Below are 57,671 nucleotides of genomic sequence, written 5' to 3' on the forward strand. Positions count from 1 at the left end.
TAAGCGTAAACTGGCTTACCTGACTTCTTGAACTCATTGATTGCTTCACCAACATCCGAAAGTTGATCTAAACTACCTGATATTAATCCGCTAAGCTCTAACACTAGACCAGTAATTTTTTCATCTCGTTGTGCATGTTGAATTGTATTAATTAGTGTTTGTGTTTCGAATTCTTGTACCTGCTCTTGTTCAGTACCGGTTAGTTGATCGGTTATTTTTTGAGAAAGATCTGCAGGTTGTTTTTGCTCCACGATATAACCATTCAAGTTTATTTGCAGATAAGAGTTATCGGCAACATAGATTTTTTCTTCTGTATCGTTGAATGAAACAACAATTAACAAAACGATAAAAATAAAGATGGTATTAAGTATGATTAAACGGAGGTAATTAATCAGTTTAAATAATTTTCTAAAAAGCTGGTTAATAAAGCGAAATATAAAAGCCATAGCTGATCCTTCAAATGCAGTGATGATTAATGTGAATTGAGAGAAAAAGGTGAGTGATAGTAAATTAGGTCACACTGATATTGCTCTTATAAGGTAGTTATAATAAACGTTTTTTAAGTTAAAAGTGCAATAAAGGTAAGATGTTAGATAACTTTTGGTAAATGGTTTGGTGCTTATGCGGCCCTGTAAATAATTCTGCCTAATAGCTGATCATTGTTGTTGCTTAAAATTCACCGTTTGTGCGTTATAAGTTTTACAAAGGGGACAAGCTGTTTGACGTAATTTCTATATTAAATTAATGGATTTTTCTTTGTTAATAATTGTCCATACACTTAATGAAATTGATATAAACACAGATAGGAACTAATAGTAACTATAAAAAAGCACCAATTATTTGAATAATTAGTGCTTTTTTAGCTAAAGTTTCTTCGCTAATTAATGCTTGGCCAATTTAAGTGTACTTAAATTAGTTAGTATTAGAAACTTGAAGTATCAACAAATAAACCTACTTTTAGGTCTTCTGCTGTATAGATAACTTTTCCATCTACTTCTACAACACCGTCAGCAATACCCATTACAAGTTTACGCATAATTAAACGTTTCATTGTGATGCGGTAGGTTACTTTCTTCGCGGTAGGTAATACTTGGCCTGTGAATTTTACGTTGCCTACACCTAATGCACGTCCTTTACCCGGACCTCCGCTCCAACCTAAGAAGAAGCCAACTAGTTGCCACATTGCATCAAGTCCTAAACAGCCAGGCATAACAGGGTCATTAGGGAAGTGACATTGAAAAAACCATAAAGCTTTATCAATATCTAATTCAGCAATTAATTCACCTTTACCATGCTCTCCGCCATCGGAAGTAATAGAAATAATGCGATCCAGCATGAGCATGTTATCAACAGGTAGTTGACAGTTGCCTTCACCAAATAGCTCACCTTGACCACATTTAATAAGTTCTTCTTTGTTGTAAGAGTTTTTACCCAACTCTTTTTGGGATACGATTTTAGTCATAATCACTTTTCTTAAGATAATTGATAAGGTGAGGTATTAAAGAGGAAATTAACTTAATACCACGAAATAATGAGCGCCATACTGTATATGAGCTAGTAAAAACAATCAAGAATAATCAAAGTCCTTGATTGTATTTTGTTTTTTTATTCTACTAATGAAAGATAGAGTCTTTTAGCCTAGAAAACAAGCCAGCTGATGTTTCTTCCATCTCTTCTTTAGCAGTGATCTCAATTCTTGTATTAATTGCTTTAATTACTTGCTCAAAGGATTTTCCTAATAATAAAGGAAAAGCCTGATGGCAATGTGAAACTGAATGAATATTTATTTTACCTGATTCCACTAATGCTAAAGTATTTAAATTAAGTGTTAAATTTATTTGGTTAGCCTTTGGCATTACGATTGAAATAGGATCATCTAACAAACCCAATTCAAATAAACGCGCAACAGCTTCTATTTTTTGATTGATACCACCAATGGCGAGTACGTTACCATGTTGGTCTAATGACCCTGTTACAAAGATATTTTGCTTCACTGGAAATTGTGCATAGCAGGAGCTAACAGCTAGCAATATAGCTAATGAAGCGCTATCTCCATCACTTTCTTGATAAGATTGTTCAAAAACTAAATTACAAGAATATGGGAATGCGCTGATATGGCTAAAGAAATGATTTAAATAACCCTGTACGATTAAGGTACTTTTTGCATGGATATTACCCGCAAGTTCAACTTTACGTTCAACATCTATAATTTCTCCATCGCCAATCATATCACTGGCAGATATTCTAAATACTTCACCAAATTCACAGGGATAACCTAATAGCTCAACAACTGCTAAGCCATTAATTTGTCCAATATTTTCACCCGATAACTGCAAGTTTACTTGTCCTTCAAGTAAGGATTGTTCACTGTACTTCCTAGCTAAAGACTGGGCTTGATCTATCTCTTCGAAATAAGCAATCAAATCAAGTTTAGTAATTTGTTTATTGTCAGTGAATAAGTTTGCATATTGCAATACTTGTTTGAATAATTCAGGTGAAAATAGCAATTGTTTTTGATGTTCACATTGAATCGACAAAAAATTTAATAACGTCGCTAACGCTTCATCCTGTAGTGATTTTAAACCTAATTGCTGAGTTAAATTATGACAATAACTCACAATCGCATTGACAGATTTTTGAGACACTGGTACTTGGTTTGCTAATTCACAAAATAATGAAGACACTTGTGTATATTCAGGATCGATTTGAATTAACTCTTCAAGCTGTAAGCGACTGGCGACTAAAATGATTTTGGTCGTAATAAGTTGAGTTGATAAATCAGGTAATACTTGTTTTATTCTTTCAGCATTAACGGCATCACTCGCGAGTAAATGTTGACGTTGTAATACCGACTTAAGTTTAAACCATAGGCCAGGGTCAACTAATAAAGGACTAATGTTAAGAACTAGTAACCCTCCATTAGATTTTTTCAACTGTCCATCTGCAAAATTTAACTCGCCATCATTCATTAATGATATGCGTCCAAATAATGTCTCTTGATTAAAACTTAAAAGATACTGAGTAGGGTATGTATAAGGGATCACCTGTTTAAGCAGTTGCTCTGCACTTAACCAGTGACGACTATTAATTAATAACAGTGGTGTAGGCAACTTTAAATAGTGCGAAACAATAGAAACAGCGTCGGGAAAGAGCTCTGCTAATTCATCCTTTTCAATTTCTTTATACTGTTTAAGGTAGGCTTCAAAATGTGTTGTACATTGCTGTGCCGTCAGGGGAGATATTTGCTCACTAATCTGATCATTCTTGCTAGAGGCATTGCTTGAAGTTAAAGGCGAAATAGTTTTGGTCAAAATGTATGCTCTAGTTAACGTTAAAGGAGGGCAATTTATCACATCCCTCCTAATAAAGTTAACAATAAAATGTGCTTATAGTTTAAAACCCTTTACCTTTTGTTGTTGGTATTTAGTTTCGCAACTATCACAACGCTGTTTGGTTGGACATTCAAGGAGGGCATCAATGTCTAATTCTGTTTCGCAATCAGAACATAAACCATATAACCCTAATTCCATACCTTGCAGGGCTGCATCTATGCTTTTTATTTGTTTTTTGTAGAGGTTAAGTGAATGACTTTCGCTGTGTACTAAGCTATCTATCAAAGTATCTGCATTCATATTATCTACCTGTGGAACTAAGTCATTAAGGTATGACTTTGATGAAGTAGCTAATCTTGCTTTCACTTTCTCTTTTAACACCGCAAACTCAGACAATAGGTGCTGCTGTAAAATATGTTGCTGCTCAGTTGTAATTTCTTGCATAGCAATTGCCTTACTCATTATTATGTACCCTTATAATAAGTAAGATTATTTAAAAGTTATTGATTTATATCAAATTGAACATCTTTTTTAGTACTATTTTTTGACATATTAACTAATCAATATGAAGTGCAATGTATCTGTTTAAGAGGCATACAATTTTAGATCATGTCTATTTTGATTTTTAGGCTCATTTTAAATAACAGCTAAAGTGCTGTGACTACCATTTTTTCCTTTCAGCAAATAAAGCATCTAAATCATTTTTATTTTCGGATTCTTTCTTCTGTATTGCTTGTAACTCTTCATTGCTCGTTTTAACTAAATGGGATCGTATTTCTTCTGCATATTGTTTCAATTGTTGTTCTTTATTTTGCAGATAATTATCTTTGGTGGGCACAGAATCAATGGCTTTTAATACTCTGTTTATCATTTGATTCGCACTGCCAAATTGCTGTGCAGCTTTAGATTCGTTAATACGTTTAATGCTATTTTCTAAGTTTATTTTTAGCTGCATCATCTCAATTTGTTGTGCTTCTGCAACAAATATATCAGTACTGATTTTACCTTTTGCATGCTCTGAGCGTAGCACAGCACGTATCTTTTTAGTGACTTGTAATAACGCCAGCGCTTCTTTGTTATCTTCTGGTGTTCTAAAACTATTACTATCGGGTGTAGTATAGTTTTCTCTAATTTGTTTAATTTGCGAATCAGTATTAGTGAGGTGCTCTCTAATAGCAGGGGTGCTAGGAAACAGATTTACCATGGTTAATAGCGCATTTCTAATTCTATTTTGCATTATTAATAGCAATGATTTAGTGAATGGAATTTTGGTTGCGTTTAATAGGAGTTCGTCGACCTCAGTAATGATCGCCCGTTGCTTACTCATAGTAATACGTTTTTCAGCTTCAGCTTTTTGTTTATATTGTTCAATTATGTTGTAACCAATTAAAACAAAAAGCAATAAAGCAATCAGACCAAAAATTATTGTATATAACATAGAAACTCTTAAATAAAAAATGCGTTGAAAGGCAGAGTATAGAACATTACCACCCCATCATGGGGATTATCTTATTAAGGTATATGTAAGGTAAATATACTGCCGCGATTGTTAGGTTTATTTTCAAGTGAAATATAACCTTTATGTTGATTTGTTATATGCTGTTCTGCTATTTTTTTTGCAAATAAAAGCCCTAAACCACTGCGACCCTTATTGGCATTAAATGAATTTGATGTCCCATGATTGACATCCAACATATGCTGCGGATAGCCATCACCATCATCCTCGACCTTAAAAACGAGATATGGTGGCGTTTGAACAACGGTTATAGCAACTAAACTTTTAGTATGACGTAACGCATTAATGAAAATGTCTGAGAGCAGATATTTTATTAAATCTAAATCAAAATAAGCGAATAAATCTTTATCTATATTAAGCGATACATCGATATGACGACTTTGAAAGTAGAGTCGATGACGCTCAACAATATCATTCATTAGATCATTAACTGAATTCTCTTCAATAAAAATAGGTAATTGTTTTTTTTCATCCCTGTATAAGGCTAATAACTGCATTAAAGTACCGTTAACACGAGAGGTTTGATAATGTAAATCAGCAACAGTTTGATGTTGATGTGCAGTCAAATTATCTGCTAGATCTAAATCTTCTATTGACTGCATTAACATAAATAGTGAATTTTTCATGTCATGGATGCTAGTCGCTAATATTGTGCTGAAATCTAACTGATCATTATTATCCATAGACATACCTCACGTTACATTATTAATTAGAACTATTTTTACAGAACTAGGGCCGTAAAAGCTGACTAATATTTGGATCTTTATAGTAACGGTTATAAATAACAAAACGAAACAGCGAATTCAATATTTAGTGTAAATATATGGTGGTATGCAAAATAGGAAAGTATAACTTTGTAAATATTAGAACTCTGATAGAATTAAATGGAATAAGCCCTAATTTTAATTCATTGAATGATAAGCTGATAACATTATGAAATTACAACAATTACGTTACATTGTCGAAGTATTGAATCACAACTTAAATGTATCAGCGACTGCTGAGAACCTTTTTACCTCTCAACCAGGTATCAGTAAGCAAGTACGTATGTTGGAAGATGAACTTGGCATTCAGATATTTGAGCGAAGTGGTAAGCATCTCACTAAAGTCACTCCTGCAGGAAAAGAAATAATTCGCTATTCAACTGAAATATTAGGCAAAGTTGAGAGTATTAAAGCGGTGGCTAATCAATATACTATGCCAGATCAGGGAACCTTGAATATTGCTACTACGCATACTCAAGCTCGTTATGCGTTACCAGATGTTATTAAAGGTTTTATCAAGCGTTATCCAAAAGTTTCATTGCACATGCATCAAGGCACGCCGACACAGATCAGTGAGTCTGTAGTTAAGGGTAAAACAGATTTTGCAATCGCAACGGAAGCACTACATTTGTATCAAGATTTGATTATGTTGCCTTGTTATCATTGGAATCGTTCTGTAATTGTCCCCAAAGACCATCCTTTAGCTAATATCAAACATTTAACTATTGACGACATTGCAAAACATCCTATCGTTACTTATATATTCGGTTTCACAGGGCGTTCAGAATTAGATGAAGCCTTTAATGCAGCAGGTTATAAACCAGATGTAGTCTTTACCGCAACAGATGCAGATGTGATTAAAACCTATGTCCGTTTAGGTCTCGGCGTTGGCGTGATCGCGACTATGGCGATTAATGAGGATGATGATTTTTGTGTGTTGGACGCAAGCCACATCTTTAAATCTAGCCTGACTAGTATCGGATTTAGGAAAGGGTCGTTCCTGCGTGATTATATGTATGATTTTATGGTTCGATTCGCACCACACCTAACTAGACCTTTAGTTGAAAAAGCTATCCAACTTAAATATACCGCAGAAGTAAATAAGTTATTTGAAGATATCGAGTTACCCACTCGTTAGTTTCGCAATATTATTTAGCAGTACAGTATTAACTAATAAAAGCCCATGATGGGCTTTTATTATATATTGTAGCAATTATATTCAGTAAGTTATTTTAACAAGCAAAAAAATAGGTTAATTAGTGTGATTGCTATTAAACCCTCTGTAACTAGATAAATTAGTGATTGAGTTTGGCTAGCACGGGAAGAATTTTACTGACCTTATCGAAACACTCTTTATATTCACTTTCAACATTTGAATCTGCAACAATACCTCCGCCTGCCCAGCAATATATCTGTTGGTTCTTACACACTAAAGTTCGAATAGTAATACTGCTGTCCATATCGCCATTACCATTAATATACGCAATGCTGCCACAGTAAATTTCACGTTGAAATTTTTCTAGTTCACAAATGATTTCCATCGATCTTATTTTAGGCGCTCCAGTAATAGAACCGCCTGGAAAACATGCTCGTAGTAAATCTTCGCAACGATATTGAGCATCTAATTGACCTGTGACGGTGCTCACCAAATGATGCACGGCGGGAAAACTCTCAATATCAAATAATTTAGGCACAGAAACACTACCTGACTTACAAACTCGACCTATATCATTACGTAATAGATCCACAATCATTAGGTTTTCCGCCTGGTCTTTTTCAGAATTCAACAATCGTTGCTTGTTAATTGAATCCTGCTCAGGGTCTAAATGCCGTGGGGTTGTACCCTTAATGGGTTTGGTTTGAATCTGTTTACCTGATAGTAATAAAAAACGTTCAGGTGATAAGGATATAATCACTTGTTCAGGTAAACGAATGAAGGCTGCAAAAGGGGCCTGATTTTCCAGTAACAAAGCCTGATAGGCCTGATATTCATTACCTTGATAAGGTGCTTGAAATCGTTGAGCTAAATTAACTTGGTAGCAATCTCCACTTAAAATATAATCTTGTATTTTATTAAATGAAGCTCTGTATTCAGGCTCTGTATAGTTAGACTGCCAAGATTCTTTTAAATTGAAAGTGCTTGCCGAGCTCAAAACACCTGATTTTTCTCCTGCAAGCAGTTCAAGCCAATGATATCGAGATTGCCAAAGATTTTCGACCGTTTTATTTTGATTGGTTGTCCGTTGCTGAACTAAAAAATATTGTTGCTGTTTAAGGTTATATAAAATTGCCCAGTCATAAAAACCACAATGAAATGGGCCTAAGTTCAACCCAGAATTTTGTTGTTGTTTATGCAGTGACTCAAACACTTCACCCATCTCGTAATGATAAGCGGCGATTACGCCCCCTGTGAATGGATAATCGGATTGGACATCATGGTGAAATAATTGTTCACGCATCTTTTTTTGTGCAGTTAAAGGATCTTTTCCCATATTGCTTGTTGTATCAGTAAGTCGGTCATGAAAAATCGCATCACTCTCTAAAGAGGTGAGTGTGGCAATTGGATCTGCTGTGAAAATAGACCAATTACTATCAACATGTTCAGGGCTAGCAGATTCCAAAAACATAGACCAGTTTAAGCAAGAAAGTTGTTGCTTAATGAGAGTGATTATCTTTTCAGAAAAAAATAGAGGTTTTATGAGTGTATTAGTTGATATATAAGTCATTTTTTCGTATTTAGGCAACATTCTTATAACAAAAAGTTAGGCGGATAAGGCCAATAATATTACCATTGTTTTATTGAAAACGGTTTACTATTTATTGGGAGCGACTGATGACAGTCATTAAAGAGCAAGATTTTATTAACAGCGTTAAAAATTCACTGCAATTTATTTCATATTACCACCCATTGGATTTTATCCAAGCCATGGATAAAGCTTATCAAGCAGAACAAAATCCGGCGGCTAAAGATGCAATAGCACAAATACTTATCAACTCTCGCATGTCAGCTGAAGGAAAACGTCCGATTTGTCAGGATACGGGGATTGTAACCGTGTTTGTTAAAATTGGCATGAAAGTATCCTTTGACACTGAGTTAACTGTACAAGAGTTAGTAGATGAAGGCGTAAGACAAGCCTACAACGACCAAAGCAACCCTTTACGTGCTTCGATTGTCGCAGACCCTGCTGGTGCAAGAAAAAATACTAAAGACAACACACCTTCTGTTGTGCATGTTGAAATGGTCAAAGGAAATAAGGTAGAAGTCATGGTTGCAGCTAAAGGCGGCGGCTCTGAAAATAAATCTAAGATGGCAATGCTGAATCCATCTGATTCTATTGAAGACTGGATCGAAAAAACAGTTCCTAGCATGGGGGCAGGTTGGTGCCCACCGGGTATGTTAGGCATAGGTATTGGTGGTACTGCAGAAAAAGCAGCTGTTATGGCAAAAGAGTCATTAATGGAACCAGTAGATATTTTTGAGTTACAGGCTAAGGCAAAAGCTGACCCTGAATCTTTAGATACCGATGAAAAGTTACGTTTAGAAATTTTCAAAAGAGTAAATAATCTTGGTATTGGTGCACAAGGGTTAGGCGGTTTAACTACAGTACTTGATATTAAAATTAAAAGTTGTCCAACTCATGCGGCTTCAAAACCTGTGGTTATGATCCCTAATTGTGCAGCCACAAGACACGCACATTTCACTTTGGATGGTTCAGGAGAAGCAACATTAACACCACCATCGTTGGATCAATGGCCAGAAATTACGCGAGAAGTTGGCGAAAATGTTAAACGCGTTAACGTTAATGGTCTATCTAAAGAAGATATGAGCCAGTGGAAGAGTGGAGATACATTATTGCTGTCAGGTAAAATCTTAACTGGTCGTGATGCTGCACATAAACGTATTCAAGAATTGATCACCAGTGGTAAAGGCTTACCAGAGGGGGTTGATTTTAAAGGTCGCTTTATTTATTACGTAGGGCCTGTTGATGCAGTACGTGATGAAGTGGTCGGTCCTGCTGGTCCAACTACCGCTACTCGAATGGATAAGTTTACTGACTTTATGTTGGAAGAAACGGGCTTACTAGGCATGATTGGAAAATCTGAACGTGGTCAACAAACGGTGGACTCAATTGCTAAGCATAAATCTGTTTATTTGATGGCCGTGGGCGGTGCAGCTTACCTAGTGGCTAAAGCAATTAAAAAATCTCGTGTTGTTGCTTTTGATGACTTAGGTATGGAGGCTATCTATGAATTTGATGTTGAAGATATGCCTGTAACTGTTGCTGTTGATAGTCAAGGAAATAACGTACATGAGCAAGGCCCTGCTATTTGGAAAGCGAAAATTGCCGAAATAGACAGCAAAATGTCAGAATAGTCATGAAATTGATTGATTGAAAAAGTAGTAATGGTATAAAAGCATCAACGTATAGATCTTATCATTACTAATAAAGGAATAAGTATGTTTGAACAAGTAAGTATGGCGCCTGCAGATCCTATTTTAGGCTTAACAGATGCATTCAAAAAAGACGAACGCGATCATAAAATCAATCTAGGTGTTGGTATTTATAAAAATGAAATGGGTCAAACCCCAATTCTAGCGACAGTAAAAGAAGCTGAAAAACGTCTACTTGCTGAAGAAACCACCAAAAGCTACTTAACCATTGAAGGAATAGCAGCTTATGGTGAGGCTGTTCAGACACTATTATTTGGTCAAGGCGCTGAAATAATATCTTCTAAACGTGCTCGTACTGCACAGGTTCCTGGTGGTACTGGCGCGTTACGTACCGGTGCTGATTTTGCTGTAAGCAAATTAGGTATTAAAAAGATTTGGGTAAGTAATCCAACATGGGCAAATCACGGCAACGTGTTTAAAACTGCTGGATTAGAAGTTGTTACTTATGATTATTACGATCCGGAAACAAAAGATCTAGACTTTGATGCCATGATTGCTTCATTGCAATCTGTTGAACCCGGCGAGTTGGTATTATTCCATGGCTGTTGTCATAATCCTACGGGTATTGATCCAACACCAGAGCAGTGGGATATCCTTGCTAAATTAATCGCTGAGCTAGGTGCTATTCCATTCTTTGATTTTGCTTATCAAGGTTTTGGTAATGGCGTTGAAGAAGATGCACAGGGGTTACGTAAATTTGCGCAATATAATAAAGAGCTTTTGATTGCTAATTCATTCTCTAAAAACTTCGGTTTATATAATGAACGTGTTGGCGGTATAACACTGGTAGCAGAAGACAGTGAAATAGCACAAGCTGCATTTAGCCAGGTTAAATCAGGTATACGCTCTAACTACTCAAACCCACCTTGTCATGGTGCGGCTATTGTGACAACAATTTTGAACGACAAAGAATTGTATAAACAATGGGTACAAGAAGTTGCTGATATGCGTAACCGTATTCAAGAAATGCGCGATTTATTTGTAGCAACGCTTAAAGAGAAAGGTGTCCCTGGAGACTTTAGTTTCATTAGTCGTCAACTAGGTATGTTTTCTTTCTCTGGTTTGAGTGTTGAGCAAGTTAATCAACTTAAAGAAGAGTTTGCAGTTTACATTGTTGGTTCTGGCCGAATTTCAGTAGCCGGTATGACCAAAAATAACATGCAACCATTGTGTGATGCATTAGCAAAAGTTATCTAATTAATAACGATTTATTGATGTGATTCAACAATAAAGCTAGATTTAAAAGCGAGTTTAATTAGGGCTGTCGTCACATAACAGTTAACTAAGAACTCGCTTTTTACAATCAGCACTATTGAGCATCTATTTATTTCATCGTTACAGTGATCTTTTGGCTGTCAGATATACCTTTTTGTATTTTTTCTGTTGTTTTATTTATCATCAATAGAATCGATCACTAGAAGATAAAAAGCAGCACATTATTGCAATCAAAATATTGTTTTTATTCTCTTTATCTAGCTACACGAGATAAAGAGAATATGACATAATAGAGATCTATGAGTAAAAAAATAAATCAAAGTCTTTCATTTTTAAAAAAATTGAAAAAGCTGCCAATATCTGCAGACGAAGTAAAATGCTTATTAACTACCACTGCATTTAAAACTGAGTTATTTAATCAAATTAATACAGCCACCAAACGGATCTATATCGCAGCTCTATATTTAGAAGCAGACGAAGCTGGTGCAGAAGTATTGAATGCATTATATGCGGCAAAAATACGCCATCCAGAAATGGATATCACTGTTTGTATCGATTTTCATCGTGCACAACGAGGTTTGATTGGTTCTGTAAAGGGCGGAGAAACAAATACAACCTGGTATCAGCAGATTGCTAGTCTAAAAGGTCGCGGTGTTAAAATTATTGGCCTACCAGTAAAAAGAAAAGAATTATTTGGCGTCCAACACTTAAAAGGTTTTATTTTTGATGATATGGTTTTTTATAGTGGAGCCAGTATTAATAATATCTACCTTCATCAACAACAACGATACCGATTTGATCGTTATTGGTTGATTAAGGATCATGCTCTCGCTGATTCGATGGTGGATTACCTGCAGCAAGTCATCATTAACAGTGAAGCCGTGGTTGAATTAAATGCGCCTAGTGTTCCAAAATTTAATGATTTTAAGAAACAACATAAAAATTTAAGTCGCAATTTAAAGTTAGCAGGATACCGTTTCGACCCAGTTTACACTGATGGTTTAGCTATCCGGCCATTAACAGGGATCGGGACCAATAAAAATCTGTTAAACAAAGTTATTCGTGCCATTTTTCATTCTACAGAGAAAGAGTTAGTGTTGTTTACACCCTACTTTAATCTACCTACTGCTTTGTCGCGCGATATAACTGCATTACTAAAACGCAAAGTAAATATTACTATCGTTGTTGGCGATAAAACCGCGAATGATTTCTATATCCCTGAAGATAAACCATTTAAAACAATTGGTGCTTTACCTTTTTTATATGAAGTGAATTTAAGAAACTTTGCAAAAAAACATCATACTTCTATTTTACAAGGGCATCTTAATTTGCATTTATGGAAGCATGATAGTAATAGTTTTCATTTAAAAGGCATTTATTCTGATCATAGATTTTCATTATTGACTGGGCATAATCTTAACCCTCGTGCTTGGCGCTTAGACCTAGAAAATGGACTGTTAGTAGATGATCCAAATCAACAGTTAGCAGGGCAAATGAATGAGGAGTTGAGTAATATTCTTGAACATACTCGACAAATTGGTAGTTATAAAGGTATTGATGATATTGATACTTACCCTGATAAAGTTAAACAACTTATCTCTCGATTAAGAAGATTAAAAGCAGATAAGATAATCAAAGGTATCATTTAAGATATTTCCTAATCAAACGTTGTCGTTTAAGCTAACAGTGATGACGTTTTAATTTTTGCTCCCCTAAATTATTAAACTGAGTGAAATAGTTAAACTGAATATAATAATTAGATAGTTCGCTGACTGTTCCAATTCTAATTATTAGCCGTATTCCCTCCATTTTACTAGGACACACTGGCAGTATTGTTATTTTCATAACAAGTCAATACTCATAAAATTAATCCATATTCCCCAAAAATCATTGCTACCTTAATTATTTATTCACAACACAAATTCATAGTGAGTGGTTTGATCCTGCTAATGCTCATATTTTGTGCTTCTAATTTAATAAAAATACTTATTTTTCAATAAACTGCTGACTATTTAATCGTTTGAACATAAAACTGTTATTTATCTATTGAATTATCAATTGGCTTACGTATAATTCCTCGCATCAAGTGTTAAGACTTGATGCAGTGACAATGGTAGGCCTCTTGGTTTCTCGCATTGATAACTTATTAACCTGGTCAGAGCCGGAAGGCAGCAGCCATAGTAGGTGATTCAAGTGCCGAGAGTTTGCTGGGAGGTCTACCACCCACATCACTCCAATAGCACGTTAGAACTCAGTTAATTGAACTCACTCATTTAAATCCATATAATAATACACTTCCTACTCAACTTTAGTCTCTTAAGGTCTAATTATGACCCAATATAATTCTCGATTTGATACATCCCTTAAAGCACAACATTTTCTACCAAAATATTGGGGAACATGGATTTTGTTAGGCCTACTATTCATAGCTAGCTTTATTCCGACTGGTATTAGAGATAAATTTGCAGCATGGTTGGCAGATCGCTTTTATAACGCAAAATTTCTCAATAAACGTAAAAAGATAGCTTTTATAAATATTGGCTTATGTTTTCCAGAATACAGTGAGCTTGAAAAAGATTTGTTGATGCGTGAAAATTTACGCTCAGTGGCTCAAATTACACTTGCCTTAGGTGAAATTGCATTTCGTAGTCCTTCATTTCTAAAGAAACGTGTTAACTTTATCGGCGAACATTACGTAAAAGAAGCGGAAGCAGCAGGGCAAGCGATCATCTTTTTAGCGCCGCATTGTTATGGTCTTGATTTTGCGGGTGTCGCCGCTATTTCTGCGCGTGGTTATCCTCTATCAAGCATGTTTAATGATTACAAAAACCCTATTTTTGATTGGTTTGTTACAAATTATAGAACTCGTTTTAGCCGTCTTAATGATAAAGGCACCTTGTATCACCGTAGTGAAGGTTTGAAACCTTGTATTAAAAGCTTACGTGATAAAGCACATTTCTACTATTTGCCTGATGAAGATCATGGTCGAGATAGCAGTCTTTTTGCGTCATTTTTTGCTACACAAAAAGCAACCTTACCAGTTATCGGTCGATTAGCGAAACTAGGGCGTGCTATCGTGATCCCTACCTATACGTCTTATAACGCCAAAACTGGTAAAGTGGATGTGATCTGTCATGCACCATTAACTGACATTCCAAGTGGTGACGAGCAAAAGGATACTGACCTAATGAATGCTGCCATTGAACGTGTTGTTAATGAAAATAGGGCGCAGTACATGTGGACTTTAAAACTCTTTAAAACAAGGCCTGAAGTTGGCTTGAAAATTTATAAGCAAGGATAATGCTAGGAGAGACTAATGCCAGTTATTCTCTTTAAAATTTTATAAAATTCTACATGTTTAAAAACTATTTCACATGTTTTAAAAAATGAAAGACAGCTTACTGTCTTTCATTGTTATCCCTATCTAAGATAATCAAAAACGCTATAAAACCAATCTTATTGGGCGTTGAAGCGTTGTCCAGTGACTTCAATACTTTCATCACCTAACAAATATAAATAAACATTTAATATTTGTTCTGGTGTTTTTAATAAACTCACATCTTCAGCGGGATAAGCACTTGCTCGCATCGCGGTTTTTGTTGCGCCTGGATTAATCGCATTGAAGCGTAAGGTGCTATTCTCGTACTCATCAGCGATAACTTGCATCATGCCTTCAGTTGCGAATTTAGACACGCTATAAGGGCCCCAGTAGGCTCTCCCTTTAAGTCCAACACTTGATGTCGTAAAAATAGTACTCGCGTGTGGAGCTTTTGCCAATACAGGTATCAGATACTTGGTCATTAAGAACGCAGCATTAACATTGGTTTGCATTACTTCATCCCACATTTTACTTTCAACTTGCGTAAATGGACTTAATACACCTAGTTGACTGGCATTATGAACAAGTGCATCAAGTTTTCCATATTCACGTAATACCGTATCGGCAAGATCTCGATAGTGTTCTTCTGAAGCTCCATTTAAATCCACAGGTAAAATAGCTGCCGATTGTTTATTTAATGCTTCAATTTGGTCATAAACAGCTTCTAATTTACTTACTGTTTTACCTAAAAGGATAACGTTAGCACCTAGTTCTGCACATTTGATGGCTAAGGTTTTACCTATACCTGCACCTGCACCGGTGATCAGGATAGTTTTATTTTCTAATAAATTATCAGGCGCTATATAATCCATTTATTGTTCTCTTGTTGTTAAAAAAAACAATATGATAGCTTTTTTTAAAAAAAACTCACAATCTCTTTTGTAGGTTGAGACATTTTTTGTCATTATGAGCACAATTAATTTATAAAGAGGATTTATTTTGGATTATTTAATGCAGTATGGGCTATTTTTAGCCAAAGCCGTGACCTTTGTGATCACAATAGTGGCTGTTTTGATTGCTATTATTGCTTTAACCAGCAAGCAAAAAGCAAAGAAAGGTGAGTTGGAAATTACCGACTTATCAGAGCAAATTAATGACACTAAAACATCAATCAGCGAGCAATTATTAACACCCGCTCAATTAAAAGCAAAACATAAAGAAGACAAAAAAGCGCATAAAGCTGAGCAAAAAGAACAAAAGGCATTAGCAAAATCAGAGACCAAAACGACCATCAAACCTCAACTTTATGTACTTGATTTTAAAGGTAGTATCGATGCAAAAGAAGTGGCGTCATTGCGAGAGGAAATCACCGCTATTGTGAGTGTTGCCTCAGAACAAGATGAAGTCTTTGTACGACTTGAAAGTGGTGGTGGTATGGTTCATGGTTATGGACTAGCTGCTTCACAATTACAACGTTTAAAAGACAAAAATATTCCATTAACCATTGCTGTAGATAAAGTCGCAGCAAGTGGTGGATATATGATGGCATGTGTAGCAGATAAAGTGATTGCGGCGCCTTTTTCTATCATCGGTTCAATTGGAGTGATTGCACAAATTCCAAATTTTAATAAGTTACTTAAAAAACATGATGTTGAATTTGAACAATTAACGGCAGGACAATACAAACGTACGTTAACTATGTTTGGTGAGAACGATGATCTTGGTCGTGAAAAATTTAAACAAGAGCTTGAAGAAACACACCAATTATTTAAACTCTTTGTAAGTGAGCATCGCCCGCAATTAAACATTGATAAAATTGCAACGGGTGAACATTGGTATGGCACTCAGGCATTGGATTTAGAGTTAGTCGATAAGATTCAAACCAGTGATGATTATTTACTCGAACAGCTCGAATCTAAACATATTGTGCAAGTACAATACAAAAAAAGTAAAAAATTAGCTGAAAAGATAGGTAAGAGTGTCGCAACCTCTGTAGAATCCAGCTTATTACAAATTATGCATACTAATATTTCTAGATTGTTTAAATAGCTCACCTTGAAATAATTGCAAAAGCCGACTATGAACCAGTCGGCTTTTATTTTTATTGTACAAAATGAAAGAAATAGGTTGCTATTCGTTAAAAGTTTGGATTATATAAAAAGAGAAATTCAGTGGACATGTTTACATTCCGTCTAAGACAAGACTATTTAGGTATCAAAGCAATATGAGCAAATCTCTAGTTATCGTAGAATCACCTGCCAAAGCAAAAACAATCAATAAATATCTTGGTAAAGATTTTATTGTTAAATCAAGTGTTGGTCACGTACGTGATTTACCAACAAGTGGCAGTGCCAAAAAATCAATCGATGCTAAAAAGAAAAAATCTTTAGCTGGCCTAACACCCGCGCAAAAAGCAAAAGAAACAGCGAAAAGAACGCAAGCTGCACTCGTTACGCGTATGGGCATTAACCCAAATAAAAACTGGGAAGCAAATTATGAGATTTTGCCTGGTAAAGAAAAAGTTGTCGATGAGTTACTCAAATTAGCTGCTGACGCTCCTACTATCTATCTCGCAACCGATTTGGATAGAGAGGGTGAAGCAATTGCATGGCACTTAAGAGAAATATTAGGTGGCGATGACAGTAAATATCAACGTGTTGTTTTTAATGAAATAACCGAATCTGCGATTCAAGAAGCTTTTAAGCATCCAACTGAACTAAATATTGATGGTGTTAATGCACAACAAACACGTCGCTTCTTAGACCGACTTGTTGGTTTTATGGTTTCCCCTTTACTTTGGAAAAAAGTAGCACGTGGTTTGTCTGCCGGACGCGTTCAGTCTGTTGCAGTAAAACTATTAGTTGAACGTGAACGTTTAATTAAGGCGTTTAATCCCGTTGAATTTTGGGATCTACATGCACAAACAGTTGCGCAGGATAAAACACAACTTCGCTTAGAAGTTTATAAACATAACGATAAAACATTTGCCCCAGTGACAGAACAAGAAACTGCAGTTGCTGTGGATGCCTTAAAAGAGGCAACCTTCACGTTACATGCACGTGAAGATAAACCAACTAAAAGTAAAGCAAGTGCACCTTTTATTACTTCTACACTGCAACAAGCAGCGAGTACACGTTTAGGTTTTGGTGTTAAAAAAACCATGATGTTAGCACAACGTCTGTATGAAGCGGGTTACATTACCTATATGCGTACTGACTCTACAAACTTGAGTAAAGATGCGGTTGCCTCTGCTCGTGATTTTATAGAAAAAGAGTTTGGTAGTAATTATTTACCGGAAGCGGCTGTTTCTTACAGCAGTAAAGCCGGAGCACAAGAAGCCCATGAAGCCATTCGACCATCGGATGTATTACAACGTGCTGAGCTGATTGATGTAACCGATAAAGATGCAAAACGTTTATATGAATTAATTTGGCGTCAGTTCCTTGCATGTCAAATGTTACCTGCACTTTATGACTCTTCTACCTTGGTCATTGAAGCAGGTGATTACAAATTACGTGCAAAAGGCCGTACATTACGTTTTGCGGGTTGGACAAAAGCTCAACCTGTTACAAAAAGTAAAGCAGATGAAGTTAATTTACCAGACTTAAAAGTGGGTGAAGTATTAACATTAGTTGAGCTTGAGCCTTTACAACATTTTACTAAACCGCCAGCGCGTTTTTCTGAAGCGGCATTAGTAAAAGAGCTTGAAAAGCAAGGTATTGGTCGACCTTCAACTTATGCGAACATTATTTCTACTATCCAAGATCGTGGTTATGTAAAAGTCGATAAACGCCGTTTCTTTGCGGTTAAAATGGGTGAAATTGTAACGGATCGCTTAACAGAAAATTTCACCGATTTAATGAGCTATGACTTTACTGCGGCAATGGAAGAAAAACTGGATGCCATTGCCGAAGGCAAAGCTGATTGGCATAAAGAGTTAGACCGTTTCTATAAAAACTTAACCACTCAACTTGATACTGCCGAGTTACCCGTAGAAGAAGGTGGCATGCGTCTTAATGATCCGGTGATCATTGATGATGTCTCATGTCCAACCTGTGGGCGACCTATGGGTATCCGCACTGCAAGTACCGGTGTGTTTTTAGGATGTTCTGGTTATGCATTACCACCCAAAGAGCGCTGTAAAACAACCATCAATTTAGTTGATGGTGAAGAAGTTGAAGATATTTTAAGTTCAGAAGATCTTGAAACTGCTGCATTAATGGCAAAACATCGTTGTCCTAAATGTGATACCGCGATGGATAGCTACTTAATTGATGAAACCCGTAAATTGCATGTTTGTGGTAATAATCCATTGTGTGATGGACATACGGTTGAAGTCGGTGAGTTCAAAATTAAAGGTTATGACGGCCCAGTTGTTGAATGTGACAAATGTGGTTCTGATATGCAGCTTAAAGATGGTCGTTTTGGTAAATATATGGACTGTACTAATGAGGAATGTAAGAACACGCGTAAAATTCTACGTAGTGGTGAAGTTGCTCCTCCTAAAGAAGATGCGGTTCATTTGCCTGAATTAGAATGTGAACAAAGTGATGCTTACTTTATTTTACGTGATGGCGCTGCAGGTATCTTTTTAGCCGCGAGTACATTCCCTCGTTCGCGAGAAACACGTGCACCTAAAGTGGTTGAATTAGCAAAATTCCGCGATAGAATTTCTGAAAAGTTTTACTATTTAGCTGATGCGCCACAACAAGATCCCGATGGAAATTTAGCAATTGTTCGTTATAGCAGAAAAAATAAAGAACAATATGTGATGACCGAAATCGATAAAAAGGCAACAGGTTGGACTGCAAAATATATCGATAATAAATGGGTAGAAGAGATACCTAAGAAGAAAGTGGCTAAAAAAGCGAAAGCGAAAAAGTAACTTTTCTTTGAATTAAAAATGGCAGCTTTCGCTGCCATTTTTATATCTGATGAATTTTATAACTAATTAAAATGGTGACTGAGTATTTACTGCCTATTATTGCTTTTCCAGATATAGCGTTAGCTTAGTGCTTATTTTTTCATCATCTAGTAAGAATGTTATTCGCTTCAGTATGCTTGCTTGTTTAATTTTTTAAACATTTGTATATACTAGCGTTTTTTAAAAGGGTGGTTTCAAATGCGCATTGCTTTAGGTATTGAATATGATGGTGCTAACTATTACGGTTGGCAAAGACAGAAAGAAGTTAATTCTGTACAAGAAGAACTTGAAAAAGCATTATCCAATATCGCCAATCACCCGATTAGTGTCAATTGTGCAGGTCGAACCGATGCCGGTGTTCACGGTACGGGGCAAGTCGTGCATTTTGATACCGATGCAGACCGCCAGATCGGAGCATGGACCTTAGGTGTTAATGCCAAATTGCCCGATGATATTGCAGTACGTTGGGTAAAAGAAGTTGATGACTCTTTCCATGCCCGCTTTAGCGCAACGGCGAGACGCTATCGCTATATTATTTATAACGGTGTTTATCGTCCTGGTATTTTAAGTAAAGGCTTAAGCCATTATCACTGTGATTTAGATGCTGACAAAATGCATTTAGCCGGACAACAATTGGTTGGTGAACAAGATTTTACATCGTTCAGAGCGTTACATTGCCAAGCAAATAGCCCTGTACGTACCATTGAATATTTAAATGTAACAAGACGTAGTAACTTTATCGTTATTGATATTAAAGCAAATGCTTTCCTGCACCACATGGTGCGTAATATTGCGGGTAGTTTAATTGAAATTGGCCAAGGTAAGCAGCCCGTTGATTGGTTAAATACTTTACTCGATTACAAAGATCGTTCAAAAGCGGCTGCAACAGCAAAGCCCGGTGGTTTGTATCTTGTAGAAGTAGATTACCCAGAAAAATTTGAATTACCGAGACCTGCTTGTGGGCCTTTATTTCTAGATATTTAATGTGGCAAATTTATTATGACTAATAACACCATACAACCGGTTTTCAGTTCAGAGACATTAAGTGAATGGTTAACGCACTTAGAAAAATTACATCCAAATGCAATAGAATTAGGATTAACACGTATTACTGAAGTGGGTAAACGTCTTAACTTAATTCATTTCGATGCTAAAGTGATCACGGTTGCTGGTACCAACGGTAAAGGTACAACCTGTGCTTATTTAGAAAAAATATTAATTGATGCCGGGTTTAAAGTTGGCGTTTATAGTTCTCCACACATACATCGTTACAACGAACGATTACGTATTAATCTAAAAGAACTCGATGATAAAGCTCATTGTGAAGCTTTTGCCATTATTGAACAAGCTCGATTAGATATATCATTAAGTTACTTTGAGTATGCTACATTAGCCTGTTTATACTTACTTCAACAGCAGCACTGTGACTATATTTTATTAGAAGTAGGATTAGGTGGTCGTCTAGACGCAACCAATATGGTTGAATCTGACTTGAGTGTAGTCACTACCATCGGTATCGATCATATTGATTGGCTTGGCAGTGATAGAGAAGTGATCGGTTTTGAAAAAGCCGGAGTATTTAGATCACACAAACCTGCTATCTGTGGTGAGTTAGATGCTCCAGTCTCCATTTTAAAACATGCGGCTTCCATTTCAGCTGACCTTAAATTAGCCGGTAAAGATTTTAACTTTTCGGTTATTGATGATAAAAATTGGTCATGGCATGGGCAAAAAGAATTGTCTCCCATTAAACAAACATTGATGCCAATGCAAAATGCCTCGACTGCCATAGCAGTGATAGAAACGTTAGCGATAGATATTGCTCCTCAACAGCTTATTAAATCCGTTGAAACGGCATCGTTAGGAGGGCGTTTACAAGCATTATCGGGTTATCCTTGTGACTTCTATATTGATGTGGCACATAACCCGCAATCTGCACAATATCTAGCGACACAATTACAACGATTAAAAGCAGACAAAGGCGAAGATTGTAAAGTACATGCTGTCGTGGGCATGTTATCTGATAAAGATATGAGTGCTACGCTAGCAGAAACTAATTTATTTATTTCAGATTATAGTTTTGTTGATTTGAATTGTTTCAGAGGCGCATCTTCAGCATTACTTTTAGAAGCTTATCAACACAGTCAAAATTATAATAACGTTACTAACAACATTGTTAGCAACACTACTAGCAACATTAATAACGACACTACTAGCAATATCAATAATAGGCATAATGTGACCTGTTATAAAAATGTACAGAGTGCTGTCGATCAAGTCGTCAAAAGTGCAGCAGCTTCTGATATAATTATTGTATTCGGTTCTTTTCATACCGTTTCTGATATTTTAACTAATTGGCAAGGGTAAAACGTGGCAACTCAGTTTAAAAACCGTTTAGTAGGCGTCACCATCTTAGTTGCCCTTGTGGTGATCTTTTTACCTTCATTGATTGATGGTAAAAAAACATCATACCAACAAGAGTTTGTTGCAATGCCTATCAAACCAGAAATACAACCTCATACTAAAACTTTCGCTGAGCCTGTGAGCATTAATGATCCTAAATTGGTTGTCGAACCCATCAAAGTCTCTCAATCTATTAAAACTGTTGAGCAAAAAAATTCTCCGTCAGTTAAAGAAAAAACCAACAATGCAGAATGGAAAGTAGAAGAAGTAGCTGCTGTCTTAGAAACAGAAACAGCATCTACTAAGCAGACTGCGGCACCTACTAAACACAGTAATGCTGTTGCAAGTTATGAAAAAGTGAACTTTACTGACTCTGCATGGACTATTCAACTCGGTGCATTTGAAAATAAAGCCAATATTAATGCCTTATTGAAAAAGCTTAATAAAGCTGGATTTAGGGCACATACCATTCCAAAAGTTGTGATGGACGGGCAATTAACCCGTGTATTTGTTGGTCCAGATGTTTCCAAAGAAAAGCTTGAAAGTCAATTGCCTAGATTAAAAAACTTGACCAGTTTAAACGGAAAATTAGTACCGTTTACACCGATTGAGCCTTAGTTTTTGAAGCCTTTCAAAAAAATCTCTGTTAGAATGCGCGCGTTTAATACTTACTACAAATTAGGGTTCTTATGAATTGGTTTGATATCGCCATTCTCGGTGTAATTGGTTTTTCTTCATTAATCAGCTTAGTTCGCGGTTTCACCAAAGAAGCCATCTCACTTGTTACTTGGTTTGCTGCATTTTTTGTTGCCAGCAATTTTTATCCTGAAGTTACACAATACTTAACTCAAATCAATGACGATAAACTACGTAATATTGCTGCTATTGGCATTCTATTTATTGCGGTTTTATTAATTGGCGCTTTAATTAATTACATCATTAATCGCCTTGTTGCTGTCACTGGGTTATCAGGAACAGACCGTTTGTTAGGTGTGATTTTTGGTGCAATACGTGGCATTTTAATTGTCAGTGCAGTGCTCTTTTTTATTGATTCCTTTACTTCATTCCATGACAGCACGTGGTGGAAAGAATCTACTTTAATCCCTGAGTTTGGGATTGTAATCGAATGGTTTTTTGAACATTTGGAAGGATCGTCAAGTTTTCTAAAAAACATTAAATCGACCACTATTTAACGGTTGATTTAAATTAGTTACTCAATTTTAAGGTACATTAATTTGTACTTTTTTGTGAACACTCTCAAAAATAGAAAGGCTTTAACTTATGTGTGGAATAGTGGGTATCGTTGGTTCAACTCCTGTCAATCAAAGTATTTATGATGCATTGACCGTATTGCAACACCGCGGGCAAGACGCAGCGGGGATTGTTACTACATATGGTGGTAACTTCAAACAACGTAAAGCAAACGGTTTAGTTAAAGATGTTTTTGAAACTAAACATATGCAACGTCTAAAAGGTAATAGTGGCATTGGCCACGTGCGTTACCCTACTGCAGGTAGCTCTAGCGCTGCTGAAGCACAACCTTTCTACGTTAATTCTCCTTGGGGAATTTCTCTAGCACATAACGGTAACTTAACTAATGCCAAGCAATTACGTGCTGCATTAATCAAGTCGCGTCGTCATATTAATACCACTTCTGATTCAGAGTTGTTGTTAAATACACTGGCTGCTGAATTAGGTAAAACTAAAACAGATCATTTATCCGCTGACGATATCTTTAATGCGATTTCAGAAGTACATAAACAAATCAGTGGTGCTTATGCAGTGACTGCATTGATCATTGACCATGGTTTAATTGCTTTTCGTGACCCAGATGGTATCCGTCCTTTAGTACTTGGATCTCGCCAAACAGATGAAGGTGATATTGAGTACATTGTTGCTTCTGAAAGTGTAGGTCTTGATACTATTGGTTTCAGATTCTTACGTGACGTTGAACCGGGTGAAGCTGTATACATCACTGAAAACAGAAAGTTATTCACCCAGCAATGTGCCGAGAAAACATCGTTAACGCCATGTATTTTTGAATATGTATATTTTGCACGCCCAGATTCAACATTAAATGGTGTTTCTGTTTATGAAGCACGTTTAGAAATGGGCCGTAAATTAGGTGCAAAAATAAAACGTGAGTGGTCAGATTTAGAAATTGATGCAGTTATTCCTATTCCAGAAACTTCAAACGATATCGCATTAGAAATCTCTGTTGAATTAGGGTTACCATATCGCCAAGGTTTTGTAAAAAATCGCTACATTGGCCGTACCTTTATCATGCCGGGACAAACTCAACGTCGTAAATCTGTACGTCGTAAGTTAAATCCAATTACTGCTGAATTTAAAGGTAAAAATGTTTTATTAGTTGATGATTCAATTGTACGTGGCACAACATCAGAGCAGATCATAGAAATGGTAAGAGAAGCCGGTGCTAAAAAAGTATACCTTGCTTCAGCTGCACCAGAAGTGCGTTTTCCAAATGTGTATGGTATTGATATGCCAACACCTGAAGAGTTGATTGCACATGGTCGTAATGTTGAACAAATCAGCGATTGTATTGGTACTGATAAATTAATATTCCAAGACCTACAGGATTTAAAAGATGCGGTTGGTAAACAAAACCCATCGATTAAAGAATTTGAGTGTTCAGTATTTGATGGTAAGTACGTTACTGCGGGGATCAATAAAGAATATTTTGATTATTTAGCAAGTTTACGTAGTGAAGATGCGAAGAAAATCCAAACTCAAAAAGAAGAAATTGCTAACTTAGAAATGTACAACGAATCGTAATCCTATTGATTAGTTGTTTTAGAGTCATGTAAAAGCACAGCTTCGGCTGTGCTTTTTAGTATTTGCTTCAATGAAAAATCCATCTTAAAAATTATGTTATCTATCCTCTACGTAATCTTTGAACATGCATTTAATTAGATTATTGATAGCTTGTTTGTAGGTAAATATTACTGGCAAATTGTTAATAGATTTATTTTCGCTATAAAAAAACCAGCGATTAAGCTGGTTTAAATTTTTTACTAGAATAATTACTAGTGCCAATTACTGACGTATTTAGAATTCCGCGCTACCTGGTGCACGTGGGAATGCGATAACGTCACGGATATTTTGAACTCCCGTTACGTATGACACTAGACGCTCAAAACCAAGTCCGAAGCCAGCATGAGGAACCGTGCCGTATTTACGTAAATCACGGTACCAGCTGTATTCTTCTTTATCTAACCCCATTTCTTCGAAACGTTTGTCTAGCGCGTCTAAATCTTCTTCACGCTGACTACCACCGATAATTTCACCAATACCCGGTGCTAATACATCCATTGCAGCAACCGTTTTACCATCTGCATTTAACTTCATGTAGAAGGCTTTAATATCTTTAGGGTAGTTTTGAAGAATGATTGGTGCACCAACGTGTTCTTCGGCAAGGTAACGTTCATGCTCAGATTGTAAATCCACACCCCATTCAACAGGGTATTCGAATTGCTTACCGCAGTTTTGTAAAATCTCGATTGCGTTAGTGTAGTCCATGCGAACAAATTCAGAGCTCACCATTTTCTCTAAACGTTTGATAGCGTCTTTATCAACACGATCTGCAAAGAAGGCCATATCATCAGCGCGTTCTGTTAATACCGCGTTAAATACATATTTAAGCATGTCTTCTGCTAATTGAGCTGCATCTGCTAAATCAGCAAAAGCGATTTCAGGCTCAACCATCCAAAATTCAGCTAAGTGGCGAGTTGTATTTGAATTTTCAGCACGGAAAGTTGGACCAAAAGTATAAACATTACTTAATGCACAAGCATAAGTTTCAGCATTTAATTGACCAGAAACAGTCAAAAATGTCTCTTTACCAAAGAAATCATTTTTATAATCTACTTTACCTGCAGCATTCTTAGGTAAATTTTCTAAGTCTAATGTACTAACTCGGAACATTTCACCTGCACCTTCAGCATCACTACCTGTAATAATTGGCGTGCTGATCCAATTAAATCCACGCTCATAGAAGAAGTTATGAATTGCATGAGATAAACAGTTACGTACACGTGTAACAGCACCAAACATATTAGTACGTGGGCGAAGGTGTGCATGCTCACGCATATATTCAATACTATGGCGTTTAGCTGACATTGGGTAAGTGTCTGGGTCTTGTACAAAACCATGTACTACTACAGATGTTGCTTGTAGCTCAAACTGCTGGCCTTTTCCTGGGCTTTCAACTAACTCACCAGTTACTGCAACACTACAACCTGCTGATAAATTCAATACATCGGCAGTATAATTTTCTAATTCAGCAGGTACAACAGCTTGAATTGGATCGAAGCATGAACCGTCATAAATATTTAGAAAAGAGATCCCAGCTTTTGAATCACGACGAGTTCGGATCCAACCTTTTACTGTTACTTGGCTGCCTAATGCAAATTTGCTGTTGAAAATATCAACAATTGGTGTTTTTGACATCTTAAATAGTGCTCCATAATCACAGTCTTAACTGTTTTATACTAAAAATATTGATAGCTGCTTATATTACCTTGGCCAGTTTTAGATACAAGTCTCTCATTCTATATTAATGCCACTATTGTCCTATAAAAGTGCATTAAATAGCCTGCATCGCTAACCACAGGATTTTATTCCGTTAGTGGGGTTTAATTCAGTTGATAAATACAAGACTAAAATAAAAGGTAAAGTAAATAGTTGAAGCTAATGTTATTTTACTCATTTATTTTTACTTTCGATTTTTATCCATCGATTTTTTTACATACTTGGTAAATCGCATCGCATAGTTTATTAATTTGCTGCTTGGATGCTACGTAGGGTGGCATGACATAAATAAGCTTACCAAATGGGCGGATCCAAACCCCTAAATCTACAAACTGTTTTTGAATGTTAACCATATCAACCGCGTTGTGTAATTCAACCACACCGATCGCACCTAATACGCGCACCTTATTAACACTTGGTAATTGCTCACAGGATAAAAGCTGAGTATTTAATTGCGAAGAAATAGAGAACACTAAATTTTGCCAATCTGTGTTTAAGAGCTTTTTAAGATTAGCGTTTGCAACCGAACAAGCTAATGCATTCCCCATGAAAGTAGGGCCGTGCATAAAAACACCCGCTTTACCCTCACTAATTGTTGTGGCAACTTTTTCTGTAGCAAGCGTTGCAGCAAAACTCATGTATCCACCTGTGATAGCTTTACCTAAACATAAAATATCAGGGCTTATATCGGCGTGTTCACAGGCAAATAGTTTTCCGGTTCGACCAAACCCCGTGGCAATTTCATCGGCAATCAATAGCACCCCGTATTGGTCACATAAAGACCTTGCTGCTTTGAGGTAATTAGGATGATAAAAGTGCATGCCACCAGCACCTTGGACAATAGGCTCTAGAATTAAAGCTGCGATGTGTTGATGATTTTCTGCTAAAAGAGTAGAAAGATCATCCATTGCACTCTGTTGCCAAGGTTGCTCAAAGTTAATACTAGGCTGCTCAGTAAAGTAATTCTTAGCAACAAAATCTTGATATAGTTCATGCATCGAACCGTCAGGATCCGTCACACTCATGGCAGCAAAGGTATCACCGTGATAGCCTTTTTTAAGCGCAATAAATTTTGTTTTATTTTGCCCGAGTGACTGCCAATACTGAAGTGCCATTTTCATGGCGACTTCCACAGCAACGCTACCTGAATCGCTAAAGAATACTTTTTCTAGACCCTTTGGTGTTATTTCTACTAATGTTTTTGCAAGGTCAACAGCTGGTTGATGAGTTAAGCCGCCAAACATCACATGTGACATTTTTGCGAGCTGCTGAGTAGCGGCTTCGTTTAATTCTTTAACATTATAACCAAACAAACAAGCCCACCAAGATGACATGCCATCGACTAATACTTCACCTGAAGTTAGTGAAATAGTACATCCGCTTGCACTGTCTACGGGATAACAAGGAATGGGTGATGTCATTGAAGTATAAGGATGCCAAATATGCTGTTTATCATAAGATAAGTCGATTTTTTGCTTATTTATCTGTTTATCGTTCATTTTGTGACCACATGTAAAGTAAAAGTGAGCTTTAAAGTTGACAGTGTAACTTTCAACATTAAACTAACCAAATATTTTTCTGCTCAGGGTTATAACAATGCACAATGCTATTTCAAATAACATGGTTAATAAAACACAAATTCGTCACGATTGGTCTGTTGCAGAAGTGAATGCGTTATATGCATTACCTTTCATGGATTTAATGTTTCAAGCACAAACAATACACCGAGCTCATTTTCCAAATAACCAAGTTCAAGTTAGTACTTTATTGTCTATCAAAACCGGTGCATGCCCAGAAGATTGTAAGTACTGTCCGCAAAGTGCACGTTATGATACGGGTCTTGAAAAAGAAACGTTAATGGAAGTCGAAAAAGTAATTAAGGCTGCTAAAGATGCAAAAGCGACGGGCTCTACCCGTTTTTGTATGGGCGCAGCATGGAAAAACCCAAAGCAACGCGATATGCCTTATCTTGTAGAAATGATTAAAGAAGTTAAGTCGTTAGGCTTAGAGTCTTGCATGACCTTAGGTATGTTAGATGATAACCAAGCACAACAACTCTCCAACGCTGGTTTAGATTATTACAACCATAACTTAGATACTTCACCTGAATATTACGGTGAAATTATTACTACGCGTAGTTATCAAGAAAGGTTAGATACTTTGGACAATGTACGTAGCGCTGGTATGAAAGTATGTAGCGGGGGTATTGTTGGTTTAGGTGAAGAAGGGAAAGATCGTTCAGGGTTATTAGTGCAATTAGCTAATTTACCCGTACAACCTGAAAGTGTACCGATTAATAAGCTAGTGAAAGTCAAAGGCACACCATTGGATAGTGTAGAAGATCTTGATGATTTTGAATTTATTAAAACTATTGCTATCGCACGTATTTTGATGCCTATATCGCATGTGCGTTTATCAGCGGGCCGTGAAGATATGTCAGAACAAACACAGGCATTATGTTTTATGGCTGGGGCGAATTCTATTTTCTACGGTTGCAAGTTACTAACCACAGCAAACCCCGATGAAAATTCGGATATGCGTTTGTTTAATAAGTTAGGTATCAATAAAGAGGAAATAAACCTATCTCCTTACGAAACCGAAAAAACAGTAGATGCCGCTATTATTCGTCATAGTGAGAAAGATGAATTATTTTACGATGCAACCAGTAAAGTATAAACATGTCCTTTTCCTTTATTGCTGAGCAGCTTGCTCAGCGTAAACAGCAACACTTGCACCGTGCTTCTGTCCCCATCACGGGTAAACAAGCTCGTTATATTGAAGTTAACGGAAAACAATACCTTAACTTTTCTAGCAACGATTATCTGGGCTTAGCTTCAGACCCTTTATTAGTTAATGCTTGGAAAAAAGGTGCTGATTTATTTGGTATTGGCAGCGGTGGCTCCTATTTGGTGACTGGGTATAATAAAGTGCATCACGATGTGACCCAACAACTTCAAGAATGGTTAGGGTTAGAAGCCGTTGCACTTTTTAGCTCTGGTTATTCAGCTAATCAAGCTCTTATAAAGTTACTACTCTCAAAAAATGATTTATTAGTACAAGACAAAATAAATCATGCCTCTTTGATGGAAGCCGGCTCCATTAGTGCTGCTAAAATGCAACGTTTTAAGCATAATGATATGCAACACCTTGCCAGCATTTTAAACACCCACCAACGAGCTGAAAACAAACTGGTTATTTCAGAAGGGGTATTCAGTATGGATGGCGATAGTGCACCTATCAACGCACTTAAACAACAATGCACCGCGCATAATGCTTGGTTAATGATTGATGATGCACACGGTTTAGGCGTATTAGGCAAAGAGGGTAAAGGCACGATTGTTGACCAGCAACTTGATAATAGCGATGTAAATATTTATATGGCCACTTTCGGTAAAGCCTTAGGTGTGGGCGGCGCTTTTGTTTCGGGTTCATCGCAACTTATCGATTATATTAATAACTTTTCAAAGCCTTATATTTACACCACAGGCCTACCGCCGGCAATGGTGTATTGCATTGGTCAGGCTGCTCATCTAGCACAAACGCAGCAATGGCGTCGAGATCAGTTAGGCGAATTAATTCACTACTTTAAACACTTATCAGCACACTACGACATTCCTTTAATGCCATCAAACACCGCTATTCAACCGGTATTAATTGGAGCGAGTGATACTGCCTTAGCGGTTAGTCAACACTTAAAAGATAAAGGCTTTTGGACAACGGCGATTCGTCCACCAACAGTCGCTAAGGGAAGTGCTAGGTTAAGAGTAACCCTAACCAGTCAGCATCAAAAACAAGATATTGAAATACTCGTCAAACAGATTAAACAGGCTATTGATGCAAATCACTTCCAATAAAAAAGTCCTAAAGCAACAGTCTGTAAAAGATTCTGTTAACCAGGTAAACGTGACTTCAACTGATACAAGTAAAAAGATCATTAACAAAAAAGCGGTCAAAGCCTCTTTTTCAAAAGCAGCTGGTCATTACGATCAATTCGCGGATTTACAAAGAGAGATAGGGCACCAACTTTTTGACCTGATGCCCGTTAACGTCAAGCAATCGAGTTCTATACTCGATTTGGGGTGTGGCACCGGTTATTTTTCTGCTTTGTTACGTGAAATGAATATTAAAGCTTCACTTACCTGCTTCGATTTGTCCCCACAGATGTTGCAGCAAACTGCGCAAAGGAAACTGACATCATGCCAATATGTAGAAGGTGATATTGATGCTCAGCCATTTACTGCTGGGCAATTTAATCTGATTTTTTCAAACCTAGTATTACAGTGGAGTGAGCAACTCAGTTTATCATTACAACAAACTCATCATGCCCTTAAAAACGATGGTAACTTGTGCTTTTCTACCTTACTCGATGGATCTCTATTTGAACTTCAACAAGCTTGGAAAAGTATTGATAGTGCGGTACACGTTAATCATTTTTTAAGTAAAGAACAAGTTTTGACTGCTGTAAAACTAGCAGGTTATCAACAGGTTAAAATATTCACTGAAACACGTATAAAAAAATACCCCGATGTTATCAGCGTGCTTAAGGCTTTAAAAGGAATTGGGGCTAATCATGTGCATAATAGAAACAACAAGCAAACTTCAAATAGGCAATTATTAAATCAATTAGAGCTTGGTTATCAACCTTTTAAAAACCAAGACGGTGACTATAATTTGAGTTATCAAGTTTGTTATATTGTTGCACAAAAATAAGCTAATGCTTGTATTGCTAACATCGCTTTTTAACATCCTTTTAAAAAATGAGTAAACAATGTCAGAATCTACTTTAGCCCCAATAACTAAACTCAGTATGCGTGCTAGAATCAACACAAATCTTGCTTCTACTACCTATTTTATCACGGGAACTGATACAGATGTCGGTAAAACTATTTGTACCAAAGCATTATTACAAGCAGCCAATGAGCAAGGGAAAAGCACTTTGGCCTATAAACCTATATCTGCAGGTTGTAGTCAAACTGAACAAGGGTTACGCAATGATGATGCGTTAATTTTACAGCAAAATAGTAGCTTGCAAGTTGACTATGCCGCGGTCAATCCCATTGCTTACCAGCAACCTATTGCCCCACATATTGCTGCCAATGAAACTAATCTTCCTATTAGCCTCGCTGCGGTAGATCAAGGTTTAACATTCTTACAACAGCAGTTGCCTCAATGCTTATTTGTAGAAGGTGCGGGTGGCTGGCACTTGCCGATCAATAAACATCAGTTATTTTCAGAATGGGTCGTTGCAAATGAAATGCCGGTTATTTTAGTGGTGGGTTTAAAATTAGGATGTTTAAACCATGCGTTATTAACCGCTCAGAGTATTGAACAGAGTGGGCTAAATATCGCTGGTTGGATTGCCAATCATCTTCAAGCGGAGATGCCCTACGTGCAACAAAATATTGGCACCTTAACAGATTTCATTAATGCGCCATTACTTGCTGAGATACCTTATTTAGAGAATATTGAACAACAGAGTTTGTCGCAATATATCAATGTAACCTTTATTTAGCTTATTTAGTTCATCTACCTATCACTTTACAAAATGTTAACTATAAACAGTTAACATTTAGATGCTTTCAAACCAACTTGGCACAGCGCGTTTAGTCCACTTTGCAAACTTCGCTTTATCTCCTCGATAGAATTGTCGATAAGCAGCAACAGCGTCACCATCGACTTTATAAATGTCAGGCATTGCTTGGGGGAAGGGGGTTAAACCGATAGCAGGAAAAGCATATTGCTCAATACTTGGTAAAACGGCCATCGACTTATGGTCGTTTTGTTTATTATAACGGTACTTATACTCATCATTTAAAGCCACAGTTAAATCGCGTAACCAAATGAAGTTATCGTAGGATTCTTCTACCCACAATACACTGGGATGCTTCATGTGCGTCGATTTATATGGGGTAACGAATCCTTTTTTATTTAATGCCGTACAAAGTAGTTGCACACTTTCTAATATCATTTTTACAACGTGTTGATCGCAATGGTATTGAGCGCACTGTTTAATGTCTTTATCTAATATAAATATGTTCATAGCAGCCTCTAGAAATTTTATCTATGCTGCAATACGTCTTAAACCAATATAAGGATCTGTTTTTAAACTTAGATTCAAATAATTCGTGCGCTAGATTCAATCCTTTTTTTGCATAACTACTTTTGCTCATTAAAGGCCTATTCATGAGCAACAAAATACTTTATCAAATTATGGAAATTGAGTCTTTTTATCTAACTTGGATTCAGATCATAAGTTCGTAAAAGTGATCAAGTAGTATTTCTAGGTATAAACACACCAATACAAAAAGTTAAGTTATTACTTGGGTTAGATTTAGCCAATAACTGTAACATTCTAATTTATCAATTTATTAACCATTTAATTTTTGGATCAAATAAATATAAATTAAAAAGCCGTTTAAAGTCTCTTTTAGAGTTTGTTAATGTATATTTTTTTATATCTGCATGGTAGCTTAAAAAACAAACAGTAAATCATATGTTGTTCGTATGCTGAAGGAGTCGATATGGTAGCTACGGTTGGAAATTATTGTATCTTGGTTGAAGATATTGGCTCTGCTGGAATTCAGGCTATTCTTCAGATTTCAGCCGGCCTTGGGACGCCACCAAATCAAATTGCAAAAAAAGTCTGCCAAGCACCTTCTGTGCTTATTTCTGAAATTGATTTTGAAAGCGCAGAACAAATAAACCAATTGTTGAAGTCTATTGGATTGAATACTGTCGTAGACAGTGAAGACAATATTTCCATCGAAAATTGCCAGCTTTATGATGTTGCAATTCGTTACCTTGAAGTTTCTCACTTAAAAGAAACGCTTGATATCATTTCTCACGTCATTGGACTTGAACCTCAAAAAATACTGTCGTTGTCGTCATTACCTCCTGGCATCATAATTGGCTCAGTCGGGATCGGTTTAATTGATGCTTTGCAAAAGCGACTAGGTGAAAATGCCAAGTTATTATTTGCTAAGGCCCATGAAGATATCTACGATATTTTTGTCGAAGATACACAATATTTGCCACATGAACTAAAAACTAGTTTAGAAAAAACTTATGGGAAAAGCCGAGGATATATACCACTAGATGTTTCTTATGAGGATGCAAAGAAATTATTTGTTAAATTACCTAAAGGTAATAGTTCAAGGATATTCCAACGTAAATTACTCAGTTATGACCTAGTGTTGGAAAGTGAAAACCATGCTCCTGAGGCAATTAGGGCTCTTGCTCAAATCCTTGATATGCCAGAAAAAATTGTACAGCGAATTATGCAAAATACGCCAATTGTTGTGGCAGAAGCACTCGATTATGAACAATCTATTCTAATGTGTGAACTCGCAAAGGAGTCGAACCTTAACTTGACTAATCGACTCTATAATTTTCAACAATACTCTCTCTATGTAGATCAATATCGTCATCACTCAAGCATTGCGGAGTTAAAAGAGTTTTATGATATTGCTTTGCCAAACCGTTTACCCGCTAAAATCAAAAGCGGTTTTTCTGAACTTGAGTGTCAAATATTAACGCCACAATTTGATGCAATGGGGTTGGTCTATCGTTTCGAACAGGAGATGGTTGAATGACGGACGCAAACAATCAACAACAATCGCAAAATAATCTCCATTTAGGAATTTGTGAGTCAGGTAAACTATTGCATATTGTAGGGCGCTTTGATGATGCACTTGAAAAATATCGAAATGCCATGGTTATGTGTGCTTCACAACATGCTCCCCAGGTGTTTGCCCGCCACTATGTAGACTGTATTTTAGATTGTTTACAGCATGCTAAACGATTTGATGCTGCGCTTGAATTGTTGGACCAAGCAATTTCAAATAAAGGCAATGAAAGTCCTGTTGTGATTGCACCATTTCTATTTCGAAAGCTGATTGTTTTATGTCAGCTTGGACAGCACCAAGAGGCTTTGATTTTAGTCTCAGAGCTGGATTCGACAATGTATGCAGATAGCTCCTTATATCTTGCATTGAAACAAGCATTAGTCCGACGTCAATCGATGCCCGAAAGGTGGTTAGATCAAATATTGAATCACCATAAATTTTACACCGTGCGCAAAGATAATGTTGATAAAAAGCGAGCGGAAATAGGACAAAAACATTAACTTAAAAGGGTAAATGCAGATGGCCAAATATGATGGAATGAAACCTGGAGAAATCCTAGCAGATGCAAGTGTTGCTGAATTTATTTCTAGCTTAGGGTTGGGTATTGCCGCCGCACAACAAGCTTTGGATGAAAATACTATTAGTCAACTTGGGCAATTTTCATTGCCTCGCGAAGGGCTTGGGAACAGATCTTTGCTTGAACTTGGTTTAATGCCAGCGTTTTATCACTATCAATACGCTGATATTTCCTGTTCTATGCAAATTAGACTTGAGGTCGGAAAAAGTTTTGAAATAGGTGGTCAGGCAAGTTTAGACTTTAACAATGGAAATAATGCTTCTTCGCAAGAAAGTTTAAATCAAAATAGTGAAGAGTCTGTATCAAGTACGACAAGTATTAACCGCACAGCCGAAATGAAATACCACGTCACTGAGACTGGGACTATGTCTTTAAACGGTACAAATTATACTGCCACTGGGGCGACACCTGCTTTAAGGCTTAAAAATCTTCGAGATCAATTATTAGGAAACACAAGCTCCAATATAGAAGGCTTAGTATATGAGCCTCCCATTACCACTCCTCCTGTATTAAGTACTCTAGCCACAAACGATAAAGTACTTATACAATCACCATTTGTGACATTTTTAAAAACAACGGTGCCCTATGGTTTTATTTGGATGAAAGCAAACCAAGATACTGATTACATAATTAACGATACAACAACAATTCCCACTGTATCAGCCGCTGATCTAGGGACGTATGCGACATCAGTGTTAGCAAGCTTTAGGGTAGCGTTCACCCATCAGGACGACTTTGTTAGTATGTTCACCCCGCAAATGGCACAAGAGGGGGATGAGTTTAATTCTGTTGCATATGCTACAGGTGTTGCTGAGTTAGAAGGCGACGCACTTGAGGAGGCAGTGCTGTTGGCAAATTTAGCTAAATATATAAATTTACCTGTTGAAATCGAAGGGTTTACTGACCGTGTAGGAAGTACTGCTAAAAATTTGGAACTTGGCAAAAGTCGTGCAAACCGGATGAAGGATGTTTTTATTGCACATGGTGTGAATGCAAACTCAATTATCATACGGCCTAGTCGAGGAGAAGCCGCTGCTGCTGAGGCTGGTGATAACAACGGTACGGCAAATGCGAATTATCGTAAAACGTCTGTCTATATTCCGACACTTGAGTCCTATGTATTAAAAGTGCAATCTACAAATACCATTCTTGATAGTGCAGAGATTGCACCTAACGCCATCACCGATACTAACCTGCAAAATGGATGGTTTTATCTTGCACCAACGGAAGCATTAAGTATTTCGGGAGAGGAACTAAATATTGATAATGGTGCTGCAAATATTCCTTACAGTGGTGGGTCAGTTAATACCATTGCTTCGGGACATGCAAATGCCTATGCTGAAAATTTAACGCTGGCAGTAAATGCATTGCCAGGGTATGCCGCCTCAAGAACAGGTGCGACGGTACGAATTATGAAAGCGACCGATACCTATAGCGTTAAGTTATTTTCAAAAGTTGACCAAAGTGCTGAATTAACAAGTAACGAAACATATCAAGTTACAAAGAATTTTAATAGTTCTACATCATCCACCACAAACAGCGAAGAAAATTCTCAGAGTAATTCTACTGTTGCTATTGGAGTATCGGTAGATGCGCGTTATTCACGACAATTTGAAATGGAAGTAACTGGTAACTCACAAATATCTGCAAGATTGGTTTCAATACCGGCGCCTCCTGAGTTTCTTAAGGTGATCAAAGAATATCAAAATGGGTTAGGAGAATGAGTAGCGCAGGCGCAACTGTTCGGGAAATGTCCTCAGCACCACTTCCTGACATTGTAAGTAGTCTTGGACTTGCAATTGCGCAGGGACAATTCGCGCTTGATTTGAATTCTGCAGAAATTGCAAAAACCTTAACCACCACTGAAATAGAGATTGATGGTAAGAATTATAATCTTCTAGAACTTGGTTTTTTACCTACATTTTATGCCTATACCGAAGCTACAGTTGAAGCGAAATTGAGCTATACAATCAATGAAAGCACTGAAACAGAGATTTCAGGCGAGCTTACCATTTCTTACGCAGTAGTTGCTGCGACAGTGTCTGCTAGTTATGCACGAAAGTTCAGTGTAGAAGCCTCTGGTTCATCATCAATTGCTGCACGATTAGTCGCGCTGCCACCACCTGAAAAATTTTTAAAAGTACTAAATGCAGTGATTGAACGTTAACCAACAATAAGAGTAAAGGGAGAGCATAATGAGTATTGGCCAAGATCTATTAAACGTACCAATGGGTGATATGATCCGAGATATGGCATTTGCTATTGCGGACAGTCAATTTCAACTCGATCAAAGCAGTATGCGCACTGCTGAAATGATGGGAGGGTTGCAAACCGTTTATGACGAAGAAGGTAAAATAAGTTTTGATGATAGTAGAATATTCTTTGGTTATGAATATATGACTGTCAAACAAGCATTAGCTTATGCAATTTTCGACGACGGACTAACGGGCGAAATAAATGATGACACATTGAAATTAAAAGATTTAATTCTCGATGTCATTGCAACTTTTGCAGATAAAAATAATTCAACAGGTACTTCAAAAACAGATAGGAGTGATGTTGTGGATGATGGTGGGAAGTTATCACCAGCTTTGAAGGAATTTGAAGATGAAATCATTCGAGTTCCAACACGTTTATCAATGATGGAACTTGGGTTTAGTCCGACATTTTATCAGTTTGTTGATACGATTATTGAAGTAAAAATTGCTATCAAAATGACTCGTGAATCTAGCTATTCTCGTACCACATCAAAATCTACAAACGATTCAAGTACCGATAAAACGAGAGGGCTAAAGTTCTCGGGTATTAAAGGTTTGAGGTTTGGCTTACTTGCCGCTAGAAACAATACAACTAGTAATAGTGTGCAAACTACACAGGTAGATGCCACATATTCAAGTAAATATTCGTATTCTGCTGAAGGGGCTACTTTATTGCGTACCAAAATGGTGCCTATTCCACCTCCTGCTGTGTTAGAAGATCGTATTCGTCAACGTATGGATATCGAGGCCGAATTGCTAGCACAGCAAATAGAGAACAATAAACCTAAAACAAATGAAAGTTAAATAAGCGCACCCAGACCAATCGTCTAACTATTTAATTTTCATTTGGATTCGTGCCCAATCGTGAGGGCTCATAAATAGAAAGGAGTTAACATGAGCATTGGACAAGATCTATTAAACGTACCCTTTCCCGAAATGGTCAAATCAATGGGAGTTGGTATTGCTCAAGCGCAATATGAACTTGATTTAACATCGATGAAAATTGCAAGGTTGATGGGGGGATATGATATCGAAGAGGATGAGAATGGAAACTCTTCTACAACTGGAGAACGCACTAACCTGGTAAAAATTGGCCCTAAAGAAGACGATGAATATAGTCTACTGGAGCTTGGATTTACACCAACATTCTATCAGTTTGTTGATACTTTGATAGAAGTGAAAATGTCAATATCCATGAGTCGTGAAACTACGCGGGCGAAGAAGATAAAGTCAGGGCAAGTGAATATGTCAGGAAAACTTGGTTTTTTCTCCGCTAAAGCATCGGTAAATGCGTCATCGGTTTCAGCAAGTTTTTCGAGTAAATACCAGTATTCAGCAGAAGGAAGTTCATTGATGCGAACCAAACTAGTGACTGTGCCACCACCACCAATGCTAGAAGAACGCATTCGTCAAATTCTTGATCGAGATGTTAAACCAGTAATTAAACCAGATGGTGAAGCCTAATATTTCAATTTAACTTCAGAGGAGTTTGAGGCTATGACACTTAAATCTTGGAAACATCTTCTTGATGAAGTTGATGAGCCCTTGAAAGATTTTGAAAAAAATCCATCAAAAGAAATAGGAAAATTGCTTACAGAAGATTCTAAAATTTCTAAGCTGCTCCTCGAACGTAAAAATCTTGAAGCAAAGATGAGTTTCCTAACCCAAAAAAATGGTGAAAATGATTCAAGCTCCGACCCTCGATTTCCGGTACAAACGTTATCCCAACGGCGTAATGAGGATGCCCGTTGGCTTGCTCAACGTAAGGAAATTTTTTCAAAAGCAGAGGTGCAATCATCACGCCAACTTATTAGAGCACAACACCCCACTGCAACTGGGACTGCCAGAAAATTACGAACAGGGCAAACTGCTTTCAAGCAACGTAGTTCGCTAAAAGATTTTGATATTGAAAAACCTCTGCAAAGCTTGAGAGACAAAACAAATTTAGAAAGTGATAAAAAATTAAAGCAACATAAAGATAAATTACTTACCAAGTTACAAGAAAAACTTAACAGTGTTGGTAATGAAATGATTGATGACACACTAAAGAATGGATTTTCAAAGGATAAATTGAGTAAAAAAGCTAAAGAACAAACCCTAGAGATTGTTCGTAAAGCAGCTAAAGCTAAGGAAAGTTATGAGTCAAGAAGGAATAAATTACTTTCAGTTATCAACGGGGGATCGGGTGATTTGGATGCAAGAGCAAAACTGATTTCTGAACGTTTAGAAAAAATGGCTGAAACAGGTGTGGATAATGGAATGAAAGATCGAGATGCTTCTCGAGATAAAAATCGAGACGAAAATAGATTGAATAGCATTAAAAATAGATTGAGGGGTTAGCTATGCCAGATTCGACCAAAGTGACTGCGCAAGGGATACAAGATATGTTAACAGCGCTTACCGATGCACTAGGAGCATCTCAGGCTCATTTATCTTCGATGGCAGCATATGATGCAGCTGGACGAGAATTACCGCGTTACCATATTCCACACTTAGATTTTACTTTTGATATCGAAGCTAGCCAGTCTACTCAACCAGGTGTTGGCTTTAAAATGGGGCCAAGGGAATCGAGTAGTGTCGAAACAAGTGCAAAAATTTCAGGCAGGATTGTATCTATTCCTCCTAATGCCGGTTTACCTAAAATTGAAATATTAATTGAGTTGGCATCACAAAAAATAATAGCAACATTAATAAATGAAGCTGGTGAGATGATGACCAATACACAGATTAGTGTAGAGATCGATAGTGAACTAACGGTCCAAGCAGGTGGAACACAACCAACATCAAATCAAAAGACATCTCTTTTAGTTGCTCAACAGTATTTGACAGATGCAGGCGGCATTGCCCAAATAGATATTGTCACGGCACAGTTACATGCAACCAAACCGATTGTCATACGTATATCTAGTGGGAATACTGAGAGTTATATTGCGGTCACTAAGGGAGCATTAGCATGATCAAAGTAATCGTAGTTGAAGGCCAGTTTATTAGTGACATACCTTTACAAAAAGTTGAAATGGTAGTTGTATTAGAGTGCTTTTCAATACCTAAAGGTTGGATTAAAGTTTCTGATCTTCCATTTGATAAAAATGGTGTGTTCTCTCATAAAGTTAACCCCGAATCATTCATCAAGCTAACAAGTTTCCCTGCAATTAGACTGCGTATTGTGCATCCAGAGCTCGACAACAAAATTGCAATATTATTAACATCGCCTGTTATTTCTGTGAAAGGAGAAACTAGTTTTTTGTTAAACTTTGGCACTATTTTTATTGACCCTAAAAGACCTCTTGAGCTTATATCTACGATCCATGAAAAAGCTGACACATCATTTTATGGTTCCATAGTAAAGGTAAATAACGTTGCCGATTCGATTTCTTCTAACGATTTAGAAAATAGCTTACGCAAAAAAGTATCTGAATTAAATGTGGCTAAAATAAGCCTTGAGGAAGAACTGAGTCTGGTTAGAAAAAATGCAATAGTTGCCATTGATGCAAAAGAGTTGGGTGATGTACAAGTTAAAAAACTCCAAAGTGACCTTGAAATATTACAAGGGGGGGCTGAAGCACCTAAAATTAATGACATAGCCAATGAAATATCTCAAGCGATGCAAATTGATAGTGCAAGTACGGGATATAAAATCTCAACAGCTAATGTCAAACTTAAAGGGTACATGGCTAATGGTGGCAGGAGTTTTCGTGCGCTTGATGCTGTTGAGTTAGCCCGTGTTAATCCAGAAACTGCAAGTGAAATTAGTTTTACTCTAAGCAACACCAATAATGACAGTTCTTCATCGCAAAAGGCGCCAGACATTGTTGGGCTTACACCCGCTACTGCGAGCCGTGTTTTATTACCCTTGGGGTTAAAATTACGCGTTATTGAGATGGAACAATCAACCAGCCCAACTGGAGGAATTTTTATGCAAAAACCAGATCCTGGAACAGAGATCCTTTTGGGAGAAAATTTTATTTCGGCTTTTGTGGCGGTTAAAAGAGGGGGGCAGAAAATATGAGTGATTTTAAAAAATTAACTCAAGATATTGCCACGGCACCACTGGGTGATATTATCGCATCGGTTGGGCGCGGTGTTGCCGAAGCACAAAAAGCGCTCGACGAAAGCTCAATTCAAGCCTATTTAGATCTTTATTCCGATCAAGCCCATTTAAAAGCGTTACGGGAGTTGGGGTATCGACCGACCTTTTATACCATTCCAAAAGCGAGTGCAGAAATTAACCTTGCATTTACTATTTCGGGTTCGTCACAAAGCGAGGGAATAAATAATCAATCCCTTGTTAGTCGCCAGGTTATGGCTCCAAGTAGTAACATTAATTTAAATAACAAGTTGCAGACGTTAAAGGTTTCTCAAACACGACGTGTTGTACCAAAACTTTATGCTTCACCTGTGGATGCAGGTTTTCAAAATCAATATAATTATGAAAGCAAGGTCAGCGCAAAAATTATTTTCGATGTTGTGGCTATCCCTCCTTCAAGTGAAATTGAAAATAGTCGCCCAGTTCCTAATGTCGTTGGGAAAACATTGGCACAAGCAACTTTGATACTGGATAGTCTTGATCTTAATGTTGAAACAGAAATTGAGGATGAAACTACAGTGATAGGGGGGCAAAACCCGGATCCTACAATTGTTGTATTTTTAAGCGTGGGTGAAACTGTACAGCTATTACCATAAGTAGAGATCATTAGAACAACCATAAGCATCTACGATTAATACTAAAAACTGGTTTATTTGATATTTTAAATGTTGATTTATTACATACTTGATGAGTATCGATGACTATAAGTTACTTACTCTAAAGTAGTGTTTGTTTAAATTAGCTCTGCCGATATTTGTAGTTTTTATTCTAGTGCCGTAAATTATATTCACGGCACTAGATAGTTACTCGTTATTCTAACCTTGATCTATTTAATACAAGCTCCAGCAATTTTAAAACAGCGATATAAAAAGAATGTTACCTACTTTAATACAGTAAACTATAAAGTTTACGGCGGTATTCAGAGACTAATGCCGCATCATCTACTGTGGCCAAAATATCTAACATGGTTTTTTTTGCATCGCCATTTTCATAACCTAAGTCCTGGCATAACAGACTATATAAAAGAGCAAGCGCTTCACTAAAGCGTTTGTTTTGATGGTATTGAATCGCAAGTTGGTATTGAATCGGTTGTTTATTCGAAGCATCGATTAACGCATTTTCTAACGCTATTATTTCTGGCGTTTGTGCTGATTGTTCAGCGAGTTTTAACTCTGACATCAAGCTATGATAAATCATATTTTGATCTGCCATAGGAATCACCGCTAAGATAGGTTTTGCATTTTCAAACTCACCCAATGCTAAATAAATTTGTGCCGTTGCAAGTTTAATTTGGTTATCTTCAGGATTAAGATTTTGCGCTTGCACAATTGTTGCTTTCGCTTCATCTAATTTACCTTGAGCAAATAGTGTTTGCGCATCACCTAACAACGATTGCGCTGGGTCGGGAAGGTGTTTATTGATGAAGTTATTGATGAAGTCAGCATTTTGCTCTCCAGCAAAACCGTCTACACCTTGTCCATTAACAAACATGTAAACAGTTGGAACACTTTTTATTTCAAAATGCTGCACAATTTGCTGTTCTGTCTCGCAGTTTATTTTCGCGAGTGTAAAGCCATTAGCATGTTCTCTTTGTAGTTGTTCAAGTAAAGGCAACAAAGAACGACAGATAGTGCATTGGCTTGACCAAAAAACAGCCAGCACAGGTTTATTCACTGAACCTTGTGCAATAATAGTTTGAAAATCTTGCACGGTTACATCAAATATATCTGCTTGCATATTCGGTTTTTCCTCTTTATTAAATATTCTACGAAATGTTTGCCAATGATACGTGAAGATTGTTGTACAGCAAAGACTATGCGTTTGATATTAGCGCTATTATCAAGTGATTAACGTATAAAAAGGTGAGCATCAGCAACAATGTTATAAATATTCGCTTTGAGAAGTAATGAGTTGATTTTTCTTCTTGTTTTTAAAGGCTTGCAAAAGTAACATTAGACGCTCAATAAAAGGAGCATTTACATGTTAACAGGTAGTATCGTAGCACTCGTAACCCCAATGGATGAGACCGGCGAAATTGATTATAATGCATTAAAAGAACTTGTAGAGTTCCATATTAAATCAAAAACTGCAGCTATTGTTGCAGTAGGCACGTCTGGTGAGTCAGCAACTTTCAGTGTTGATGATCATGTTAAAGTTGTTGAACGTACTATCACTTATGCTGCGGGTCGAATCCCTGTGATTGCTGGTAATGGCGCTAATTCAACATCTGAAGCAATTGCATTAAGCAAATTATTTACTAATAGTGGCATTGTTGCAGGTTTAAATGTAACTCCTTATTACAATAAACCAACGCAAGAAGGTTTATACCTTCATTTTAAAGCGATTGCAGAATCGTGCGAATTACCACAAATTTTATACAACGTACCTGGTAGAACTGCGGTTGATATGTTGCCTGAAACGGTTGCGCGTTTAGCTAAAATTCCAAATATTATTGGTATTAAAGAAGCAACTGGTGACTTACAACGCCTTGCTGAATTAAAAGCAATCTTGCCTGAAGATTTTGTACTCTATAGTGGAGACGATGCAACGGGTTGTGACTTTATGTTACAAGGTGGTCATGGTGTGATTTCTGTATCAACCAATATTGCTCCCGTTGAAATGGCTGAAATGTGTGAATATGCTTTGGCAGGTGAAGTTGAAAAAGCACAAGCAATTAATACTCAATTAATGCCTATTCATACCAACCTTTATCATGAAGCGAACCCAATTCCAGTTAAATGGGCCTGTGCGGAGCTAGGTTTAATTCCTACGGCTACGTTACGTTTGCCATTAACAACATTATCTGAGCAATATCAGGGTACTGTTCGAAATGCCTTAATAGAAGCAAAATTACTGTCATGATTAAAAACAACGCACTGACTAAAATTGCTAGTTTGGTGATCCTAAGTTCAGCGATCACTAGCTGTGCTAGGTTTGATACTAGAACACAAGCAGAAGGTAATGATGATTATCTACAAGCTACACTAATTGAAAAATTTGATAGTGGAGATTTTTCAACATTAGAAAATCGTTCTACTTTTGATATTCAAGGGCTTTCAACGCAACAAGAAAAGCTAGGATTAAGTGGTAAAGATGTAGATGTTCGCCCTCCAAGTCAATTGATGGCTGTACTTGATGGTGTTTTACTCGACCCAGATCTTACACAGAGTAAAGTTTGGTTTAATGCTTTTAAACAAGAAACCAATATTGAACAAAAAGTGTGGGACTTAGCGCTACAGTACTTAGCATCCAAAGATGCGAAGGATGTTGTTGCAGACAGATCAGCGCTATCTATTGATACTGGTGTTGTTGTTAACCAACGTAGTTACGGCAGTTTAAGTAAAAATACAGTGCGTGAAGAAGGTGAATATCAATTACAATTAGCGGAAGGCGGAGATGGGCGAAGTATTTCTTTATCTGTTGACGCGACAAGCTATCAACAGTTAAATGATAATGAGCCGGTTAAAGAAATTTTAGAAGGCCGCAATAAACGCAGCATAGAAATTCGCTTTATCAACGACATGCTCAATTTTGCTTATTTGAAGCAAGAATCAGAGGCGTTAATCGCGGCTGATAATAAGCCTTTACCAATTAAACTTGGTTTTGATGAGAGTCATCAAACGGCTTGGATTATTGATGCAGAATTTACAGAAGTTTGGCGTAAACTGCCTGCGTTATTGCAGTTAATGAGCTTTAGTCCTGTTGATAATGATAAGAATCTAGGTTATTTCCTAGTAAAATTTGAATCTCAAGATGCACAATATTGGCAGAAAAGAAACTTGAATCCAATTAACTTGGAAGAAGGCGAGTATTTTGTACAATTAGGTGAATTAACCGGTGGGGATACATCTTTAACTTGGTTGAACTCTGATAAAAAACAACTTTCTGAACAGGAAGTTACTGAGTTATATTTAAGTATCACTGACAATATTCGCAGTGTTATTTTAGAAAATGATATTCAGACTAAACCTTTATAAAAATAGTATTTAGATATTAAAAGCCTGACTTGCGATGAGTTAGGCTTTTTTGTTTCTATTCACTGTAAACATTAAAAATTAAACATTAAACATTTTATTACTAATAACACTCCTTATCTTTTAACTTTTAAAACTATTTATTATCCTGATCTTTTTGTTGTTGTGCCTGTTCTTCTTCAAGTTGTTTTTTCTGTTCTAATGCCTCTTTTTCTTTTTTCTCTTTAATCGCTTTCACTACACTATCGGGTAGTTTCATATTCGCGCTTTGTTTCAACAGTAATATATTGCTAAGGATGATTCCTAATACAATCACAACGATAAAGATCACCCAACCTGTAGACATAATTATTTCTCCGATGGATATAAAAAAAGCAGAACTTAGTTCTGCTTCGATATTAACCTTTACCTGTAGATTAGCTAGTATTAGTCGATCAGATTGTATTGCTCACGAAGAATATCGATGATTTCTTGTTTTGGATTGTCCGAAAGTACTATTTTTTTACCAATCACTTTTTCAGCAATACCAATGTAGGTTTCAGAGATTTTCATTAATACAGATTCAGGTAAGGCATTTTCTTGTGCTAATGCAAAACGTTCTGGCATACGCTCTTTATTCAAAAGAATATCAGGATCAGGAAAATGTTTAAGTAATAATTGACGGAAATCTTCTTTAGAATTTTCAACAATTTTACCTTCACGATAGGCTGGGCCATCCCAAATTCGAGATGAATCGGGAGTACCGACTTCATCCATATAGATTAGTTTTTCATTGCCCGCTTTATCCGTGACATAACCAAACTCAAATTTTGTATCAACAAAAATTTGGTCCAATTTTGCTAACTCATTACTGATAACATCAAAACCTTCTTTTAGTAGTTTTTCATAATCAGCAATGTGCGATGCTGAAGTAAAGTTGAATGCAGCAAAATTATCTTCGATATTTTTACGTGTAATATTCACATCATCAGCTTCTTGAACGCCTGCAATACCTTTTAAAATTCCTTTAGTTGAAGGAGTGATTAATAACTCAGGTAATTTTGTATTATTAGATAAACCCTCTGCTATTTCGATACCGCAAAATTCACGTTCACCTTTTTCATAGGCACGCCACATTGAACCTGTAATATATTGGCGAGCAATCGCTTCAATCATTACTGGACGAGCTTTTTGTACAATCCAAACAAAAGGATGTGGGATATCTAGAATGTGGCTGTCTGCTAAGCCTTGTTCTTTAAATAGTCTGAACCAGTGATTTGAAATAGTGTTTAATGCTGCACCTTTACCTGGTACGCCATTCATTCCACCTTCGCCGTGCCAAATGCAATCAAACGCAGAAATACGATCGCTGATCACCATAATGGCTAGTGGAGCATCTGCTGCTACATCGTAACCTTTTTCTTCAATTAAACGTTTGCTATCGTCAGCTGTTAACCAATAAACTGAACGCACTTTACCACTGTGGACTGGCTGGTCAGTACGAATTGGTAAATCGTTGTTTACAGCTAATACTTTGTCGGCAAGACTCATAAAAATATCCTATAAAAAGTCAAAGTGAGCAGAAAGTTCTGCAAAAAATAATAAAGTCAGGATGATAGCAGATTGTATGTAAAAAGTTTTATGATAATTATAATAAAAAACTAATAGAATAGCTTATTTAAGCGGAGGTCCTGATACTAAAAGTTGCAAAAAGAGACCGACTAGCACTTATAAAAATAACTGTAATCGAGTACTTATGGTTTTGTATTATCTATAGATGAGGCGATTTTAAATCATTAATTTCAAGTCACTCAAAGGGGTGCCGATACTAATAAACTCATTACTAAGCAATGGAACAAAAAACGAAAAAATGATTAACAAAATAGGTAAAGTGTTAAATGGCTAAAGGCTTCACATTTAAACAATTTCATATTGATGCCGCTCTTTGTGGTATGCCTGTCAGCACCGATGGTGTGTTACTAGGAGCATGGGCCAATATTAGTAATGCACAAAGTATTTTAGATATTGGTTGTGGTACAGGTTTATTATCTATTATGTGTGCGCAACGCAATAAAAAAGCGTTTATTACAGGTATAGATATAGAAGAAAATGCGGTGGGTGCGGCAACGGATAATAGTGAGCAAAGTCCATGGTCTGATAGAATTACGATCAAAAATATCTCGTTACAGGATTTTGTTACAAATGTTCAAACATTCTCAAACATTATATGTAATCCACCTTATTTTAATAGTGGTGAAGAAGCACTGTTATCACAAAGAGCCTTGGCTAGGCATACTTCGGGTTTATCACATCAAACATTACTTAATGCTTGTTCTGACTTACTAATTACAGGGGGCACTGCTAGTTTTATTTTACCTAAAGTCGAAGGCATGAATTTTATCGCACTATTGGATAGTTGCGATATTATTAGTAGTAATGTACTAAAATTATCACGTTTGACTTTGGTTAAAACGCGCCAAGATAAACAACCAACGCGCTTATTAATAGAGATAACTAAGTCGTTATTCCCTGAACCTAAAGTAGATGACTCTAAAATAACAGATCCTAAAACAACCTTGTCACAAAGGCCTGATCCGCAAATTAACACTGCTCTTGCAACTATGGCGAGCAAACACGAAACCCAATTTGAGATATTAACAATTAATGAAGGGAATGGTTATTCAAAGGAGTTTATTGCACTTACCAAAGACTTTTATTTAAAAATGTAGGTTAAGCTACTTTTAACTTATTTAACCTGTTAGGTGTAATCTAAAAATTGTCTATGGTCTTTACCTGCACTAAAACTGCTTATCTTATTGCTGTGTTTTACTGCTTTCCAATGTGCAACCTGTGCGCCCTTATTTACATGAGGAAAGGAGCTTACATGAGGAAAGGAGCTGTCATGTGGTGAGGAACTGTCATGTGGTGAGGAACAGACATGCGATGAGGAATCTTTTTCATCAATAGAAATTTTTAAAAAATCACAAAGCATTTGATAGCTATTTTGCTTACTTATATCAATGGATAGAAAACAAGACTTGCCTGAGAAATAATCCATTACTTCTGTTTTATGATTTTGATAACAAGCCGTTAGATGTTCATCGGTTAATAAATCAGGGTGGGATAACTGAAAGGTTTGATCAAATGAACGTTTTAATACGGGACTAAATTGACCTGTTTTAAGCGTTAGGTGTGGCAACATTCTTTGTAATAAACGTTGAACGGAAGGTAACCAAGCGGTTAAGTCTCGTGTTAAATAGATAAACTGGGATCCCGGAAATAATTTATCTAATTGTTTATAATCTGAAAAACATGGGCTATCAGTTACTACATCGGCAAGAGCAAAGGTCTGTTTAGTAAAAGCAGTATGCGCCACTTTAAAACCTAAGTTTAAAAATGCAACGCTGATACTAGTCGTGCCTGTTCTAGGTAAACCGATAATAAAAACCTTACTCATGTATTCGTCTCTGATCAATTAATGAAGAGGATTGTAACGAATACCAAGTAAAGTTAAATCAAAAGTTATTATTAATTTTTAGGCTGCTTTGTCATTCATTAGCAATTAACCATTATTAATGATGTGTTGCATTGTATCAATAATATCAACCGCCATCGTTAGCTGTTGCTTGGATAAAGGCTCAGTTGCAAAGTGTCCTAGGTCATTATCAAAATATTGGCCATTGTGCTCTGCCATATCTGGCGATAATGCAATTTCACTCACTATGTTTGCACCAATACTTAAATCGTTTCCTGCAATACCAAAGCCTTCTTTCACCATTTTACTGGCTAATAATGATCCTGGGTTGACCGAAATGCAGTCTGGGCTTTCACTGTTAAGGCTGAATGAATGTGTCCATAATCTAATGGCTAATTTGCTTTGTGCATAAGCTTGCATGTCATCAAGGTCGACTCTCCCTAGCATTGCATCGATATTTACTGGTGATTGCGCGGCTGATGATAAATTAACAATACGTGATTGTTTATTTAAAACAGGGGCTAATAATTGGCTTAAATAATAGGGTGCGATGGTATTCACTACAAAACGAACATCTAACCCTTGAGCATTTTTGGTTTGAGGGGTTTTAAACACACCGGCATTATTAATTAATACATCGATATGTTGGTATTCACTCAATAGGGCATCGGCAAGTTGTTTCACTGCTTTAAGTTCAGAAAGATCTGCAATAACGGTATCGATTGTATTAACATTTGGTAATGCCATCAATAGAGACTTAGTGGCCGCCAATTTTTCACTATTGCGACCATGAATAATTAAGTGATGACCTAAAGAAACTAAATTTTTTGCTGTTTCTAAACCGATGCCATCAGTTGCACCTGTGATTAAAATTGTTTTCTGCATGATTCAACTCCTGAATATAAATATCGATAAAAAAGCTGAGCATGGGTGGCTCAGCTTTGAGAAAATTTACCCAAACTAGAGAAAGTTTGTAAAACAGTTTGAGTAGAAAAATAATAATGGCGCTTAGATTTCTACAACCACTTTACCCATACCTTGACCACTTGATAAGCGAGCATAAGCTTCGCCAACTTGCGTCAAATCATAACTATTTTCGTCTAAAACAGGTGTTAATCCTCCATCCTCAACGATGTCAGTGAGATGGCGTAAAATAGCGGCATGTTGTTCACGTTTTGTATTATGTAACATTGGAATGAGCATAAAGACAACGTGTAATGATAAACCTTTCATATGTGCCGTAATTAAATCCAGTGATAGCATGGCCGTTGTTGAAGCAATTTGACCATTTAATGCTGCCGCTTCAAATGAATTTAATAGGTTTTCACCGCCGACAGAGTCAAACACAATATCAAAGCCCTGTGCTGCAGTATATTTTTCTACATAATCGGCCACTTTTTCAGTCTTGTAATTAATGCTTGTTGCACCTAATTTCTCGATTAATGCAAGTTGTTTATCACCACCACCAGTGGCATAAACGTCACTACCAAAATATTTGGCTAATTGCACTGCGATATGACCAACACCACCAGAGCCACCATGTACTAGCACTTTTTGACCTTTACTGATGTTTGCGCGTTGTAAACCTTCGTAAGCGGTGATTGCCACTAAAGGAAGGGCTGCTGCTTCACGCATCGTTAAATTTTTAGGTTTCAACGCAATTAAATTTGCATCAGCTAGCATATACTCGGCCAGTGCACCTGGTAAATCAGCTAAACCACCAGCGCAACCATAAACTTCATCGCCTACTTGGTAACCTTCAACATCTGCACCTACCTCTGTGATTGTACCTGCGAAATCCATTCCTAATAAAGCGGGTAAAGCGGGTGCTAAACCACCTAAATCTTCGCCCATTGTTTTAATCATGGTATCAACTGTATTAATGCTACTTGCTGCCACTTTTAATACAACATGACCCACTTTTACTGTCGGTTTAGGGATATCTGCTTGTTCAAAAACTGCTGTTTCACCGTAACTATTTAATATCATTGCTTTCATGAGTTTGACCCTTTTATTAGAAAATACCATTTATTAACAGATTTGATTATATGACCTAGTGACAATCTTGATAATATACTTAAACAGTGAATCACTTTATATTTTATGTTGATAATGATAGAGGTTATACAATTTTGAATATCGAACATTTAAAATTATTCTTACGCGTTGCTGCGACGAATAACATTAGTTTAGCAGGACAAGCATTAGGGTTATCAGCAGCGGTTGCAAGTAATCATATAAGTAAATTAGAGGAGAATTTAAAGGTTCGTCTGGTTCATAGAACAACACGTAAAGTTTCGTTAACCGAAGAGGGCAAAGCCTTTTTACCCTATGCCGAAGATGTTATTGCAAGCGTAGCTTCTGCACAAGCTGCGTTAAGGTTTACTGATAATGCTTTGAAAGGGACGTTACGCTTAACTTCACCTGCTTCATTTGGGCGAATGCATCTAATCCCTGCTTTAACGGACTTTTTAGCACAGCACCCAGGATTGAATATTGATTTAAAGTTATCTGATTCCATAGTCGATTTAGTAGAAGGAGGGTTTGATATTGCGATACGCAACTCACAGCTGAAAGACTCAAGTTTGATCGCCACAAAATTAGCGACCGATAGTCGTATCGTTTGTGCATCCCCAGACTATCTTGCAAAGCATGGAGTTCCTGTTTCTCCGCAAGATCTAAAAAATCATCAATGTATTTCTTTAACTGGTTTGGATCATTGGAGCTTTGCAGGAGAAAATGGAGAAATGGTGATAAAAGCAAAAGGTAACCTCAGTGCAGATAACGGCGAAGCTATTCGAGATGCCTGTGTTAATGGATTAGGCATCACCGTTTGTTCTAAGTGGATTGCCTACCAACAACTACAGGACAATAAACTCATTCCTGTGCTAACGGATTATCCTCTTGCTAGCGATACTGCGATATGGGCTATCTACCCGAGTGCTCGACAAGTTGCTCCAAAAATTCGTGCTTTTATTGATTATTGTAAACAATATTTTGTTGAAAATGCATATTGGGAGCAGTAGACGACTTGAGGCTAAAATGAATTCACTTTCTTACCATTTATAAGAACCAGATCGAAACCTAATGCTAAACCTAAATCCCGAACTCATTTACTCTGTTCACTTTCATTCACTGCTTATTATTAACTACAAATAATCGTTGGCCCTAACGGTAACTACTGCAACACACTGCAACTTTGTGACACAAGACCATTGTGAAGTTGAGTTTTAATGGTAGTCTTTTGCAGGTTACAAACCCATAACAAATTGATAACAAGATACAAATCAACTAAATGAACTAAAAGGGATTATGAAAATGCAGAAGATTTTTAAAAACGGAATAATTGGATTAGCGTGTTTATTTTCATTTAATGCAATGGCGGAGAACTACACCATCGGTACTGGTAGCCAAAGTGGTACTTATTATCCTCTTGGTGGCATACTTGCTAAAATCTGGAGTGAAAACATAGAAGACTTTGATATGCGTGCTGAAGTAACGGCTGCATCTGTTGAAAATACGATTAAAGTGTCGACAAACAAACAGCTCGCAGGTATTGCCATGGGTAATGTGGTATTGCAAGCACATGAAGGTGTAAAACCTTTCCCACGTAAAATGGATGTTTCTGTCTTATTTGCTTTGTATCCAAATGTTGTGCAGTTTATTGTGCCTGCTGATTCTAAAATTCAGTCTATTCAAGATCTTAAAGGTAAGCGTATTTCTCTAGGTGCACCAGGTTCGGGTACGCGTGTGAGTTCAACTAATATTCTTGCCGCTTTAGGCATTACAGAAAAAGATATTGATGCGCAGTCGCTTAACTATACTGCGACTACCAGTGCTATTTCTGCAGGACAAATTGATGCCGGCGCTATCGTAGGCAGCATTGGTGTTGGCGCGATTACTGAGCTTGCTTTTACTCACAATATTCGTATTTTATCTTTTACGCCTGAAGAACTAAAAGCAGTTTCTGCAAGTAATGCTTCTTATCAAGAAATCGAAGTGCCTGCAGGGAGTTATAAAGGTGTGAACGCATTTAATGCACCAGCAGTGTGGAACATCTTAGTAGTTAATAAAAACCTAGATACTGATTTAGCTTACAAGATGACTAAAGTTGCCTTTGAAAATATGAGTAAAATTAATCAAGTGATCAGTGTGACTAAATTTACTACGTTAGAAAATATGAATAAATTAGACGGGATTGATTTACACCCAGGTTCACTTAAATACTTAAAAGAACAAATGCAATAATCTCAACAGCTTTCGCTTAGAGAAAAAAGTTCAAAGTAAATTATCTTAGAGAGAGTCATTATAAAAACGGTTAATAGGTATTTATTAGCCGTTTTATTTTATGCATGGCAACGAATAGTTTACGCATAACAATTAACCCAGTATCAATTAACCAAGTAGTAATTAACCAAGGGACAATTAAGCAAGGAGCAATTAACAAATAACAGTAAGTACAACTTTTAACATCAGCCTTTTAACTTGATTTAATCATTAACGTAATAACTAACGTAATCAAGAACCAATCTATAAATCTAATAATATTTGGTGACCCTGTGGAGAATAGCATGAGTGAATCTACTACTACGTGTAAATGGATTTCAGACAAAATAGTATTAATTGCTGCATTAGCAGCTATATCATTATCAATCTTTCAAATATGGCAAGGAATAACAGCCGACTTAGCCGCTACCATATTTAGACCTATTCACTTAAGCTGGGTATTAATCCTAGTATTTTTTACCCTACCACTAATTAAATCGCAACGTTCGACAGGTTTATACCTAATGGGGCGTATCATAGACTTAATCTTTATTGCCGCGATAGCTTGGGCTTCTTATCATATCGTTGCCTTTGACTATGACGATATTTCATTCTTATTAGATGGATTAACAACGCTTGATCAAATATCCGGTTTAATTATTTTAGTGTTATTACTAGAAGCAACAAGACGTACGGTTGGTTTAGTCATGGTGTTTATAGCCGCATTATTTTTAGTGTATGCGATTTTTGGTAATTACCTACCTGGCTCTGTGGCAAGTAAAGGCTTTGCTGTTGAGGAGATCATTAGATTCCATATATATTCAACCAATGGTGTTTATGGAGCGCCACTCGCAATTGCTGCTGGTGTAGTTTTTATCTTTGTATTGTTTGGTGCCTTTTTACAGGTAACTGGAGCGGGTAAATTCTTTATCGATGCTTCTTTCTCAATTGCTGGAAAATATCGTGGTGGCCCAGCAAAAGCGAGTGTTATTGCTTCAGCTGCTTTAGGTTCAATTTCAGGATCTGCCATTGCTAATACGGTAACCACTGGCGCATTGACCATACCTATGATGAAAAAATTAGGCTATAAACCAGAGCAAGCTGCAGGTATAGAAGCGGCGGCGTCTACAGGTGGTCAAATCATGCCTCCTGTTATGGGTGCAGGTGCGTTTGTAATGGCTCAGTTTACGGGCATTCCCTACAGTGAAATTTTATTAGTATCGATAGCTCCTGCTATTTTATATTTTGCTTGTACCTTGCTTTATGTCCACCTAATGGCGTGTAAATTAGGCTTACAAGGCATGGAAATCACTGAGAAAATTTCCGTGGTGTTAAAAAATGGTTGGCATTTCCTCGTACCATTAATTTTAATCACTAGTTTACTGTTAATGAGTTATTCACCTATATTGGTGGGTATTTCAGGCTGTGTGGCTATTTTGGTGGCTGCTATGTGTAGAAAGCATAGCCGTATTACCGTAGCGGTTTTCTTTGAAGGTATGAAGGAAGGGGCGCTATTAGCATTACCTATTTCTGTGGCTTGTGGTACTGCTGGTATTGTAGTCGGTGTCGTAGGACAAACAGGAATTGGATTGCAATTTACACAGTTCTTAATGGCATTGTCTGGCGGATATTTATGGTCTGTATTAGGCTTGATTGCAATCGCAGCGGTAATCCTAGGAATGGGATTACCCGTAACCGCAGCCTATATCGTTTTATCTATTATGGCAGTGCCAAGTTTAACGGAGTTAGGTGTTGGCTTACTAGCGGCACACATGATTGTATTTTGGCTATCGCAAACTTCTAATGTCACGCCACCAATTGCATTAGCTGCCTTTGCCGCTGCAGGTATAGCTAATACATCACCGATGCGATCTGCAGTTCAAGCATTTAAGTTAGCTCAAGGCTTCTTCATTATTCCTATTATGATGGCTTTTTCTGGGTTGATTTGGATGGAAGGTCAAAATATCGACTTTGTTATTGCTATCGTATTAACCATTGGTTTAATTGTTGCATTTGCAGGCACTATAGAAGGACGCTTAGCCACTAAGCTACCATTGCTTGCCCGTGGGTTATTATTGATTGCTGGGTTTACTATGTTAGTACCTTATCTTTATATCAATATAGCGGGGATCGCGATCATTGTAATGGTTTGCTTGGTTAATTATCGTTTATCCCGAACTGAAGATGAGGTTGTAGCTGCTCAAATTTAAATTAAGTTTATGGAGTTAACTTCCATAACATAACCTCTACAATTTAAGACCTACATTTTAATATCTATAAGTTAACCGCTATCTCCAAAGAGGGTGATAGCGGTTAATATCAAATTCCAGTGTTAATAAATATCACTGTTAATGTCTAACATTCAATTCCTAATTACCTACGTCCAATACCTACTAACTAATCACTAATACCTAGTAATTAATGCCATATATTACACTCGTCATAAATTGCAACGAAAGCTGTATATGCATACAGCTAAATGGGCAATTTTTATTTTAATAGTAAACTCTCAAACATTTAACACATATTTGAAGCATTAATGTTTATTAATCGAACAAATTATACTAAATCAGTAGGTTAATATGATTATCCGCTTTTCATTGCATTATCACTTAACTGTTTATTTATACAGTTAATGTTAAATGTATCACTTTCAATATTAATTTTTAATAATCTATTAAAATTTTATTGAACGATCGTTCTGTATGTGTTTCAATATTATCATCATAAAAAGGAGCATGACATGATCAAGTTTTATTTTCACCACACACCAAACCCAATGAAAGTAGCATTATTTCTAGAAGAAACTGGCCTTCCATTTGAGTTAGTTGCACTTGATACTTTAAAAGGAGAGCAACACACACCTGAATATCGTCAAATAAATCCAAATGCTAAAGCACCGGCCATTGAGGATGACGGTACACGTGTTTTTGATTCAAATGCAATTTTGATGTACTTATCTGAAAAAACTGGAAAATTGGCTGGCCAACCTGGTGATCGTGCTGAAATGCTTTCTTGGTTAATGTTTATTGCTTCTGGTCTTGGTCCATATTCTGGTCAATGTGTACATTTCCGTCATGCGGCACCAGAAGGTAATGATTATGCAGTTAACCGTTATTTACGTGAAGCGCAACGTCATTATGAAGTGTTAGATACGCATTTAGCTGGGCGTGAATATATTGTTGGCGAAGAGTATACTATTGCCGATGTCTCTGCATGGGGCTGGATTGATAAAGCGCCAGTAGTATTGGGCGAAGAAGGGCTAACACCTTACCCTAATATTAAACGTTGGTTTGATAGTATTAATAGTCGTCCAGCAGCAGCACGAGCTAGAGAGATGGGTAAAAACATCACATTTAAGAAAGAGTTTGATGAAGAAGCTAAACGGGCATTCTTCCCATCAAACTATCCTAAGGTTTAATCGTTACATTGCTAAGGAATTAATATGACTGAACAATATACACCACCAAAAGTTTGGGTTGAAAACACCGAAGGTGGCAATAAATGGGCGAGCATTAACCGTCCTGTTTCTGGTGCCACTCATGAAAAAGCATTGCCTGTGGGTAACCATTCGCTGCAACTTTATTCATTAGGTACACCTAACGGTCAAAAAGTCACTATTCTTCTTGAAGAGTTATTGGCCGCAGGTGTTAAAGAAGCTGAGTATGATGCTTACTTGATCAATATTGGTGAAGGTGAGCAATTCTCTTCAGGATTTGTGGGTGCAAACCCTAACTCTAAAATTCCAGCGCTGGTGGATAAATCGAGTGAACAGTCTGTTAATGTTTTTGAATCAGCTTCAATTTTAGTTCATTTAGCAGAGAAATTTGGGCATTTTTTACCAACAAAAGGTGCGGCGAGAACAACGACTTTTAATTGGTTATTTTGGGCTCAAGGTTCAGCTCCTTTCTTGGGTGGTGGATTTGGTCATTTTTATGCTTACGCAGATGAAAAATTTGAGTATCCAATCAATCGTTTTGCAATGGAAGCTAAGCGTCAACTGGATGTATTAGATAAGCAACTTGCTAACAATACTTATGTAGCGGGTGAAGAGTTTACGATTGCTGATATCGCAATATGGCCATGGTATGGAAATCTAGTACTTGGGAACTTATATGATGCTGCAGAGTTTTTACAAGTTGACACTTATACGCACGTTTTACGATGGGCAAAAATGCTTGAAGCGCGAGAAGGTGTACAAAGAGGACGTATAATAAACCGTTCTTGGGGTGAGGATTGGGAACAAGTTCCTGAGCGTCATTCAGCTGCAGATATTGATGCAGTATTAGCTAAAAAACCAAAAGAGGTTTAAAGCTTAAACGTCGAGTGGGCGTACGTACTATGCAAGTGCTAAATAAGTGCTTATAGAAGAAGGCCAAGTAAGATAATCTCCTACTTGGCCTTTTTATATTTTGTAATCTAACTATTTAGCATCGGCAGGCAATAAAAATAAGCCCGTTGGATTAATCGTTAAAAATGCTCGTTCAGCTAAAGAGGCATTAAATTGTGAAGAGTTAAGTTGCAATAATATTTCATGCTCTTGCCAAGTTACACTCACTTCGTACATAGCCCCCATATAAGCAACTTTGTTCACTTGGCAACGTTGACTTTCATCACCTTGGTTAGTTAATAGGATCGCTTCAGGTCTAACGCCAATTAAATAGTTTCCACTTTTAAAACCTTCAACCATGGTCGGATCGGCAGGGGTCTTGTAACCATTAATGTTAATTTGTTCACCATCAAACTCACCTGGGAAGATATTAGCTTCACCCATAAAGTTTGCCATAAACATCGACGCTGGATTTTTGTAAAGCTCAGTGGGCGAACCTTGCTGCATAATTTTGCCATCTTTCATTACTATCACGGTATCTGACACGGCAAATGCTTCTGTTTGGTCATGCGTTACATACAAAGAAGTGATGTTGAAACGTTGCTGTAGTTCACGAATGGTTT

Annotated in this window: 52 protein-coding genes and 1 other RNA gene (2 of these 53 cut by a window edge); 35 read left to right on the plus strand and 18 right to left on the minus strand. The window is 37.0% G+C overall.

Features of this window, described 5'->3' with window-relative positions; translation table 11 throughout:
- From sppA to GQR44_RS03665, 6 genes are all read right to left on the minus strand, one after another.
- Positions 1-446: the beginning of a signal peptide peptidase SppA gene (gene sppA / locus GQR44_RS03640; protein WP_166369361.1), read on the minus strand. It extends 1,417 nt beyond the left edge of the window; 446 of the gene's 1,863 nt are visible here — the first part of the coding sequence; its start codon is at positions 444-446; its stop codon lies beyond the left edge, outside the window.
- Between the two features lie 476 nt (positions 447-922).
- Positions 923-1,462 carry a bifunctional 3-hydroxydecanoyl-ACP dehydratase/trans-2-decenoyl-ACP isomerase gene (fabA, locus tag GQR44_RS03645; RefSeq protein WP_028870135.1) on the minus strand — a complete coding sequence of 180 codons (540 nt, stop codon included), beginning with the start codon at positions 1,460-1,462 and terminating at the stop codon, positions 923-925.
- A gap of 151 nt (positions 1,463-1,613) precedes the next feature.
- The gene (locus GQR44_RS03650; RefSeq protein WP_166369363.1) at positions 1,614-3,311 is read right to left on the minus strand and encodes an AAA family ATPase; all 1,698 of its coding nucleotides are present in this window, start codon (positions 3,309-3,311) and stop codon (positions 1,614-1,616) included.
- A 75-nt stretch (positions 3,312-3,386) separates the two neighbouring features.
- Positions 3,387-3,776 (minus strand): molecular chaperone DnaK, encoded by a 390-nt coding sequence (locus tag GQR44_RS03655; protein ID WP_166369365.1) that lies wholly within the window; start codon positions 3,774-3,776, stop codon positions 3,387-3,389.
- A gap of 217 nt (positions 3,777-3,993) precedes the next feature.
- Positions 3,994-4,770, minus strand: a complete 777-nt coding sequence (locus GQR44_RS03660) for a DNA repair ATPase (RefSeq protein ID WP_166369367.1) — start codon at positions 4,768-4,770, stop codon at positions 3,994-3,996.
- Between the two features lie 74 nt (positions 4,771-4,844).
- Positions 4,845-5,531, minus strand: a complete 687-nt coding sequence (locus GQR44_RS03665; RefSeq protein ID WP_166369369.1) for a HAMP domain-containing sensor histidine kinase — start codon at positions 5,529-5,531, stop codon at positions 4,845-4,847.
- Positions 5,532-5,781: 250 nt separating this feature from the next.
- Here GQR44_RS03665 and cysB point away from each other — a divergent pair, with 250 nt between their 5' ends.
- A complete protein-coding gene (gene cysB / locus GQR44_RS03670; protein WP_028870139.1) occupies positions 5,782-6,750 on the plus strand; it encodes an HTH-type transcriptional regulator CysB in 969 nt (322 codons plus the stop codon).
- Between the two features lie 157 nt (positions 6,751-6,907).
- Here the strand turns inward: cysB and pabB are convergent, their stop codons facing one another.
- On the minus strand, positions 6,908-8,359 hold the full coding sequence (pabB, locus tag GQR44_RS03675; RefSeq protein WP_346774319.1) for an aminodeoxychorismate synthase component I: 1,452 nt from the start codon (positions 8,357-8,359) through the stop codon (positions 6,908-6,910).
- A gap of 86 nt (positions 8,360-8,445) precedes the next feature.
- Between pabB and GQR44_RS03680 the strand changes: the two genes are divergently transcribed.
- The 5 genes from GQR44_RS03680 to GQR44_RS03700 all read left to right on the plus strand — a co-directional run bounded on the left by GQR44_RS03680 (position 8,446) and on the right by GQR44_RS03700 (position 14,581).
- Positions 8,446-9,987, plus strand: a complete 1,542-nt coding sequence (locus tag GQR44_RS03680; RefSeq protein WP_166369373.1) for a fumarate hydratase — start codon at positions 8,446-8,448, stop codon at positions 9,985-9,987.
- A gap of 84 nt (positions 9,988-10,071) precedes the next feature.
- Positions 10,072-11,262, plus strand: a complete 1,191-nt coding sequence (locus tag GQR44_RS03685) for an amino acid aminotransferase (RefSeq protein WP_166369375.1) — start codon at positions 10,072-10,074, stop codon at positions 11,260-11,262.
- Between the two features lie 317 nt (positions 11,263-11,579).
- Complete coding sequence (gene pssA, locus GQR44_RS03690) at positions 11,580-12,929, plus strand: CDP-diacylglycerol--serine O-phosphatidyltransferase (RefSeq protein ID WP_166369377.1); 1,350 nt, start codon at positions 11,580-11,582, stop codon at positions 12,927-12,929.
- 471 nt (positions 12,930-13,400) lie between these two features.
- Positions 13,401-13,496: signal recognition particle sRNA small type (gene ffs / locus GQR44_RS03695), an RNA gene on the plus strand.
- Between the two features lie 113 nt (positions 13,497-13,609).
- On the plus strand, positions 13,610-14,581 hold the full coding sequence (locus GQR44_RS03700) for a lauroyl-Kdo(2)-lipid IV(A) myristoyltransferase (protein ID WP_166369379.1): 972 nt from the start codon (positions 13,610-13,612) through the stop codon (positions 14,579-14,581).
- 155 nt (positions 14,582-14,736) lie between these two features.
- On the opposite strand, the gene GQR44_RS03705 is transcribed toward GQR44_RS03700, so the two are convergent.
- Complete coding sequence (locus tag GQR44_RS03705) at positions 14,737-15,471, minus strand: YciK family oxidoreductase (RefSeq protein WP_166369381.1); 735 nt, start codon at positions 15,469-15,471, stop codon at positions 14,737-14,739.
- A 127-nt stretch (positions 15,472-15,598) separates the two neighbouring features.
- Between GQR44_RS03705 and sohB the strand changes: the two genes are divergently transcribed.
- The 7 genes from sohB to purF all read left to right on the plus strand — a co-directional run bounded on the left by sohB (position 15,599) and on the right by purF (position 24,722).
- Entirely contained in the window at positions 15,599-16,648 is a 1,050-nt protein-coding gene (gene sohB, locus GQR44_RS03710) for a protease SohB (protein WP_166369383.1), read from the plus strand.
- Between the two features lie 175 nt (positions 16,649-16,823).
- Positions 16,824-19,484 (plus strand): type I DNA topoisomerase, encoded by a 2,661-nt coding sequence (topA, locus tag GQR44_RS03715; RefSeq protein ID WP_166369385.1) that lies wholly within the window; start codon positions 16,824-16,826, stop codon positions 19,482-19,484.
- A 237-nt stretch (positions 19,485-19,721) separates the two neighbouring features.
- A complete protein-coding gene (gene truA, locus GQR44_RS03720; protein WP_166369387.1) occupies positions 19,722-20,507 on the plus strand; it encodes a tRNA pseudouridine(38-40) synthase TruA in 786 nt (261 codons plus the stop codon).
- 15 nt (positions 20,508-20,522) lie between these two features.
- A complete protein-coding gene (gene folC, locus GQR44_RS03725; RefSeq protein ID WP_166369389.1) occupies positions 20,523-21,890 on the plus strand; it encodes a bifunctional tetrahydrofolate synthase/dihydrofolate synthase in 1,368 nt (455 codons plus the stop codon).
- Between the two features lie 3 nt (positions 21,891-21,893).
- Positions 21,894-22,544, plus strand: a complete 651-nt coding sequence (locus GQR44_RS03730) for an SPOR domain-containing protein (RefSeq protein ID WP_166369391.1) — start codon at positions 21,894-21,896, stop codon at positions 22,542-22,544.
- Positions 22,545-22,615: 71 nt separating this feature from the next.
- A complete protein-coding gene (locus GQR44_RS03735) occupies positions 22,616-23,119 on the plus strand; it encodes a CvpA family protein (RefSeq protein ID WP_166369393.1) in 504 nt (167 codons plus the stop codon).
- Positions 23,120-23,207: 88 nt separating this feature from the next.
- Positions 23,208-24,722 (plus strand): amidophosphoribosyltransferase, encoded by a 1,515-nt coding sequence (gene purF, locus GQR44_RS03740; protein WP_166369395.1) that lies wholly within the window; start codon positions 23,208-23,210, stop codon positions 24,720-24,722.
- Positions 24,723-24,995: 273 nt separating this feature from the next.
- Here the strand turns inward: purF and asnS are convergent, their stop codons facing one another.
- Positions 24,996-26,396 carry an asparagine--tRNA ligase gene (gene asnS, locus GQR44_RS03745; protein ID WP_166369397.1) on the minus strand — a complete coding sequence of 467 codons (1,401 nt, stop codon included), beginning with the start codon at positions 26,394-26,396 and terminating at the stop codon, positions 24,996-24,998.
- A gap of 278 nt (positions 26,397-26,674) precedes the next feature.
- On the minus strand, positions 26,675-27,976 hold the full coding sequence (gene bioA, locus GQR44_RS03750; protein ID WP_166369399.1) for an adenosylmethionine--8-amino-7-oxononanoate transaminase: 1,302 nt from the start codon (positions 27,974-27,976) through the stop codon (positions 26,675-26,677).
- A gap of 121 nt (positions 27,977-28,097) precedes the next feature.
- Between bioA and bioB the strand changes: the two genes are divergently transcribed.
- The 4 genes from bioB to bioD are packed head-to-tail and all read left to right on the plus strand — an operon-like array spanning position 28,098 to position 31,989.
- Positions 28,098-29,153: a biotin synthase BioB gene (gene bioB / locus GQR44_RS03755; RefSeq protein WP_166369533.1), complete on the plus strand. Its 1,056-nt coding sequence runs from the start codon at positions 28,098-28,100 to the stop codon at positions 29,151-29,153.
- A gap of 2 nt (positions 29,154-29,155) precedes the next feature.
- The gene (gene bioF / locus GQR44_RS03760) at positions 29,156-30,331 is read left to right on the plus strand and encodes an 8-amino-7-oxononanoate synthase (RefSeq protein ID WP_166369401.1); all 1,176 of its coding nucleotides are present in this window, start codon (positions 29,156-29,158) and stop codon (positions 30,329-30,331) included.
- Positions 30,312-31,187 carry a malonyl-ACP O-methyltransferase BioC gene (gene bioC / locus GQR44_RS03765; RefSeq protein ID WP_166369403.1) on the plus strand — a complete coding sequence of 292 codons (876 nt, stop codon included), beginning with the start codon at positions 30,312-30,314 and terminating at the stop codon, positions 31,185-31,187. The genes bioF and bioC overlap by 20 nt, the downstream gene beginning before the upstream one ends.
- Positions 31,188-31,245: 58 nt before the next feature.
- Positions 31,246-31,989, plus strand: coding sequence for a dethiobiotin synthase (bioD, locus tag GQR44_RS03770; RefSeq protein WP_346774320.1), 744 nt, complete (start codon positions 31,246-31,248; stop codon positions 31,987-31,989).
- Positions 31,990-32,046: 57 nt separating this feature from the next.
- On the opposite strand, the gene GQR44_RS03775 is transcribed toward bioD, so the two are convergent.
- On the minus strand, positions 32,047-32,517 hold the full coding sequence (locus GQR44_RS03775; RefSeq protein WP_166369405.1) for a pyrimidine dimer DNA glycosylase/endonuclease V: 471 nt from the start codon (positions 32,515-32,517) through the stop codon (positions 32,047-32,049).
- A gap of 481 nt (positions 32,518-32,998) precedes the next feature.
- Here GQR44_RS03775 and GQR44_RS03780 point away from each other — a divergent pair, with 481 nt between their 5' ends.
- The 10 genes from GQR44_RS03780 (at position 32,999) to GQR44_RS03825 (ending at position 41,620) form a co-directional block, all read left to right on the plus strand.
- Positions 32,999-34,069 carry a hypothetical protein gene (locus tag GQR44_RS03780; protein ID WP_166369407.1) on the plus strand — a complete coding sequence of 357 codons (1,071 nt, stop codon included), beginning with the start codon at positions 32,999-33,001 and terminating at the stop codon, positions 34,067-34,069.
- Entirely contained in the window at positions 34,066-34,602 is a 537-nt protein-coding gene (locus GQR44_RS03785; protein ID WP_166369409.1) for a hypothetical protein, read from the plus strand. Before GQR44_RS03780 ends, GQR44_RS03785 begins: the two co-directional genes overlap by 4 nt.
- Before the next feature lie 19 nt (positions 34,603-34,621).
- On the plus strand, positions 34,622-36,403 hold the full coding sequence (locus GQR44_RS03790) for an OmpA family protein (RefSeq protein ID WP_205962952.1): 1,782 nt from the start codon (positions 34,622-34,624) through the stop codon (positions 36,401-36,403).
- Positions 36,400-36,846, plus strand: a complete 447-nt coding sequence (locus GQR44_RS03795; RefSeq protein WP_166369411.1) for a hypothetical protein — start codon at positions 36,400-36,402, stop codon at positions 36,844-36,846. The genes GQR44_RS03790 and GQR44_RS03795 overlap by 4 nt, the downstream gene beginning before the upstream one ends.
- A gap of 28 nt (positions 36,847-36,874) precedes the next feature.
- Complete coding sequence (locus GQR44_RS03800; RefSeq protein WP_166369413.1) at positions 36,875-37,741, plus strand: hypothetical protein; 867 nt, start codon at positions 36,875-36,877, stop codon at positions 37,739-37,741.
- Between the two features lie 90 nt (positions 37,742-37,831).
- Entirely contained in the window at positions 37,832-38,401 is a 570-nt protein-coding gene (locus GQR44_RS03805; protein ID WP_166369415.1) for a hypothetical protein, read from the plus strand.
- Positions 38,402-38,434: 33 nt separating this feature from the next.
- Positions 38,435-39,277: a hypothetical protein gene (locus tag GQR44_RS03810; protein WP_166369417.1), complete on the plus strand. Its 843-nt coding sequence runs from the start codon at positions 38,435-38,437 to the stop codon at positions 39,275-39,277.
- Positions 39,278-39,279: 2 nt separating this feature from the next.
- The gene (locus GQR44_RS03815) at positions 39,280-39,894 is read left to right on the plus strand and encodes a hypothetical protein (RefSeq protein ID WP_166369419.1); all 615 of its coding nucleotides are present in this window, start codon (positions 39,280-39,282) and stop codon (positions 39,892-39,894) included.
- On the plus strand, positions 39,891-40,946 hold the full coding sequence (locus GQR44_RS03820; RefSeq protein ID WP_166369421.1) for a PASTA domain-containing protein: 1,056 nt from the start codon (positions 39,891-39,893) through the stop codon (positions 40,944-40,946). The genes GQR44_RS03815 and GQR44_RS03820 overlap by 4 nt, the downstream gene beginning before the upstream one ends.
- Positions 40,943-41,620, plus strand: a complete 678-nt coding sequence (locus GQR44_RS03825) for a PASTA domain-containing protein (protein WP_166369423.1) — start codon at positions 40,943-40,945, stop codon at positions 41,618-41,620. The genes GQR44_RS03820 and GQR44_RS03825 overlap by 4 nt, the downstream gene beginning before the upstream one ends.
- 289 nt (positions 41,621-41,909) lie before the next feature.
- Here the strand turns inward: GQR44_RS03825 and GQR44_RS03830 are convergent, their stop codons facing one another.
- A complete protein-coding gene (locus GQR44_RS03830; RefSeq protein ID WP_166369425.1) occupies positions 41,910-42,761 on the minus strand; it encodes a tetratricopeptide repeat protein in 852 nt (283 codons plus the stop codon).
- A gap of 243 nt (positions 42,762-43,004) precedes the next feature.
- Here GQR44_RS03830 and dapA point away from each other — a divergent pair, with 243 nt between their 5' ends.
- Together dapA and bamC are read left to right on the plus strand one after the other, a co-directional pair.
- A complete protein-coding gene (gene dapA, locus GQR44_RS03835; protein ID WP_166369427.1) occupies positions 43,005-43,886 on the plus strand; it encodes a 4-hydroxy-tetrahydrodipicolinate synthase in 882 nt (293 codons plus the stop codon).
- Positions 43,883-45,001 (plus strand): outer membrane protein assembly factor BamC, encoded by a 1,119-nt coding sequence (gene bamC, locus GQR44_RS03840; protein ID WP_166369429.1) that lies wholly within the window; start codon positions 43,883-43,885, stop codon positions 44,999-45,001. The genes dapA and bamC overlap by 4 nt, the downstream gene beginning before the upstream one ends.
- Before the next feature lie 133 nt (positions 45,002-45,134).
- On the opposite strand, the gene GQR44_RS03845 is transcribed toward bamC, so the two are convergent.
- Entirely contained in the window at positions 45,135-45,344 is a 210-nt protein-coding gene (locus GQR44_RS03845; protein WP_166369431.1) for a DUF2897 family protein, read from the minus strand.
- A gap of 80 nt (positions 45,345-45,424) precedes the next feature.
- A complete protein-coding gene (locus GQR44_RS03850) occupies positions 45,425-46,528 on the minus strand; it encodes a phosphoribosylaminoimidazolesuccinocarboxamide synthase (protein ID WP_166369433.1) in 1,104 nt (367 codons plus the stop codon).
- A 347-nt stretch (positions 46,529-46,875) separates the two neighbouring features.
- On the opposite strand from GQR44_RS03850, the gene GQR44_RS19610 reads away from it, so the two are divergent.
- Complete coding sequence (locus tag GQR44_RS19610) at positions 46,876-47,706, plus strand: methyltransferase (protein WP_205962953.1); 831 nt, start codon at positions 46,876-46,878, stop codon at positions 47,704-47,706.
- A gap of 29 nt (positions 47,707-47,735) precedes the next feature.
- Here GQR44_RS19610 and GQR44_RS03860 read toward each other — a convergent pair whose 3' ends face one another.
- The 3 genes from GQR44_RS03860 to GQR44_RS03870 all read right to left on the minus strand — a co-directional run bounded on the left by GQR44_RS03860 (position 47,736) and on the right by GQR44_RS03870 (position 50,450).
- On the minus strand, positions 47,736-48,434 hold the full coding sequence (locus GQR44_RS03860) for a sulfotransferase (RefSeq protein WP_166369435.1): 699 nt from the start codon (positions 48,432-48,434) through the stop codon (positions 47,736-47,738).
- A 105-nt stretch (positions 48,435-48,539) separates the two neighbouring features.
- Positions 48,540-49,337 (minus strand): SDR family NAD(P)-dependent oxidoreductase, encoded by a 798-nt coding sequence (locus tag GQR44_RS03865; RefSeq protein WP_166369437.1) that lies wholly within the window; start codon positions 49,335-49,337, stop codon positions 48,540-48,542.
- A 123-nt stretch (positions 49,338-49,460) separates the two neighbouring features.
- Positions 49,461-50,450: a zinc-dependent alcohol dehydrogenase family protein gene (locus GQR44_RS03870; RefSeq protein WP_166369439.1), complete on the minus strand. Its 990-nt coding sequence runs from the start codon at positions 50,448-50,450 to the stop codon at positions 49,461-49,463.
- 134 nt (positions 50,451-50,584) lie between these two features.
- Between GQR44_RS03870 and GQR44_RS03875 the strand changes: the two genes are divergently transcribed.
- The 5 genes from GQR44_RS03875 to yghU all read left to right on the plus strand — a co-directional run bounded on the left by GQR44_RS03875 (position 50,585) and on the right by yghU (position 57,030).
- Positions 50,585-51,478, plus strand: coding sequence for a LysR family transcriptional regulator (locus GQR44_RS03875; protein WP_166369441.1), 894 nt, complete (start codon positions 50,585-50,587; stop codon positions 51,476-51,478).
- A 292-nt stretch (positions 51,479-51,770) separates the two neighbouring features.
- Positions 51,771-52,700: a TAXI family TRAP transporter solute-binding subunit gene (locus GQR44_RS03880; protein ID WP_166369443.1), complete on the plus strand. Its 930-nt coding sequence runs from the start codon at positions 51,771-51,773 to the stop codon at positions 52,698-52,700.
- 323 nt (positions 52,701-53,023) lie between these two features.
- Entirely contained in the window at positions 53,024-54,928 is a 1,905-nt protein-coding gene (locus GQR44_RS03885) for a TRAP transporter fused permease subunit (RefSeq protein ID WP_166369445.1), read from the plus strand.
- Between the two features lie 533 nt (positions 54,929-55,461).
- Entirely contained in the window at positions 55,462-56,139 is a 678-nt protein-coding gene (locus tag GQR44_RS03890; protein WP_166369447.1) for a glutathione S-transferase family protein, read from the plus strand.
- A gap of 24 nt (positions 56,140-56,163) precedes the next feature.
- Positions 56,164-57,030 (plus strand): glutathione-dependent disulfide-bond oxidoreductase, encoded by an 867-nt coding sequence (gene yghU / locus GQR44_RS03895; RefSeq protein ID WP_166369449.1) that lies wholly within the window; start codon positions 56,164-56,166, stop codon positions 57,028-57,030.
- Between the two features lie 111 nt (positions 57,031-57,141).
- Here yghU and fbpC read toward each other — a convergent pair whose 3' ends face one another.
- Positions 57,142-57,671: the 3' end of a ferric ABC transporter ATP-binding protein gene (fbpC, locus tag GQR44_RS03900; protein WP_205962954.1), read on the minus strand. The gene runs 544 nt beyond the window's last position; 530 of the gene's 1,074 nt are visible here — the last part of the coding sequence; the start codon falls outside the window, past its right edge; its stop codon occupies positions 57,142-57,144.

The sequence above is a fragment of the Psychromonas sp. SA13A genome (assembly GCF_011378715.1).
Lineage (GTDB): Bacteria > Pseudomonadota > Gammaproteobacteria > Enterobacterales > Psychromonadaceae > Psychromonas.

Bases quoted from the DNA above. Each gene is read 5' to 3' on its own strand.
- fabA (WP_028870135.1), bottom strand. From the start codon at position 1,462: ATGACTAAAATCGTATCCCAAAAAGAGTTGGGTAAAAACTCTTACAAC.
- GQR44_RS03655 (WP_166369365.1), bottom strand. From the start codon at position 3,776: ATGCAAGAAATTACAACTGAGCAGCAACATATTTTACAGCAGCACCTA.
- GQR44_RS03660 (WP_166369367.1), bottom strand. From the start codon at position 4,770: ATGTTATATACAATAATTTTTGGTCTGATTGCTTTATTGCTTTTTGTT.
- GQR44_RS03665 (WP_166369369.1), bottom strand. From the start codon at position 5,531: ATGGATAATAATGATCAGTTAGATTTCAGCACAATATTAGCGACTAGC.
- cysB (WP_028870139.1), top strand. From the start codon at position 5,782: ATGAAATTACAACAATTACGTTACATTGTCGAAGTATTGAATCACAAC.
- pabB (WP_346774319.1), bottom strand. From the start codon at position 8,359: ATGTTGCCTAAATACGAAAAAATGACTTATATATCAACTAATACACTC.
- GQR44_RS03680 (WP_166369373.1), top strand. From the start codon at position 8,446: ATGACAGTCATTAAAGAGCAAGATTTTATTAACAGCGTTAAAAATTCA.
- GQR44_RS03685 (WP_166369375.1), top strand. From the start codon at position 10,072: ATGTTTGAACAAGTAAGTATGGCGCCTGCAGATCCTATTTTAGGCTTA.
- pssA (WP_166369377.1), top strand. From the start codon at position 11,580: ATGAGTAAAAAAATAAATCAAAGTCTTTCATTTTTAAAAAAATTGAAA.
- GQR44_RS03700 (WP_166369379.1), top strand. From the start codon at position 13,610: ATGACCCAATATAATTCTCGATTTGATACATCCCTTAAAGCACAACAT.
- GQR44_RS03705 (WP_166369381.1), bottom strand. From the start codon at position 15,471: ATGGATTATATAGCGCCTGATAATTTATTAGAAAATAAAACTATCCTG.
- topA (WP_166369385.1), top strand. From the start codon at position 16,824: ATGAGCAAATCTCTAGTTATCGTAGAATCACCTGCCAAAGCAAAAACA.
- truA (WP_166369387.1), top strand. From the start codon at position 19,722: ATGCGCATTGCTTTAGGTATTGAATATGATGGTGCTAACTATTACGGT.
- folC (WP_166369389.1), top strand. From the start codon at position 20,523: ATGACTAATAACACCATACAACCGGTTTTCAGTTCAGAGACATTAAGT.
- GQR44_RS03735 (WP_166369393.1), top strand. From the start codon at position 22,616: ATGAATTGGTTTGATATCGCCATTCTCGGTGTAATTGGTTTTTCTTCA.
- purF (WP_166369395.1), top strand. From the start codon at position 23,208: ATGTGTGGAATAGTGGGTATCGTTGGTTCAACTCCTGTCAATCAAAGT.
- asnS (WP_166369397.1), bottom strand. From the start codon at position 26,396: ATGTCAAAAACACCAATTGTTGATATTTTCAACAGCAAATTTGCATTA.
- bioA (WP_166369399.1), bottom strand. From the start codon at position 27,976: ATGAACGATAAACAGATAAATAAGCAAAAAATCGACTTATCTTATGAT.
- bioB (WP_166369533.1), top strand. From the start codon at position 28,098: ATGGTTAATAAAACACAAATTCGTCACGATTGGTCTGTTGCAGAAGTG.
- bioF (WP_166369401.1), top strand. From the start codon at position 29,156: ATGTCCTTTTCCTTTATTGCTGAGCAGCTTGCTCAGCGTAAACAGCAA.
- bioC (WP_166369403.1), top strand. From the start codon at position 30,312: ATGCAAATCACTTCCAATAAAAAAGTCCTAAAGCAACAGTCTGTAAAA.
- bioD (WP_346774320.1), top strand. From the start codon at position 31,246: ATGTCAGAATCTACTTTAGCCCCAATAACTAAACTCAGTATGCGTGCT.
- GQR44_RS03775 (WP_166369405.1), bottom strand. From the start codon at position 32,517: ATGAACATATTTATATTAGATAAAGACATTAAACAGTGCGCTCAATAC.
- GQR44_RS03780 (WP_166369407.1), top strand. From the start codon at position 32,999: ATGGTAGCTACGGTTGGAAATTATTGTATCTTGGTTGAAGATATTGGC.
- GQR44_RS03785 (WP_166369409.1), top strand. From the start codon at position 34,066: ATGACGGACGCAAACAATCAACAACAATCGCAAAATAATCTCCATTTA.
- GQR44_RS03790 (WP_205962952.1), top strand. From the start codon at position 34,622: ATGGCCAAATATGATGGAATGAAACCTGGAGAAATCCTAGCAGATGCA.
- GQR44_RS03795 (WP_166369411.1), top strand. From the start codon at position 36,400: ATGAGTAGCGCAGGCGCAACTGTTCGGGAAATGTCCTCAGCACCACTT.
- GQR44_RS03800 (WP_166369413.1), top strand. From the start codon at position 36,875: ATGAGTATTGGCCAAGATCTATTAAACGTACCAATGGGTGATATGATC.
- GQR44_RS03805 (WP_166369415.1), top strand. From the start codon at position 37,832: ATGAGCATTGGACAAGATCTATTAAACGTACCCTTTCCCGAAATGGTC.
- GQR44_RS03810 (WP_166369417.1), top strand. From the start codon at position 38,435: ATGACACTTAAATCTTGGAAACATCTTCTTGATGAAGTTGATGAGCCC.
- GQR44_RS03815 (WP_166369419.1), top strand. From the start codon at position 39,280: ATGCCAGATTCGACCAAAGTGACTGCGCAAGGGATACAAGATATGTTA.
- GQR44_RS03820 (WP_166369421.1), top strand. From the start codon at position 39,891: ATGATCAAAGTAATCGTAGTTGAAGGCCAGTTTATTAGTGACATACCT.
- GQR44_RS03825 (WP_166369423.1), top strand. From the start codon at position 40,943: ATGAGTGATTTTAAAAAATTAACTCAAGATATTGCCACGGCACCACTG.
- GQR44_RS03830 (WP_166369425.1), bottom strand. From the start codon at position 42,761: ATGCAAGCAGATATATTTGATGTAACCGTGCAAGATTTTCAAACTATT.
- dapA (WP_166369427.1), top strand. From the start codon at position 43,005: ATGTTAACAGGTAGTATCGTAGCACTCGTAACCCCAATGGATGAGACC.
- bamC (WP_166369429.1), top strand. From the start codon at position 43,883: ATGATTAAAAACAACGCACTGACTAAAATTGCTAGTTTGGTGATCCTA.
- GQR44_RS03845 (WP_166369431.1), bottom strand. From the start codon at position 45,344: ATGTCTACAGGTTGGGTGATCTTTATCGTTGTGATTGTATTAGGAATC.
- GQR44_RS03850 (WP_166369433.1), bottom strand. From the start codon at position 46,528: ATGAGTCTTGCCGACAAAGTATTAGCTGTAAACAACGATTTACCAATT.
- GQR44_RS19610 (WP_205962953.1), top strand. From the start codon at position 46,876: ATGGCTAAAGGCTTCACATTTAAACAATTTCATATTGATGCCGCTCTT.
- GQR44_RS03860 (WP_166369435.1), bottom strand. From the start codon at position 48,434: ATGAGTAAGGTTTTTATTATCGGTTTACCTAGAACAGGCACGACTAGT.
- GQR44_RS03865 (WP_166369437.1), bottom strand. From the start codon at position 49,337: ATGCAGAAAACAATTTTAATCACAGGTGCAACTGATGGCATCGGTTTA.
- GQR44_RS03870 (WP_166369439.1), bottom strand. From the start codon at position 50,450: ATGAAAGCAATGATATTAAATAGTTACGGTGAAACAGCAGTTTTTGAA.
- GQR44_RS03880 (WP_166369443.1), top strand. From the start codon at position 51,771: ATGCAGAAGATTTTTAAAAACGGAATAATTGGATTAGCGTGTTTATTT.
- GQR44_RS03885 (WP_166369445.1), top strand. From the start codon at position 53,024: ATGAGTGAATCTACTACTACGTGTAAATGGATTTCAGACAAAATAGTA.
- GQR44_RS03890 (WP_166369447.1), top strand. From the start codon at position 55,462: ATGATCAAGTTTTATTTTCACCACACACCAAACCCAATGAAAGTAGCA.
- yghU (WP_166369449.1), top strand. From the start codon at position 56,164: ATGACTGAACAATATACACCACCAAAAGTTTGGGTTGAAAACACCGAA.